At 39.1% G+C, this 57671-nt stretch carries 57 protein-coding genes (2 of these 57 only partly in view); 32 read left to right on the top strand and 25 right to left on the bottom strand.

Translation table 11 applies throughout. From position 1 onward, the window contains the following. Together acs and ACZ5QH_RS22085 are read left to right on the top strand one after the other, a co-directional pair. A protein-coding gene (gene acs / locus ACZ5QH_RS22090) for an acetate--CoA ligase (RefSeq protein WP_234624175.1) crosses the window boundary here: on the top strand, window positions 1–1482 show its 3' portion. Its footprint begins 462 nt before the window's first position; only the last 1482 of its 1944 coding nucleotides appear in the window; its start codon lies beyond the left edge, outside the window; it ends in the stop codon at window positions 1480–1482. Window positions 1483–1650: 168 nt separating this feature from the next. After that, on the top strand, window positions 1651–2835 hold the full coding sequence (locus tag ACZ5QH_RS22085) for an acyl-CoA dehydrogenase family protein (RefSeq protein WP_151956331.1): 1185 nt from the start codon (window positions 1651–1653) through the stop codon (window positions 2833–2835). 218 nt (window positions 2836–3053) lie between these two features. Here ACZ5QH_RS22085 and ampC read toward each other — a convergent pair whose 3' ends face one another. From ampC to msuE, 3 genes are all read right to left on the bottom strand, one after another. Further along, a complete protein-coding gene (ampC, locus tag ACZ5QH_RS22080) occupies window positions 3054–4178 on the bottom strand; it encodes a class C beta-lactamase (RefSeq protein WP_419761944.1) in 1125 nt (374 codons plus the stop codon). 347 nt (window positions 4179–4525) lie between these two features. Then, the gene (gene sfnG, locus ACZ5QH_RS22075; protein WP_034614949.1) at window positions 4526–5644 is read right to left on the bottom strand and encodes a dimethylsulfone monooxygenase SfnG; all 1119 of its coding nucleotides are present in this window, start codon (window positions 5642–5644) and stop codon (window positions 4526–4528) included. A 46-nt stretch (window positions 5645–5690) separates the two neighbouring features. Beyond that, window positions 5691–6428: an FMN reductase gene (gene msuE, locus ACZ5QH_RS22070; protein WP_303577750.1), complete on the bottom strand. Its 738-nt coding sequence runs from the start codon at window positions 6426–6428 to the stop codon at window positions 5691–5693. A 378-nt stretch (window positions 6429–6806) separates the two neighbouring features. Between msuE and ACZ5QH_RS22065 the strand changes: the two genes are divergently transcribed. The 4 genes from ACZ5QH_RS22065 to ACZ5QH_RS22050 all read left to right on the top strand — a co-directional run bounded on the left by ACZ5QH_RS22065 (window position 6807) and on the right by ACZ5QH_RS22050 (window position 12545). Then, on the top strand, window positions 6807–7460 hold the full coding sequence (locus ACZ5QH_RS22065) for a response regulator (protein WP_004823671.1): 654 nt from the start codon (window positions 6807–6809) through the stop codon (window positions 7458–7460). A 235-nt stretch (window positions 7461–7695) separates the two neighbouring features. Continuing rightward, the gene (locus ACZ5QH_RS22060; protein WP_303577751.1) at window positions 7696–8916 is read left to right on the top strand and encodes an MFS transporter; all 1221 of its coding nucleotides are present in this window, start codon (window positions 7696–7698) and stop codon (window positions 8914–8916) included. A gap of 267 nt (window positions 8917–9183) precedes the next feature. Next, a complete protein-coding gene (locus ACZ5QH_RS22055) occupies window positions 9184–11589 on the top strand; it encodes a YgiQ family radical SAM protein (RefSeq protein WP_004723458.1) in 2406 nt (801 codons plus the stop codon). Window positions 11590–12020: 431 nt separating this feature from the next. Beyond that, on the top strand, window positions 12021–12545 hold the full coding sequence (locus ACZ5QH_RS22050; protein ID WP_004723457.1) for a DUF2726 domain-containing protein: 525 nt from the start codon (window positions 12021–12023) through the stop codon (window positions 12543–12545). Between the two features lie 58 nt (window positions 12546–12603). Here the strand turns inward: ACZ5QH_RS22050 and ACZ5QH_RS22045 are convergent, their stop codons facing one another. The 7 genes from ACZ5QH_RS22045 to argS all read right to left on the bottom strand — a co-directional run bounded on the left by ACZ5QH_RS22045 (window position 12604) and on the right by argS (window position 20001). Then, a complete protein-coding gene (locus ACZ5QH_RS22045; protein ID WP_056518324.1) occupies window positions 12604–12960 on the bottom strand; it encodes a RidA family protein in 357 nt (118 codons plus the stop codon). A 59-nt stretch (window positions 12961–13019) separates the two neighbouring features. Next, window positions 13020–13244 (bottom strand): hypothetical protein, encoded by a 225-nt coding sequence (locus tag ACZ5QH_RS22040; RefSeq protein WP_464016765.1) that lies wholly within the window; start codon window positions 13242–13244, stop codon window positions 13020–13022. A 69-nt stretch (window positions 13245–13313) separates the two neighbouring features. Beyond that, window positions 13314–14726: a cell envelope integrity protein CreD gene (creD, locus tag ACZ5QH_RS22035; RefSeq protein WP_303577752.1), complete on the bottom strand. Its 1413-nt coding sequence runs from the start codon at window positions 14724–14726 to the stop codon at window positions 13314–13316. Window positions 14727–14839: 113 nt separating this feature from the next. Further along, on the bottom strand, window positions 14840–16303 hold the full coding sequence (gene creC / locus ACZ5QH_RS22030; protein WP_303577753.1) for a two-component system sensor histidine kinase CreC: 1464 nt from the start codon (window positions 16301–16303) through the stop codon (window positions 14840–14842). A gap of 3 nt (window positions 16304–16306) precedes the next feature. Further along, window positions 16307–17026, bottom strand: coding sequence for a two-component system response regulator CreB (gene creB / locus ACZ5QH_RS22025; protein ID WP_303577754.1), 720 nt, complete (start codon window positions 17024–17026; stop codon window positions 16307–16309). Window positions 17027–17471: 445 nt separating this feature from the next. Then, on the bottom strand, window positions 17472–18065 hold the full coding sequence (locus ACZ5QH_RS22020; RefSeq protein ID WP_004723450.1) for an SPOR domain-containing protein: 594 nt from the start codon (window positions 18063–18065) through the stop codon (window positions 17472–17474). A 145-nt stretch (window positions 18066–18210) separates the two neighbouring features. Further along, complete coding sequence (argS, locus tag ACZ5QH_RS22015) at window positions 18211–20001, bottom strand: arginine--tRNA ligase (protein ID WP_004723449.1); 1791 nt, start codon at window positions 19999–20001, stop codon at window positions 18211–18213. A 194-nt stretch (window positions 20002–20195) separates the two neighbouring features. Between argS and ACZ5QH_RS22010 the strand changes: the two genes are divergently transcribed. Together ACZ5QH_RS22010 and ACZ5QH_RS22005 are read left to right on the top strand one after the other, a co-directional pair. Continuing rightward, a complete protein-coding gene (locus tag ACZ5QH_RS22010; protein ID WP_004823681.1) occupies window positions 20196–20615 on the top strand; it encodes a hypothetical protein in 420 nt (139 codons plus the stop codon). 58 nt (window positions 20616–20673) lie between these two features. Beyond that, on the top strand, window positions 20674–20943 hold the full coding sequence (locus ACZ5QH_RS22005) for a DUF2798 domain-containing protein (RefSeq protein WP_004823682.1): 270 nt from the start codon (window positions 20674–20676) through the stop codon (window positions 20941–20943). Between the two features lie 5 nt (window positions 20944–20948). Here ACZ5QH_RS22005 and ACZ5QH_RS22000 read toward each other — a convergent pair whose 3' ends face one another. After that, on the bottom strand, window positions 20949–21545 hold the full coding sequence (locus ACZ5QH_RS22000) for a hypothetical protein (RefSeq protein ID WP_303577755.1): 597 nt from the start codon (window positions 21543–21545) through the stop codon (window positions 20949–20951). 324 nt (window positions 21546–21869) lie between these two features. Here ACZ5QH_RS22000 and ACZ5QH_RS21995 point away from each other — a divergent pair, with 324 nt between their 5' ends. The 5 genes from ACZ5QH_RS21995 (at window position 21870) to ACZ5QH_RS21975 (ending at window position 30507) form a co-directional block, all read left to right on the top strand. Next, a complete protein-coding gene (locus tag ACZ5QH_RS21995; RefSeq protein WP_034614981.1) occupies window positions 21870–23567 on the top strand; it encodes an NAD-dependent malic enzyme in 1698 nt (565 codons plus the stop codon). Between the two features lie 158 nt (window positions 23568–23725). Further along, window positions 23726–27100, top strand: a complete 3375-nt coding sequence (locus tag ACZ5QH_RS21990; RefSeq protein WP_303577756.1) for a type VI secretion system Vgr family protein — start codon at window positions 23726–23728, stop codon at window positions 27098–27100. Between the two features lie 5 nt (window positions 27101–27105). Further along, on the top strand, window positions 27106–27642 hold the full coding sequence (locus ACZ5QH_RS21985) for a hypothetical protein (protein ID WP_270386152.1): 537 nt from the start codon (window positions 27106–27108) through the stop codon (window positions 27640–27642). Continuing rightward, complete coding sequence (locus ACZ5QH_RS21980; RefSeq protein WP_303577757.1) at window positions 27639–30032, top strand: M23 family metallopeptidase; 2394 nt, start codon at window positions 27639–27641, stop codon at window positions 30030–30032. Before ACZ5QH_RS21985 ends, ACZ5QH_RS21980 begins: the two co-directional genes overlap by 4 nt. Window positions 30033–30042: 10 nt before the next feature. After that, entirely contained in the window at window positions 30043–30507 is a 465-nt protein-coding gene (locus ACZ5QH_RS21975; RefSeq protein ID WP_303577758.1) for a hypothetical protein, read from the top strand. 244 nt (window positions 30508–30751) lie between these two features. Here ACZ5QH_RS21975 and ACZ5QH_RS21970 read toward each other — a convergent pair whose 3' ends face one another. After that, window positions 30752–31672 carry a Dyp-type peroxidase gene (locus ACZ5QH_RS21970; RefSeq protein ID WP_303577759.1) on the bottom strand — a complete coding sequence of 307 codons (921 nt, stop codon included), beginning with the start codon at window positions 31670–31672 and terminating at the stop codon, window positions 30752–30754. 162 nt (window positions 31673–31834) lie between these two features. Between ACZ5QH_RS21970 and ACZ5QH_RS21965 the strand changes: the two genes are divergently transcribed. After that, window positions 31835–32455: a LysE family transporter gene (locus ACZ5QH_RS21965; protein WP_004823696.1), complete on the top strand. Its 621-nt coding sequence runs from the start codon at window positions 31835–31837 to the stop codon at window positions 32453–32455. 72 nt (window positions 32456–32527) lie between these two features. After that, window positions 32528–33148 carry a LysE family translocator gene (locus ACZ5QH_RS21960; protein ID WP_303577760.1) on the top strand — a complete coding sequence of 207 codons (621 nt, stop codon included), beginning with the start codon at window positions 32528–32530 and terminating at the stop codon, window positions 33146–33148. Window positions 33149–33182: 34 nt separating this feature from the next. Here ACZ5QH_RS21960 and znuB read toward each other — a convergent pair whose 3' ends face one another. From znuB to ACZ5QH_RS21945, 3 genes are read right to left on the bottom strand one after another with little or no spacing between them, the layout of a single operon-like run. Continuing rightward, window positions 33183–33983 carry a zinc ABC transporter permease subunit ZnuB gene (znuB, locus tag ACZ5QH_RS21955; RefSeq protein ID WP_004723435.1) on the bottom strand — a complete coding sequence of 267 codons (801 nt, stop codon included), beginning with the start codon at window positions 33981–33983 and terminating at the stop codon, window positions 33183–33185. Between the two features lie 3 nt (window positions 33984–33986). After that, window positions 33987–34787 carry a zinc ABC transporter ATP-binding protein ZnuC gene (gene znuC / locus ACZ5QH_RS21950; protein ID WP_056518356.1) on the bottom strand — a complete coding sequence of 267 codons (801 nt, stop codon included), beginning with the start codon at window positions 34785–34787 and terminating at the stop codon, window positions 33987–33989. Further along, window positions 34760–35257 (bottom strand): transcriptional repressor, encoded by a 498-nt coding sequence (locus ACZ5QH_RS21945; RefSeq protein ID WP_004723431.1) that lies wholly within the window; start codon window positions 35255–35257, stop codon window positions 34760–34762. Before ACZ5QH_RS21945 ends, znuC begins: the two co-directional genes overlap by 28 nt. A 138-nt stretch (window positions 35258–35395) precedes the next feature. Here ACZ5QH_RS21945 and ACZ5QH_RS21940 point away from each other — a divergent pair, with 138 nt between their 5' ends. The 10 genes from ACZ5QH_RS21940 (at window position 35396) to ACZ5QH_RS21895 (ending at window position 43605) form a co-directional block, all read left to right on the top strand. Next, window positions 35396–36238 (top strand): metal ABC transporter solute-binding protein, Zn/Mn family, encoded by an 843-nt coding sequence (locus tag ACZ5QH_RS21940; protein WP_004823702.1) that lies wholly within the window; start codon window positions 35396–35398, stop codon window positions 36236–36238. Window positions 36239–36409: 171 nt separating this feature from the next. Continuing rightward, window positions 36410–36808 carry an ATP synthase subunit I gene (locus ACZ5QH_RS21935; protein WP_004723429.1) on the top strand — a complete coding sequence of 133 codons (399 nt, stop codon included), beginning with the start codon at window positions 36410–36412 and terminating at the stop codon, window positions 36806–36808. Between the two features lie 103 nt (window positions 36809–36911). Next, entirely contained in the window at window positions 36912–37787 is an 876-nt protein-coding gene (gene atpB, locus ACZ5QH_RS21930; RefSeq protein WP_004723427.1) for a F0F1 ATP synthase subunit A, read from the top strand. An 83-nt stretch (window positions 37788–37870) separates the two neighbouring features. Next, a complete protein-coding gene (gene atpE, locus ACZ5QH_RS21925; protein WP_000424060.1) occupies window positions 37871–38116 on the top strand; it encodes a F0F1 ATP synthase subunit C in 246 nt (81 codons plus the stop codon). Window positions 38117–38155: 39 nt separating this feature from the next. Continuing rightward, window positions 38156–38626 carry a F0F1 ATP synthase subunit B gene (locus ACZ5QH_RS21920; RefSeq protein WP_004723424.1) on the top strand — a complete coding sequence of 157 codons (471 nt, stop codon included), beginning with the start codon at window positions 38156–38158 and terminating at the stop codon, window positions 38624–38626. An 11-nt stretch (window positions 38627–38637) separates the two neighbouring features. Continuing rightward, window positions 38638–39174, top strand: coding sequence for a F0F1 ATP synthase subunit delta (locus tag ACZ5QH_RS21915; RefSeq protein WP_004823704.1), 537 nt, complete (start codon window positions 38638–38640; stop codon window positions 39172–39174). 60 nt (window positions 39175–39234) lie between these two features. Beyond that, window positions 39235–40779, top strand: a complete 1545-nt coding sequence (gene atpA, locus ACZ5QH_RS21910; protein ID WP_004723422.1) for a F0F1 ATP synthase subunit alpha — start codon at window positions 39235–39237, stop codon at window positions 40777–40779. Window positions 40780–40867: 88 nt separating this feature from the next. Next, window positions 40868–41737: a F0F1 ATP synthase subunit gamma gene (atpG, locus tag ACZ5QH_RS21905; protein ID WP_004723421.1), complete on the top strand. Its 870-nt coding sequence runs from the start codon at window positions 40868–40870 to the stop codon at window positions 41735–41737. Window positions 41738–41763: 26 nt separating this feature from the next. Then, a complete protein-coding gene (atpD, locus tag ACZ5QH_RS21900; RefSeq protein ID WP_004723420.1) occupies window positions 41764–43158 on the top strand; it encodes a F0F1 ATP synthase subunit beta in 1395 nt (464 codons plus the stop codon). A gap of 27 nt (window positions 43159–43185) precedes the next feature. After that, window positions 43186–43605 carry a F0F1 ATP synthase subunit epsilon gene (locus tag ACZ5QH_RS21895; RefSeq protein ID WP_004823705.1) on the top strand — a complete coding sequence of 140 codons (420 nt, stop codon included), beginning with the start codon at window positions 43186–43188 and terminating at the stop codon, window positions 43603–43605. A 99-nt stretch (window positions 43606–43704) separates the two neighbouring features. Here the strand turns inward: ACZ5QH_RS21895 and ACZ5QH_RS21890 are convergent, their stop codons facing one another. Further along, a complete protein-coding gene (locus tag ACZ5QH_RS21890; RefSeq protein ID WP_004823707.1) occupies window positions 43705–44478 on the bottom strand; it encodes a tRNA(His) guanylyltransferase Thg1 family protein in 774 nt (257 codons plus the stop codon). Between the two features lie 96 nt (window positions 44479–44574). Between ACZ5QH_RS21890 and ACZ5QH_RS21885 the strand changes: the two genes are divergently transcribed. Next, a complete protein-coding gene (locus ACZ5QH_RS21885; RefSeq protein ID WP_303577761.1) occupies window positions 44575–44874 on the top strand; it encodes a hypothetical protein in 300 nt (99 codons plus the stop codon). Between the two features lie 5 nt (window positions 44875–44879). Here the strand turns inward: ACZ5QH_RS21885 and ACZ5QH_RS21880 are convergent, their stop codons facing one another. Next, entirely contained in the window at window positions 44880–45323 is a 444-nt protein-coding gene (locus ACZ5QH_RS21880) for an ATP-binding protein (RefSeq protein ID WP_303577762.1), read from the bottom strand. 95 nt (window positions 45324–45418) lie between these two features. Here ACZ5QH_RS21880 and ACZ5QH_RS21875 point away from each other — a divergent pair, with 95 nt between their 5' ends. Continuing rightward, the gene (locus ACZ5QH_RS21875; protein WP_303577763.1) at window positions 45419–45889 is read left to right on the top strand and encodes a hypothetical protein; all 471 of its coding nucleotides are present in this window, start codon (window positions 45419–45421) and stop codon (window positions 45887–45889) included. 15 nt (window positions 45890–45904) lie between these two features. On the opposite strand, the gene ACZ5QH_RS21870 is transcribed toward ACZ5QH_RS21875, so the two are convergent. From ACZ5QH_RS21870 to ACZ5QH_RS21850, 5 genes are all read right to left on the bottom strand, one after another. Then, a complete protein-coding gene (locus ACZ5QH_RS21870; RefSeq protein ID WP_303577764.1) occupies window positions 45905–46519 on the bottom strand; it encodes a hypothetical protein in 615 nt (204 codons plus the stop codon). Window positions 46520–46798: 279 nt separating this feature from the next. Next, window positions 46799–47344: a glutathione peroxidase gene (locus tag ACZ5QH_RS21865; RefSeq protein WP_004723411.1), complete on the bottom strand. Its 546-nt coding sequence runs from the start codon at window positions 47342–47344 to the stop codon at window positions 46799–46801. A gap of 154 nt (window positions 47345–47498) precedes the next feature. After that, window positions 47499–48023 (bottom strand): hypothetical protein, encoded by a 525-nt coding sequence (locus tag ACZ5QH_RS21860; RefSeq protein WP_004723410.1) that lies wholly within the window; start codon window positions 48021–48023, stop codon window positions 47499–47501. Window positions 48024–48211: 188 nt separating this feature from the next. Continuing rightward, a complete protein-coding gene (locus tag ACZ5QH_RS21855; RefSeq protein WP_105714233.1) occupies window positions 48212–48958 on the bottom strand; it encodes a helix-turn-helix domain-containing protein in 747 nt (248 codons plus the stop codon). A gap of 12 nt (window positions 48959–48970) precedes the next feature. Next, window positions 48971–50209: an MFS transporter gene (locus ACZ5QH_RS21850; protein ID WP_227515188.1), complete on the bottom strand. Its 1239-nt coding sequence runs from the start codon at window positions 50207–50209 to the stop codon at window positions 48971–48973. Between the two features lie 149 nt (window positions 50210–50358). On the opposite strand from ACZ5QH_RS21850, the gene ACZ5QH_RS21845 reads away from it, so the two are divergent. Together ACZ5QH_RS21845 and ACZ5QH_RS21840 are read left to right on the top strand one after the other, a co-directional pair. Next, window positions 50359–51003 (top strand): TetR/AcrR family transcriptional regulator, encoded by a 645-nt coding sequence (locus ACZ5QH_RS21845; protein WP_004823720.1) that lies wholly within the window; start codon window positions 50359–50361, stop codon window positions 51001–51003. A 142-nt stretch (window positions 51004–51145) separates the two neighbouring features. After that, window positions 51146–52039: a DMT family transporter gene (locus ACZ5QH_RS21840; RefSeq protein WP_004823721.1), complete on the top strand. Its 894-nt coding sequence runs from the start codon at window positions 51146–51148 to the stop codon at window positions 52037–52039. 619 nt (window positions 52040–52658) lie between these two features. On the opposite strand, the gene tsaC is transcribed toward ACZ5QH_RS21840, so the two are convergent. The 3 genes from tsaC to ACZ5QH_RS21825 are packed head-to-tail and all read right to left on the bottom strand — an operon-like array spanning window position 52659 to window position 55577. Then, complete coding sequence (gene tsaC, locus ACZ5QH_RS21835; protein WP_096735350.1) at window positions 52659–53228, bottom strand: L-threonylcarbamoyladenylate synthase type 1 TsaC; 570 nt, start codon at window positions 53226–53228, stop codon at window positions 52659–52661. A 46-nt stretch (window positions 53229–53274) separates the two neighbouring features. Then, the gene (gene dprA, locus ACZ5QH_RS21830) at window positions 53275–54402 is read right to left on the bottom strand and encodes a DNA-processing protein DprA (protein ID WP_303577765.1); all 1128 of its coding nucleotides are present in this window, start codon (window positions 54400–54402) and stop codon (window positions 53275–53277) included. Window positions 54403–54425: 23 nt separating this feature from the next. Next, window positions 54426–55577 carry a LysM peptidoglycan-binding domain-containing protein gene (locus tag ACZ5QH_RS21825; RefSeq protein WP_303577766.1) on the bottom strand — a complete coding sequence of 384 codons (1152 nt, stop codon included), beginning with the start codon at window positions 55575–55577 and terminating at the stop codon, window positions 54426–54428. A gap of 123 nt (window positions 55578–55700) precedes the next feature. Between ACZ5QH_RS21825 and def the strand changes: the two genes are divergently transcribed. The 3 genes from def to ACZ5QH_RS21810 all read left to right on the top strand — a co-directional run. Beyond that, on the top strand, window positions 55701–56231 hold the full coding sequence (gene def / locus ACZ5QH_RS21820; protein WP_004723400.1) for a peptide deformylase: 531 nt from the start codon (window positions 55701–55703) through the stop codon (window positions 56229–56231). A 108-nt stretch (window positions 56232–56339) separates the two neighbouring features. Further along, window positions 56340–56807, top strand: coding sequence for a DUF2946 family protein (locus ACZ5QH_RS21815; protein ID WP_004823725.1), 468 nt, complete (start codon window positions 56340–56342; stop codon window positions 56805–56807). A gap of 70 nt (window positions 56808–56877) precedes the next feature. Continuing rightward, window positions 56878–57671, top strand: partial view of a TonB-dependent copper receptor gene (locus ACZ5QH_RS21810; RefSeq protein ID WP_303577767.1) — the start only. The gene runs 1285 nt beyond the window's last position; only the first 794 of its 2079 coding nucleotides appear in the window; its start codon is at window positions 56878–56880; its stop codon lies beyond the right edge, outside the window.

Genomic DNA, 57671 nt, shown 5'->3' with positions numbered 1-57671 from the left:
GCAGTGCATTGTGTGGTATTTGGTGGATTCTCTCCAGACTCATTGGCAAGTCGGATAGACGACAGTCAAGCTAAATTGGTGATTACCGCTGACCAAGGTATGCGTGGTGGTAAAACGATTCCTTTAAAAGAGAATGTAGATGCAGCATTGGCGCTGGATGGAACCACTTCCGTTGAAAAAATGATTGTGGTGCATCGAACAGGCCATCCAATAACAATGCAGGAGGGGCGTGACCTGTGGTATCACATGGAAATTATGACGGTCACAGATATCTGTCCGCCAGAACCGATGAATGCCGAAGATCCTTTATTTATTTTATATACGTCTGGATCAACAGGAAAGCCTAAAGGAGTGTTACATACTACGGGTGGTTATTTAACTTATGTCAATTCAACTTTCCGTGAAGTTTTTGATATTAAACAAGATGATGTGTTCTGGTGTACCGCAGATGTGGGTTGGATTACGGGGCATTCTTATGTGCTTTATGGACCATTATCCAATGGTACAACCACCGTCATGTCCGAAGGTATACCACAATATCCAACATGGGCACGCACAGGGCATATTGTAGATAAGCATAACATTACCATTCTCTATACTGCACCAACAGCGATCCGCGCCATGATGCGTGAGGGTGATGCTTTTGTGCGTGAAAGTGACCGTAGCAGTTTGCGTCTATTGGGTACCGTGGGTGAGCCGATTAATCCAGAAGCATGGAATTGGTACTATACCGTTGTGGGTGAAAGCCGTTGTCCAATTGTGGATACATGGTGGCAAACTGAAACAGGCGGTATTTTAATTTCTCCACTGCCGGGTGCAACCCCACTTAAACCGGGTTCGGCAACTCGTCCATTGTTTGGCGTACAACCTGCATTGGTTGATGCTGAGGGTCAAGAACTCGAAGGTGAAGCAGAAGGCAATTTGATTATTAAGAATTCTTGGCCGGGGCAAATGCGGACTATTTGGGGCGATCCTGAGCGATTTATTGAAGCATATTTCTCGACCTATCCAGGCAGTTATTTTACTGGTGATGGTGCGCGCCGTGATAAAGATGGTTATTACTGGATTACAGGCCGTGTAGATGATGTTCTGAATGTTTCGGGTCACCGTTTGGGCACTGCTGAAATTGAAAGTGCCTTAGTTGCGCATGCAAAAGTCGCTGAATCAGCTGTTGTTGGTATGCCACATGAGATTAAAGGGCAAGGCATAGCGGCTTATGTGACCTTGCAGGCCGGTGAAGCTGAAACTGAAGAATTACGTAAAGAATTGGTCAGTTGGGTACGTAAAGTGCTGGGACCTGTGGCAACACCTGATGCAATTTATTGGGCACCTGCTTTACCAAAAACCCGTTCTGGAAAAATCATGCGACGCATTTTGAGAAAAATTGCTGCCAATGAGTTAGATAGTTTAGGCGATACTTCTACTTTGGCTGATCCCGGTGTGGTAGATCAGTTGATTACAGAGGTTAAGGCCAATTCTTAGTGATTGAAGTCTCTTGATTTTGCTAGCCAAAAGTTGAATACCGTTAGAGAAATTCTAGCGGTATTTTTTGTTATTGATTTTCAAACCACAGAATAAGTAATGCAGGCATTGAGATAAGGAAATCTTACTTGATTTGATAAGCTCAAGGCACTGGGAATAAGAGTAAATATGATGAATGCACCTCAACAGGCGTTAAACCTTTCTGCTTTAGCAACGGCAAAGCAATTGGCAGAACAATTTGCGCAGACTGCTGCTGAGCGTGATAAAGCAGGTGGTAATCCGAAGCTGGAACGGGATTTGATTCGTCAAAGTGGCTTATTGGGACTGTCTATTCCACAACAATATGGCGGGCAGGGGGCAAACTGGAAAACAATTTTCCAGACCATTCAAAGTATTGCACAAGTCGATAGTTCCCTAGCACATGTATATGGTTTTCATCATTTACTAATCGCCACTGTACAGTTATTTGCTCAACCTCAACAATATTCGTCATGGTTTGAACACACCGCTCGTAACAACCTGTTTTGGGGCAATACTTTAAACCCTTTAGATCAGCGCACGAAGGTACAACAACTCACTGAGAACGACTTTATTTTTCATGGTGATAAAAGCTTTTGCTCAGGATCAATAGATTCAGACATACTGCTTTGTTCGGGCTTTAATGATGCTGGAAAATTACTGATAGCTGTGATCCCAACACGTCGAGAAGGGGTCAGTTTTTTAGGCGATTGGAATAATATGGGGCAGCGCCAAACAGATAGCGGTACCAGTCATTTTGAACAGGTCAAAATTCACAAAGATGAGTTATTGTTAAATCCAGGACCATTAAGTACACCTTACTCCAGTTTACGACCTTTGATCGCGCAATTGATTTTTGTGCATCTGTTTTTAGGCGTTGCTGAAGGTGCCTTTGACCTTGCAAGACAAACCATACAAAGTCAGAAAGCATGGTCAACGTCTTTGGCTGAAAATGCGGTGAATGATCCGTTTACCCAGAAGCATTTTGCTGAGTTTTATGTACAGCTTGAAAGTGTACGTTTACTTGCCGATAAAGCCATTGCAGCATTGCAAGCGGCTTGGAATATTAGTGAGCAATTAACAGCAGAACAACGTGGTGAAGTCTCAATTGCTATTGCGACTGCAAAAATTGCTGCAACCAATAGCTCGCTGTTTATAACGCAGAATATTTTCCAAGTGATGGGTGCCAGAGCGACAACAGCCAAATTGAATTTAGATCGTTTTTGGCGAAATGTCCGTACTCAGACCTTGCATGATCCGATTGATTATAAGTACCAGGAAGTAGGGGAATGGGTATTGACTGGAAAAGTGCCTGATCCAAGTTTTTACGCTTGAACCTAAGCTGACCGATGACATTTTATAAAATTTCATTCTTAGAGCTTTAGCGTTGGTATTGCCATAGCTTAGATTGAAAAAAATCTGTGTTGGATAAGGGGGTATGTCTTATACCCCCCTATTAACAGCTACAATTATGTTGCCCTGCAATAGATACAACATGAATGATTGAACAATGCACAAAGCAAAAGCCTAACGAGATCTGGCATGCTTCAGCATCAAGGATTGGATTTTTGCTTTAAGCTATTGAGCACTTCATACGCTGCCTTAATTCGCTCAGCATTGGGAATTTTTTTATTCATCAACATCACCAAGCCAAAATTCTCTTGTGGAATATAAATGACATATGTTCCAAAACCATTGGTGGAGCCAGTTTTATGGAAGACTCTTGAACCAGTCTTCACGAGGGTTTTTTCAACAGGGTTAGATTGCATCACAACCCGATCAGAATTGCTTTCTAATAGTGTGTTTAATGTAGCTGGGTAGCTGAACGATTCCCAGCCAAGGGCTTGGGTCATATCACCCATTTTAAAGTAACCCGTATGTGTTGCTAGAATTGCAGGTTTAATCGCTGCTTTGGCTTGATCTGGATTTAAGTTTAAATTTAAAAAATGTAGCATGTCAGGTAGGCTAGATTTCACCCCATAGGCTTGCGCATCAAAAGCGCCAGCAGTGACCCGAAGCGGATGATTATTTTGATCATAACCAAAGGCATAGTTGCCTTGTTGTGCTTTAGGAACTTGGACATAAGTATGTTGGAGTTCTAGCTTGGGGAAAATCACTTGCTCTAATAAAGCGCTAAAAGGCATGTTCATGGCTTTAGCGGTCGCTTCACCGAATAGCCCTATGCTTGGATTAGAATATTGTCGAAATTGACCAATCGGGTTTTTGACTTTCCAATCTTGAAAATATTTAAGTGTTTGCGCATCTGTTTTTATTTGATCAGGAAATTGCAATGGAAGATTACCACTGGTGTAGGTGGCCAATTCTAAGAGTGTGACTTGATTAATGTCTGAGTTTTTTAATGCGGGTATATATTTCCCAGGATGGTCTTGAAGAGAAATTTTGCCTAAATTTTGTGCATAAGTACCTGCTGTTGCAGTAAATATCTTACTGACTGAACCTAATTCAAAAAGGGTATTTTTATTTACGGCTTTCGCATTCGCAAGTGATTGTACGCCGTAGTATTTTTCATAACTTTTTCCGTTATACAAAATACCTATTGCCATACCGGGCACTGCATAAGTTTTCATTAATGGCTGAAATGCAGTATTCATCGCAGTTTCAACCTTTATAGACGTTGCAGGTATCTCGTTGGCGTTTACATAGGTCGTCAAGCTCATGCTGGCGATGAGGACGCAAAATATCGTTTTTGTTTTATTTAAAACTACCATACCCACTTTTTCCATCTATGCTACAAAAAGGGCGTATTTTAAGGTTGAAAGAAATTTTTTCCAAGATTGCGGTTGTTGAGTATATGTATAGAACAAATATACTCGATGATTCAATAAAACAAAAGTTGGCTAATGTATGTAAGGATAATTGTACTGATTTATACGATTCTATTTTTTATAAATGCTTTTTATTTATTCTAAAAAAAATCCCTCAAGCCGAGTCAAGAGGGAAAGCTGCAAAGCTGTTTTAGTTATTTATTGTTGTTTTCACAGCACCATCGATGAAGAGATAGGCCTTAAGCTGATTTTGCAGTAATTTGATCTTTTTGCGCTTCTTCAATTTGACGAACCAAAGGCAAGACCTTTTCACCGAAATATTCAACTTCTTCGATGAAATGTAAAAAGCCAGATAACACCAGATCTACGCCTACATTTTTGAGTTCAACAATACGTTCAGCAATTTGTTGCGGTGTACCAATCAGATTGGTTTTAAAGCCATCATTATATTGCACCAAGTCTTCAAAGGTTGATTTTGCCCAGTTACCTTCACCTTCTTTAGATGCTGCGCCCGCTTCACGGGTTGCATCGCCAAAGGCATTGACTGCTTCAACATTAGCTTGGTCAATAATCTCTTGTAGAACCGCTTTTGCTTCTTCTTCAGTGTCACGAGCAATGATAAAAGCATTGACCCCGATTTTGACTGAGTGGTTATTTAGCTTGGCTTTTTCACGAATATCATCGATTTGTTTTTTTAGTTCCTCAGGTGTATTGCCATTGGTGAAATACCAATCTGAAACACGCGAAGCCATGTCACGTGCAGCACGTGAACTTCCACCTTGGAATACTTCAATATGGGGTTTTTGCAAAGGCTTTGGTTTTAAAGTGTAGTCTTTAAACTGATAATATTTACCATCAAAACTATAATTATCTGTCGTCCAAATACCTTTTAACGTACGAATAAACTCTTCAGAACGAACATAGCGTTCATCATGTTCAGGCCATGGCTCACCAATGGCATCAAACTCGCCACGGAACCAGCCACTTACGACATTAATCGCAATACGCCCATTGGTCAGATAATCAATGGTCGCCAACTGTTTTGCGGCTAAAACAGGTTTCCATGGTCCCGGAAGAATTGCTGCAATTACTTTTAATTTTTCAGTCTTGGCTAAAAGTGCATGACTAAAACTCACAGATTCATGTTGATTTTCAGCGCCATACCCTGCGGTAAAACGAATTTGAGTGAGGGCATATTCAAAACCACTTTTTTCGGCAGCTTGTGCCAAACGGACATTGTAGTCATAGCTCCAGTCTGTACGTTGTTCAATATTACTGACCACTAAGCCGCCACTGACATTGGGAACCCAATAGGCAAATCGAATTGCTTGACCATTATTCGATGAAAACTGTGACATATCATAACCCTCAATTTTTTATGATTTATTCATAACAAGGTTGCGCTTAAGCAACCTGTGATTGTGGTGTTTTGGATTTTGCATGTAGACGAGACTCTGCCGCATCCAAGTCTGGTATCGCCGCGGAAGGAAGCACATCATCTTGCTCAATCTGTTTGTTGATGCCTAAATTTTGATTGGCTTGTTCTGTTTTGGCTTTCACCACTTCTGCTCGCTGACCTTTTGCAGGCGCCCATTCTAAAATTGGCAATGCCCGTGCGACGGCTAAAGTGATACGGTCTTGGATGTGTTCACTTTTAATGGTGTACTCAGGTGTGAAGTCACGATCTGTTGCATAGACACCAATAGGCAGCGTTTGCGCTTGAAAGAAGCTAAATAATGGACGTAACTGATGCTCTAGAACTAAAGCATGAAGGTCACTACCACCCGATGCAGCAAGCAATACAGGAACATCGACTAGCGCTGTTTGTTCAACAAAATCAAAGAAATGTTTAAATAAACCAGTAAATGATGCACGATAAACAGGTGTTCCCACGATGAGCGCATCTGCTGCTTCTACGGCAGCTAAGTCATCTTGAACACGTTGTGGCAGTTGGTTGCGATAAATTGCGCCCCCTAACAAATGGCCTATTTCACTGAATTTAATAAAATGAACATGAATCGGTGTTGCCTGACCCAGCTCATCTAAAATCGCTTGAACTAAACTTTCGGTTTTTGAAGGGTTATTTAATCCCCCTGAAACAGCAACAATATTTAATGGTTTTTGTTGAGTATAAATAGACATGTTGGCAACCTAATAAATTGAATCTCGGAATGCCATTCATTAATCTATATTTGACGAAGCAGTGTAAAATAATGAAAAACAGATTGGTTATCTGTTTTTAAGATAAACCACAAAGCCTTTGAATAATGCACGATTTCGTCTTTTAAGTATTTGAAGTTAAATAATATTCTTAAAATGAATAAGTAATTCATTTTTAACTGTTTATTTTATATTTAAAAGTGATATTTAAATCTTAATTTCGATAAATGACCTAAAGATTGTAGGGAATTTTAATTAAAGCCGACAAATTATTCAAAAATTCGTTAATATTTACGTATCCTAAATAGCAATAGTGCGGTTAGAATGAAATAACTGCGCTAGAGATCTCTCGCTTCGCTTATGAATATTTTAATCGTTGATGATCATCCACTGTTTCGCCATGCGTTAATTCAGGCGGTTCGTTATAGTTTGCCACAGGCTCAAATTAGTGAAACTGCGGCTGTTAATGAATTTTATGAGCGTTTGGAAAATGGTCCAGAACCAGATCTCGTCTTGTTGGATTTAAATCTGCCAGGCGCATCGGGTTTCTCTGCATTGGTACATGTTCGTGCACAGTATCCTGCACTTCCTATTATTGTGGTTTCTGCTCACGAAGATGCGTCCATTATTCAACGTGCAATTGCACATGGCGCAATGGGCTATATTCCTAAATCTGCGCATCCAAGTCATATTGGGGAAGCAATTCGCCAAGTGCTGGATGGTGATATTTGGTTACCGCCAAACTTACCTGCAGCGAATATGAATTTTGACCCGCGTGCCGCAGATGAAACAGCTTTAGCTGAACGTATTCAATCGTTAACACCACAACAGTTCCGTGTATTGATGATGGTTGCAGAAGGTTTATTGAATAAGCAAATTGCTTATGAACTTGATGTTTCGGAAGCGACTATTAAAGCGCATGTGACGGCAATTTTCCGTAAATTAGGTGTACAGAACCGTACTCAAGCGGTACTCGCAATCAATGCACTCAATATTGAAGAACGAAAAGTTTAAGATTCTTGCTGGTTAAATTTAACTTCAATATATTGAAAAATTACGAGAAGAGTGTATTAAAAAATACGCTCTTTTTTATTTTCTGATTTCTGCATTTACTCATGTAATTTTATTCTAAATCAAATATTTAAAATTCATATCTGACTTGAATCATCAAGGGATTGTCTGCAATAAAACTTTAGCTTTTATCAAGAGTTAAAAATAGGCGTATACTGAACGGACATGAGGAATAATTATGTCTGAAGCACCTGAATCTACAGCTTATATTGAGTATGGCACTCGGCCTTTTATCGCAATTTTACTTTCATTGTTTTTAGCTGGCTTTGCTATATTTTCATCGTTGTACTGTGTTCAGCCGATGATGCCGTTTTTGGCAAGTTTTTTTCATGTTACGCCAACCCATAGCAGTTTCCCGCTTTCATTTTCCACCATTGCCTTAGCCTTAGGGCTTCTTTTTGCGGGGCTGATTTCAGATCGTTATGGTCGTAAGCAGATCATGGCCATTTCTTTATTTTCCACCGCAAGCTTATTATTGCTGAGTTCGTTTTTACCGTATTGGGAAATATTCCTTGCAACACGTATGATGATTGGCTTGGCTGTTAGTGGTGTTGCTTCTGTAGCAATGACCTATATCGGTGAAGAAATTGCACAAAAAGATGTTGGCTTTGCCATGGGGCTGTATATTTCAGGGACAGCAATAGGGGGAATGGGCGGGCGTTTGATTGCAGGGGTATTGCTGGATTATATCTCTTGGCAAACTGCGACGATGATTATTGGTCTACTTAATTTATTGATCGCGATTACATTTTACATAGCCTTACCTGCCTCTAAACACTTTAAATCTTATCCCATTCAATTCACACGTTTTATCGAATCCTTTAAGAAAAATCTTTCTGACCCAAAGCTGAGACTATTGTTTGTCGAAGGTTTTATTCTGATGGGATGCTTTGTGACCGTGTTTAATTACATGAGTTATCATCTGTTAGAAAAACCTTTTGAATTGTCACAAACATGGATTGGTTTAATCTCGATTGCCTATTTATCTGGCATTTATAGTTCACCTCGTGCAGCCAGTTGGAGTCGTCAATTTGGACGAGGTAAGGTACTGATTGTGATGTTCTCAAGCATGATTCTGGGGTTATGGATGATGCTGATTCCATCATTATGGGTGATCTTGATTGGCCTATTGATTTTTACTTTCTCATTTTTTGCCGCACATTCCACATCAAGCAGTTGGGTATCGGTACAATCCTTACAATATCGTGCAGTCGGCTCTTCGCTTTATCTATTTTGTTATTATCTTGGTTCAAGTTTCTTGGGCAGCAGTAGTGGTTTAGTCTGGGAAAAATATGGATGGTTTGGCCTAACAGTTACGATGACTTGCGTACTTTGTATTGGGCTCTTGGTGGCTTTAAAACTAAATCAAACACTTCATAAAGATCAGGTAAAAGTATGAGCTGCTGCATCTAAATAGCGTTAACTAAGCTTTTCTATTCAATTTCGCTGCGCTTTTAAACGATCCATCATGATAGGTAAATTTTCCTTTTATAACGGATGACGAATAGCTTTAACATCTTAAAAAGCTATCAATAACAGACCAAATAGAAGACCAAGAGAAAATGTTTACTTTTTAATCAAACAACATGAGTAAAATTCATGGTAAAATGATCAACTTTCATTTTAGATCTCTCCCGATCGCCAACTGCCAATCGAGAAACTCACCATGTCGACCGCTTATACTGCTCAGACAGCGCCTACTGCGTTGTTTGATTATGACAAATATTGGGCATCGTGCTTTGAACCAGCACCATTTTTGCCAATGTCACGTGAGGAGATGGATCAACTCGGTTGGGATAGTTGTGACTTTATTCTGGTATGTGGTGACGCTTATATCGATCATCCATCGTTCTGTTCAGGAATTATTGGCCGAACGCTTGAAGCACAGGGTTTCCGTGTCGGGATTATTGCACAACCAGATTGGACTTCTGCTGAAGCATTTAAAGTGCTAGGTAAACCGAATATTGCATGGGGTGTGACCGCGGGTAATATGGATTCTATGATCAACCGCTATACGGCTGACCGTAAAATCCGTTCTGATGATGCATATTCACCAGATAATCTACCCAATAAACGTCCTGACCGTGCTGCAACTGTATATTGTCAGCGTTGTCGTGAAGCATTTCCTGATGTACCCGTATTATTGGGCGGTATCGAAGCATCATTACGCCGTATTGCACATTATGATTACTGGTCAGACAAAGTTCGTCGTTCAGTGCTGATGGATTCCAAAGCAGACTTATTGATGTATGGCAATGGTGAACGGTCTGTTGTTGAAGTTATGCATCGTCTTGCCAAAGGCGAAAAAATTCATGAAATCACCGATGTTCGTGGTACGGCATTCATCGTCAATAAAATTAATCGTGTTTCTAAAGCCAAGTTTGTTGAAATTGCATCGAATGATGTTGATGCGATTGGTCGTGTTGATCCAATCATCAATCCTTATGTGATGACTGAAGATTTAGATGGTTGTGAAATTGAACAAGGTAAAGGAAATTCTTTAACCCAATATCAAAATTTCCAAAAAGAATTGGTGGCAAATCCTGTTGTTCGTGAAGGTGATCAACTGGATGAGAATACCCAGATTGTACGTTTACTGCCGACATCTAAAGCAATTAAACATAAATTACCGCCGCGTGAATTGGCTGTGATTCGTTTGCCTGCTTTTGAAGAAGTGGCAACCGATCCTGTACTTTATGCACATACCAACCGCATCTTGCATCTTGAAACCAATCCGGGGAATGCTCGTGCATTGGTACAAAAGCATGGTGAACGTGATGTATGGTTAAATGCACCACCGATTCCATTGACCACCGAAGAAATGGATTATGTGTTTGACTTGCCTTATGCGCGTCTACCACATCCAGCTTATGGTGAAGCGCGTTTCCCTGCATTTGATATGATCAAATTCTCTGTAAATATCATGCGTGGTTGTTTTGGTGGTTGTACATTCTGTTCGATTACCGAACATGAAGGTCGTATTATTCAAAACCGTTCAGAAGAATCAATTTTACGTGAAGTTGAAAAAATTCGTGATACAGCCCCAGGTTTTACAGGCATCATCTCAGATTTAGGTGGTCCAACTGCAAACATGTATCGCTTGCAGTGTAAAGATCCTGAGATTGAAAAGAACTGTCGTAAACCTTCTTGTGTGTATCCAGGTGTATGTCAAAATTTACATACCGACCATGCACCACTTACTCAACTTTATCGCAAAGCACGTTCATTAAAAGGCATCAAAAAGATTCTGATTGGTTCAGGCTTACGTTATGACCTTGCGGTATTGAACCCTGAATATGTCAAAGAACTGGTTCAACACCATGTTGGCGGTTATTTAAAAATTGCACCAGAACATACCGAGAAAGGTCCATTGTCGAAGATGATGAAACCGGGAATCGGGACCTATGATCGCTTTAAACAGATGTTTGATCGTTTTAGTAAGGAAGCGGGTAAAGAACAGTATTTAATCCCGTACTTTATCGCTGCACATCCAGGAACAACGGATTATGACATGATGAATCTTGCGATCTGGCTTAAGAAAAATGGTTTCCGTGCCGATCAGGTGCAAACCTTTTATCCATCACCAATGGCGACAGCGACCACGATGTATCACACCGGGAAAAACCCGTTGGCCAAAGTGGCTCGTTATACCGAAAGTGTGGATATTGTAAAAGGTGAAAAGCGTCGTCGTTTACACAAAGCCTTCTTGCGTTACCATGATCCAAACAACTGGCCATTACTACGTGATGCATTACGTGAAATGGGCCGGGTAGATTTGATTGGTAACTCTAAGCATCATCTGATTCCAACTTATCAACCGCAAGGAACTGAAGGGCAATACCAATCTGCCCGTAAGAAAAATTCGACTGTTGACGGTGATTCGCAAAAGCGTACTGGGGATAGCCGTAATTCACAGGCGAAAACTCAATCGCGTCCTTCCAATACCAAAAAGCGTCCTGAGCGTGGTCAAATATTGACACAACATACAGGTTTACCGCCGCGCGAAACAGGTGATAAAAAACCATTTTCTGGAAATGGCAAAGCAAAGTCTAAGCCAAAAAGCAGAGCTTAGTTGCTGTTTGAGAAAGTAATAAGAAAGGATGCCTAAGCATCCTTTCTTAAATCAGCAATTGAATAATAAAAATACCTAACTGTGGATAAGTGTCTGTAAACTGTTGAAAACTTTAGTGTACTAAAAACACACAATTCTCGAATATCATTGTCCTACAATAGTACGCAAGATTCATTAAATTCAGTTGTATTCGCATTCAATACGCGATATATATGAGGTGTAATTCAATTCATTTGGTTGAAATACTAAGTGAATAAAACAAATAATAGTTCAATAAATAAGTTAAAAATGTGATTTATTTGAGTATTTTGAAAAAGCAAATATGAGAATGCGTCTGGCATATTACAAAATTGAACTGATTAAAAATAGTATCTTTGATACACAAGAACTGGTCGTAGACCAAATTATAATAAAGAATTAGGAAATGAAAAATGGACATGATAATCGTTGCGAGTTTGATATTACTTGCTGTCGTGATTGCCGCTGCTTATAAAGGATTGAAAAATAAGCAACAAGCAGATAGTGCTTTACGAAGAAGAGCAGTATTTAACTCACATGAACAAATTACGTTTACGCGTTTAAAAGAAATTTTACCTGAAGCCAATATCTTGGCTCATGTATCTTTTGATGCCTTATTAACGACAAAATATTTACATACACGTCGTAAGTATCAGCAAATGTTTGCAGACTTTGTGGTGCTGGACAAAGATTATAAAGTTTTAGCTGTGATTGCTTTAGATGATATCAATGCGATTAAGCGCTCGAATCAAAATACCTATGAAGATGCCTTGTTACAGTCGGCAGGTTATCGTGTGATTCGTTATATGGGGATTCCAGAGTATCAGGATTTGCGAGAAGATTTTTTAACAGAATTTTCAGAAATGAGCCATTCGCAAATGTTGGAGGAACATGTACTGGGGAAGTTTGATCTGTACTCAAATCGCGCATATAGCTAAGCAAAAAATGCATGTTTAAACATGCATTTTTTAGTTCATTCAAAATTTAGTATTGAGCTTATTCTGGTTTGACCGCAACAACCGTCATTTCAACTAAAACATCAGGTCGATAAAGCTTTGCTTCTACACAAGTTCTCGGCAGAGCTTGCATATCTGAACACCATGCATCCCAGATTTCGTTCATTCCTGCATAATCATTTTCGATGTCTTTTAAAAAAATCATCACAGACATAATGTGCTTTTTATCTGTGCCCGCATCTGCAAGAAAACGATCAATGATATCTAAGGTCTGTTGAGTTTGCCCTTTGATATCCAAACTTAAATCCGTAGCCAATTGACCCGCCAAGTGAACTAAATTTCCCGAAATTGCGATTTCAGAAAAGCGTTTTTCTACGTGCAAACGTTGTACAGTCATGATCATTCTCAAAGTTTGTTTATGTTTTAAATTTTACGTCATCATTTACAATCTGCAAATTAACTTTGTTGCTTGTTGGTGAATCTATCTATACGAATGAGGATTTTATACTTAAAAATAATCAAACAGTTATATTCTGGGCAAATAATGAAATTGCCTAAATTTAAAAAATGAATCTGCGCGTCACGTAACTGATTTAAACAAAATGCAATCGAACATTGCAGAGGACAAAGTTGTTGCAACTGCTTAAAGTGTTGCTGCTCCTGTGGTATGGAAATATTCATTGAAATACCTATTATTTAGAATCTATTTTTAAGCCAGTGAATCGCTTTGAGCTATTCACTGTGCCGTTATCAAGCTTGCGGAGGCGTATAGGATTTGAGTTTTTGCTCAGGCTTATTGTTGATTTGATACCAGTCGATATGCCGTGTAATAAACATCACTACAGCAAGTAAAACAAATGAAATGATAGAGCCGATCAGGAAGGTTTTGCCTGAAGATTGCAATAGCATATACATCACGGCATAAAGTGAACTCAGGATGATGCTGAATAGGCCAGCGGCTTTAAAACCTTTCATCACATAGTATAAGTACCAGCTCATGAGCCCGACACAGGCAATTCCAGCAACGAAATAAGCCCATGCAAAGGCATAGTATTCACTGATCGAAAGCAGTAAAACAAAGAACACCACTTGAGCCATCGCCACCAAAGAATATTGAATGGGGTGAATCCGTAAGCTTTTAAGCACTTCGAAGAGAAAGAAACAAGCAAAGGTGATGATGATAATCACGATACCGTATTTAATCGCACGATCTGTTTGTGTATAGACATTGACTGATTCTAGGAATTCTGTTGATAAACCAATACTTTGACTAGGTTCACCCATATAAGCCGGCTCTTGTGCAAAATAGCCATTACTAAACTGGCGAATACACTCATTGTTGTCGCAATCAATCAATTTACTGATGTTTTGATGACCTAGAGCAATATTTTTCCATTGTGCGGTGAATTGTTGCGGTGTACTGGTTTTTGCAAAGGGTAAGTTTTGTCCTGAATATTTGGTATCCGCCCAATTGCCTTTGGCCTGATAAGTGACACTACGACTGGTTGGGATCAGGGTGAATTTTCCCAGACCCGTAATATTGGCGGTTAAATCAAAAGTGAAACCATTTTGAATGGCATTGATTAATTCAGGATACTTTTTTGCAGAAACATACATAAAGTCAAAACCAGAACTGTTACTGCCTTGAGCACTCATTTCAAAAGCATAAGTTTTATTGAGCATGTTTAAGTTCGGTTGGGTATCTAAGCCGCGAGGATCATGTACAGGGAAGATAATTTCAGCTCGTTCCCATTGGTAATCTTTCTGTTCAAGTGTTGGTTTTTGGAATACGCCTTTGGCCATGAGATTTGCGGTGTAGCTAATTGCTCGATAGATGGTGCGTTTATAAGTGTTGTCAGAAACATTAAAGTTGGATGACCATTGCGTGCTGTCAGCACTGATATATAGCCATTGTTCCTCAGTACACAAATAGGCCACCTTCTTTTCATCGAGGCAGTTTTTTTGCTCATTGTAGGGCACACGGATATACGGTGAAATCACGGTTTGAGGGCTAATATTATTTTGTGCAATTTCTTTCAGAAATGCCCGTTGGTAATCTTGTCGTTCTGAGACCAGACTGGTAATAAAGAGTAAGCCTATCCCAAATAAGGCAACTAAAATTGCGATTGCAATAATTTTGAATGTAATAAAGTTGGATCGCATCACTGTTTTCCTTCGCCGTTGTTTGTTGTCAGTGTTGAGTGTGCGAAACAGCAATGTGCTTTGTTTGAGGTGTATCGGTTTTTTATATGAATTTTAAGTGAAGTTTGGTCGTGCTAAGGCAATTGAATTTTTACCAATACACCCTTTTGGTGGGGTTGTAAGATGGTGATTTCATTTCCTTGAATATTGCCAATGTGAATCTGTCCATGGTGTTGTTCAATGACTTGTTTAACAATGCTCAGTCCAATACCAGAACTGCGTTGTTGGCTAATCGGACGAGGCAAGGAAAAATAAGTATCAAACACTTGCGTGAGTGCATAATCTGGAATCCATTTGCCCTCATTAAAAACCTGTAATTCTATCTGCTGGTGTGTTTGACGATGAAGCCGAATCAGGATTTTTGCTGAATCTGTGGAAAAATCCAGCGCATTATCTAAAATATTGGCAAGGGTTTGTTGAATCCAAAATCGATCTGCACGAAGCATACAATTGGCTTCAATATCCAGTAAACACTGGATTTTTTTGGCTTGAATTTGACTGGCATGCTGGTCTAAAGTCTGTTGAATCAGTTCAGATAAATTGAAATCTTGCATTTCAATTTGATGTTTAGATTTTTCCAGACGGGTCAATAAGAGCATTCGATCAATCAGGCTACGTAAGCGCTGGCTTTGTTCATGAATATGCGTGGCAAATTGTTGTTGATCATTTAGTGGTAAATCTTCTTTGAGTAGTTCTGCACTGGCTTGAATTGCGGTAAGCGGACTTTTGAGTTCATGGGTCAGTGTATTGACATAGTGTTCCACATAAGCACGATCTTCGAGTTTTTCTCGCATATTTTCAACTGCTTGAGCAACTTGATTGAGTTCTTTTGCCGAACGAAAATAGGGGGTTTGATTGACAGGTGCAAGTGCCTGCGCGTATTTACGGACACGGTCAATACTGTGTTTTAGCCAATAGGCCACCAAACTGGCAAGAAACAGACTGAGTAATGTAATCCAAGCGGCTTGTCGGATCAGCTGATTTTCAGCGCGCTGAATATAAGGCTGTACTGAAATATTGGGCTTTCCAATACTGACAACGCCAATCAATTGCTGTTGTTGACCAACTTGATAATAGATTGGCGCTGCGATAAACATAGTGCTGCTATTGCTGTCCTTTTCATAACTGCGTGTAGAGCGAACGCCGTATTTTCCCTTTAAGGTCAGGTAAACATCATTCCATCGTGAATAATCTTGTCCTGTGGCGATACCTTGTGAGTCATAAATGACGATACCTTTGTTGTCGGTAATATAGATTTGTTGATTGATTTCATTTTTATTATGTTTCCAGATCGTGGCATTGAGTTTTCGATTCAGCGCTTTTTGAATTTTTTCATCAAACTGAACGGTACTGACTTTATTTTCATAGACATCTTCAGCTACTAACATCGCGATAATATTGGCATTTTCCGCAAGAGTATCTTCTACGACCTGTCGAACATTGGGCTTTACTTGTTGATTGAAGGTATAAGACATAAACCATAAACCCAGCAAGATGATCAATCCAAAGAAGAACCAAATACGAATAAAAATGGACATGGTTTATCCTTGCCTTTTTAAACTATAGCCAAAGCCTCGATGGGTTTCGATCGGGTCTTGCTCAGGAGAGATCTGCTTGAGTTTATTGCGAATACTTTTGATATGGGTATCGACTGTTCTTTCTAAACTATGCTCAGGGTGCTCCCATACATGATCCATCAATTGTTGACGGCTAAACACCTGTTCAGGGCGTTGAATCAATAATTTAAGTAAGCGATATTCATAGCGAGTCAGCTGCAGTATTGTGCCTAAGTAATGAATTTGCAAAGCCTCATCATTGCATTGCCAAACTTTAGCTGGCGTTGTAGAAAGCTGTGTATTTGGCTGTGAGGTGTGCTGTAACTGATTCTGTATCTCCATTCTGCGCCAAATGGCTTTAATCCGAGACACAATTTCACGCGAACTAAATGGCTTGGTACAGTAGTCATCTGCGCCAATTTCTAAACCCACAATACGATCTATTTCATCATCTCGTGCGGTTAAAAATAGCAAGGGTGTGTGATTAAAGAGACGAATTTTTTTACAGATATCAAAACCATTTAAATCTGGTAATCCGACATCTAAAATAATAAAATCAAAGGGTTGCTGTTGAATAAAATCAATGGCTTGCAGACCTGAATTGGCCCAAGTCACTTGCCAGTCTTCTCGTTCAAGTGCGTAACGTAACGGCATAAGAATAGCAGCATCATCTTCTACACATAAAATCTGTTTTTTATTATTCATTGCATTTAAAAATTCATAATCTCAATAGGAGTGTACTCAAATTGAAATACTTAGGCGAATGAATTTTCAGTGAAGTTTAGATGAACTGTTTTATTGCTTGAAATTGGCTGAATGCCTATTGGTGTGGGCTTTTACCCATGTGAATTTCTGAGCGCCCTGTAATCTTCGGATTTGATCGTCACGCCAATCACAGGACAGCAAATCAAAAGTATTGGTGACTTTTGATATCTCGGCAACGACATGGGTAATGTATTGCGGAAAATAGATTACTCTAATTTTGATCAATTTGGGTAAATTTTTATCGAATTATATTTCTTTTGAATAAAAAGTATTCAATTTGTCCGCATATCTAAGTAAGGTTAAAAAACGATTTTGAAGAATAAAACAGGATGCCAAAGCATCCTGTTTTTATGATTGATTGATCAGGCCATGCCTGAAAATTGCATCAGCGTTTAACTACAATAGAGTCAATACCGCTATGTTGTAAGGTTTGTTGGGCAATCACTGCTGCATTTTGTGATTCATAAGGGCCTGAAATCACACGATACCAAGTTTTTCCAGCTTCTGTGCTTTGAACCACATCGGCAGATAAACCATTTAAGATAATTTCAGCACGACGTGCATCGGCAGCATCAGGATCATCATAACTACGAACTTGAAGAATATATTCGGGTTGAACAGGTGTTGTACGTTCAGCATTTACACCGACATCTACATTTTCAGACTGAGACGGTGCTTCAACAATTACAGGTTGTTGTTGATTTCTGCTTTCAGGAACAGCTTGTTCAGGAATAGGGGTAACCTGTTGTTGTGGTAACAGATCATAAAAACGATAGTCTTTGTTGGTATCTTCTTGATAATGCTCAGACGTGATTTCGTTTTTGGGTTGGACGGGCGCCCACGGTTTCCAGAGCATCAGTGCGACACCAAAACTTAACACGATTAAAATGACGACAAGCATCCCTAACCATTTAGGAATCAATGGTTGTTTAGGTTTGGTTGGCCTTTCTGAAACACCGCGTTGCGTTTTTCCAAACACGTGGAACCCTCTTATTATGTATTGCTTAGATCGTGTTCAAGCATAGTTTTGCTTGAACACGATGTAAAGTAATGATTTATTACATACTTCAATGCTTACTTTGAGCCAGACCTTGGTCTTGAGAACATGTAAAGCAATTCTTGACTTACATACTTTCAGGTGCAGAGACACCCAATAATTCAAGACCATTATGTAAGACTTGTTTGATATTTGCTGAAAGCAATAAACGGGCTTGAGTCAATTCGGCATCATCACCCAATACTTTATTCTCGTTGTACCAACCATGGAATAAAGCAGCAAGTTCTTTCAAATAATTACCAACTTGATGTGGTTCATAATTATTTGCAGCGCGAATAAGGACTTCAGGATAAGCCGCGAGTTTCGCTAAAATTTCAGTTTCAGCATCAAGTTCTAATTTTGCAGCAAATTGACGTGCATTTTCAGTATCAAATTGAATATTTGTTGTTGCTGCTTTTTCTAACATACGGCAAATACGAGCATGTGCATATTGAATATAATACACAGCATTGTCTTTGCTTTGAGATACCGCTAAATCTAAATCGAAATCAATGTGCTGTTCAGATTTACGCATCACATAATAAAAACGTGCTGCATCATTGCCGACTTCTTTACGAAGATCGCGCAATGTCACGAATTGACCTGAACGAGATGACATTTGTACCATCTCACCACCACGCCATAAGCTGACGAACTGTACTAAAAGTACCGTCAATTTAGATGAGTCATAGCCCATCGCGTCAATTGCAGCTTTAACACGTGCAATATAGCCATGGTGGTCTGAACCCCAAATATCAACAAGGTCAGTAAAGCCACGTTGTAATTTATTTAAATGATAGGCAATGTCAGAGGCAAAGTACGTGGTTTGTCCATTACGACGTTTGACTACACGGTCTTTTTCATCGCCAAATTCAGTTGATTTAAACCAAATGTTGCCATCTTTTTCATAAAGAAAACCACGTTGATCTAATGTTTGTAAGGCTTCATCAATTTTTTCAGCCAAAGATGCTTCACTGAACCAGTGATTAAACGTTACGCCAAACTCACCAAGGTCATCTTTAATGTCATCTAAAATGGCATGTAAAGCTGCTTGATGGAATACACGATAACCTTCACCCACTAAAGCTTGTGCGTTGTGAATTAAGCCATCAATGTGCTTTTCTTTATCGCCTGAAATAACCACTTTATTGCCATCGGCATCAAGCTCTTCAGCATATTGCACATCTTCTGGAACATCTTTGTAAACATCAGCCACACTACGTACATAAGCATCAGCATGTTTGTCGATGATACCTTGGGCGATTTCTTTAACGTAATCACCTTGATAAGCATTTTTAGGGAAAACTAAAGTTTGGCCGCTTAATTCTAAATAACGTAAATAAGTTGATGTGGCGAGGATGTCCATTTGACGGCCAGCATCATTGACATAATATTCACGTTCAACTTTGGCACCTGTTGCTTCAAGTAAGTTTGCAACAGTCATACCATATGCAGCACCACGACCATGACCTACATGCAGGCTAGAGGTTGGGTTGGCAGAAACGAATTCAACCTGAATTTTCTTGGCTGCATTTGCTTGGGTTTTACCAAATTGTTCTTTTTGTGCTTGGATCTGATCCAACACAGTAAAGCGTTGATCGGCATTTAAAAAGAAGTTGATAAAACCAGGACCCGCAATTTCAGCTTTGGCAATATCAACCACTTCGGGTAAATTTGCCAAAATTTTCTCTGCAAGATCACGTGGTTTCATACCAGCAACTTTAGCGCCCATCATGGCAATGTTTGATGCGAAATCACCGTGGCTTCGGTCTTTAGTTCGCGTTAAAACACTCGTGTTTTTCCAGTCAGATGGAAGAGTCCCTTCAGCTTGTAGGGATTGCACTGCATGATCAAGAGCTGCTTGTATGGCCGTATTCATAATCTATAGAGAAATAAATGTCGCAGAAAAACGCTAAATATAGCAAATTTTGCGCCTTTTAGGTGAATGCATTTGTATAGAATAAAACTTATTCGATAAGAAAAATGTCGGTATGCTCAATTTCACTGTGTATTGGCGTTTAGATTTCATATCGACTTGACGGATTACACTGCTTTAATCACAGGATAAAAAATATGTTTGTGAGTTTTTTAGATCAAATCGATCATGAGATTATAGAAAAAGAACAAGTTATACAGTTGTTTGCGAAGATTCAGGCCACAGACTTGGAATATTCAAATTCAGGTTATCTTGCGCTAGATATGCCAAAACAAGGTCAGATCATTTTATTGTTTTGGTGGGTGGATACGACTCACTTGATTTTGCGTTACGATAAAAATATCCCTACTGTCCAACAAGGTGAGTCGTGGTTGTCTTGCAATGAAGATCTGAACTTAGCGTTATTTGATGTTGGTGATGACACATGGCTCCCTTTAAATTCAATTATTTCACTCGATGATGCAATCAATGTGATATCTGAGCTCTATGATCAGCCTTTAAATTTGTCCAATCAAATCAAATGGCAAAATGTGGCCGATGTTATGTGGAAGGATTAATTGTTTCAGGTCCATTAAAAGAATAAAATGTGGCCTGTTGGTAAATTTAGAGCGATATATGTCAAATACTCCTCCCACAATTATTGGCAATATCCCAAAACTCCCTGCAAAATTTGCAGCATGGATTATGCCGTTGTTCTTATCTTGTTTAATGAGTGGCATGGTGTCATTGATTAATATGTTGATCAATGTGGGTTTGATTAACGGATTTTGGACCAAATGGCTTGCTGCATGGATGGTATCATGGGCTGTGGCATATCCTGTGGTTCTGATTGTTTTACCCTTAGTACGACGTTTAACCGCCGTATTTGTGGATATGCCTAAATAATGGATCTACTCTTTACATGTGACAGGCTTGCTAAGCAATTCAGCATGGCCATTTGTAAAGGTATAAAGTTTGGAATTGTTAAAGATTTTAATCACTTTGGCTTTGCTCAGTGCTGTTTTAAATGTCGGCATTTTTTTCGCATTGACTAAGTCAAATGGATTGCCATAGTTGTTATTGTCGATTAAGAATTGAACTTGACCGGTTTGCGCATCATGTGCTTTAAGCAGCTCTTTGCCATTTTTATCTTCAATCGTAAAACCAGACTTCTGCGAAGGAATCTTACAATTCAAACGCAAATATAGGGCGTTTCCATCACTGGATTTGTTCTGTAAGGTGTAAATACCTTGAAGATCATTTTCAATATAGACCCATTGTCCAGTGGGCATATTGATCTTCATTTGTTCTAGTTTTTCAAGGGTGGCTTTACTGACATCAACCACACCTTGTTGATCAACTTCTGGAACTTTGGTTTCGCCTAAGCCCACCATACTTTTGACTTTTTCAGTGGTTTTAGAAACACCAGAAGAGACTTTTTTTGCAGTTTGGCAGCCAGTACATGCAATGACTGTGCTAAGAAGGAGCAGAGAGATCTTTGTGTTCATTGTTATTGGTTTAGCTTCATCGTATTTTAAACAAAATAAATCTAAACAGAAAAAAAATCAATGATTGGTCAAAATTGCGTACAAATATGCAGTTTTAATGGCGGGATCATGGCTCATTATTTTATGGAAAAATATTAAATTGCTTAAAAAAGAGAATTTGATCCGCAAAACTGAGAATAATTTATCATTCTGTAAAATACTTTGAATATCATTATCACGTATCTAAATACCCATTTAGTCAAAAATAGGCTTAAGCTTGTATCAGACCAAAGTCGTAGCTTAGCAAAAGATAGAAGCAGGCAGTCTGCTTCAATGAGAATGGAAATGCCAACGGAAACCCTGAAAAAATATCCTCTATATATTCATTATGCAGGTAATGCCTTATTAGAGCTGCCTTTATTAAATAAAGGTTCAGCCTTCACAGAAGAAGAACGAACTCAATTTAACTTACACGGTTTAATTCCTCATGTGATCGAAAGTATCGAGGAGCAAAGTCAACGTTCATACCAACAGTTCTGTTCTTTCAGTGAAGCGATCAATAAGCATATTTATTTACGAAATATTCAAGACACCAATGAAACGCTGTTTTACCACCTGATTGAAAACCACTTAAGTGAGATGATGCCGATTATCTATACACCGACAGTGGGTGAAGCATGTCAACGTTTCTCCGATATTTATCGCCGTCATCGTGGAGTATTTCTTTCCTATCCTGACCGTAAATACATTGATGAAATCATTCACAACGTAAACCGTAAAAATGTCAAAGTGATTGTGATCACAGACGGTGAGCGTATTCTTGGTTTAGGCGACCAAGGTATTGGCGGCATGGGAATTCCAATTGGAAAACTGTCTCTTTACACTGCATGTGGTGGTATTAGTCCAGCCTATACATTGCCGATTACCATTGATGTGGGAACCAATAATCAACAATTATTGAATGACCCGATTTATATGGGATGGTCGCAACCTCGTGTCAGTGGGGATGAATATTATGAATTTGTTGATGAAGTGATTGCAGCGGTTAAACGTCGTTGGCCAAAAGCATTGATTCAATTCGAAGATTTTGCGCAAAAAAATGCCATGCCTTTACTTGAAAAATACCGTGATAAGATTTGTTGTTTTAATGACGATATTCAAGGAACAGCGGCAGTTTGCGTTGGTACTTTAATTGCTGCGAGTAGAGCCGCAGGTAAACAGCTCAAAGATCAAAAAATTACCTTCTTAGGGGCTGGTTCCGCAGGTTGTGGTATTGCAGAACAAATTATTGCACAGATGGTTGCTGAAGGCCTGACGGATGCTGAAGCGCGTGCCAAAGTATTTATGGTAGATCGTTTTGGTTTAATCACTGAAAATCAGCCAAACTTATTAGATTTCCAACGTAAGCTTGCGCAGAAACCTGAAGATGTTGCACATTGGGGCAATGCTGAGGAAATCATTTCACTGCTTGATGTTGTGAAAAATGCCAAACCAACCGTATTGATTGGGGTATCCGGTCAACCGGGTTTATTTACAGAAGAAATCATTAAAACGATGGCTGAAAACTGTGAATATCCGATTGTATTGCCTTTATCCAACCCAACTTCAAGAGTTGAAGCAGTGCCAGCTGATATTATTCAATGGACTGATGGTAAAGCATTGATTGCGACAGGTAGCCCATTTACCCCTGTGAATTATCATGGTGAAACCTATCAGATTTCGCAGTGCAATAACTCTTATATTTTCCCTGGTATTGGTTTGGGTGTGGTAGCAGTTCAAGCAACCCGTGTTACAGACAATATGCTGATGGCTTCTAGTTCAGCTTTGGCTGATTGTTCACCGAAGTTGCAAGATATCCACGCAGATTTATTGCCTGATTTAAATGAATTACAGCAAGTGTCTAAAATTATCGCATTTAAAGTTGCTAAAGCCGCTATTCAAGATGGTGTAGCGCCGATGATCAGTGATGAGCAATTGCTAGAAAGTATTGAACAGAACTTCTGGAAACCAGAATATCGTGATTATAAACGTGTTCCGTTTTAACTTTTATTGGTAGGTAATGAAGATAAAAAGGGAAATTACTAGATAATTTCCCTTTTTTAAAAAGAGATATTGATTAAAAAATATAACAATTTATCGGTGTCTTTTTTTGAATTTTTAATTAAAATAAGGACACTTGTAATTAAATATCAATAACTAAAATGCTGAAAAATATTACGACCTTACTTGAAAGCTTTGGCTTGGGATTACAAACACGAGCGATCCACGTTCAATTCTCAAATCAAGCCTTAAACAGCAGTGTATTCTTGCAATGCATTCAGGGGCAACAACAGATTAATCAAGGCTTAAAGGCAGAATTACTCTGCCTTTCAACCAATGCGCATATTGCTTTAAAACAATTTATCGGGTGTCAGGTTGCAGTTGATCAAGTCACCGATTTTGGTGAATTGTACCGAACCTCTGGAATTGTAACAGGGGCAAGCCAAGGGCAGAGTGATGGGGCGTTAAGTGTTTATAAATTAACGCTTGAAGATGCAACCAGTCTTTGGCATAAGCGTCGTAATAGCCGTGTTTTTATGAACAAAAGTGTTCTGGAAATATCGGAAATCTTATTTAAAGAGTGGCAAGCGAAAAGTGCCTTATTTTCTGCCAGTCTCAGTCTGGACAGTAGTGGTTTAAAAAAACAATACGATATCCGTCCTTTTGTAATGCAAGCCAATGAAACGGATTATGAATTTTTAACTCGCTTGTGGCGCAGTGAAGGTATTAACTGGTTAGTTGATGAATCTGTACGAATTGTGCCTATTTCGGCAACGCAGATTCAGGCACAGAAATTACGTCTCATTGATGACAATACGCAATATGAGGCAATGCCTAGACGAAGTATTCGTTTCCATCGCAGTCATGCAACAGAACGCTTTGACACGATCACCAGCCTCATCGCCCAGCGTTCAATTCAATCAACAGCAATACAAGTACAACGTTGGCAAGCGGATAGCCTTTTACAAGATCAGGGCGATAGCCAGTTAAGTAATCACCAACATAGTGATCAACAAGACAATGAAACTTTAAGTTTAGAGCAGGCTTGGACAATTAGCCCAGCTTGGACCAGTGATCTCAATGGCGAAGACCAAACCACAGTTTCCAGTTCAGCCCAAGTTGATAAATTAAATACCCAACTAACACAATACCAAGAATTACAGTCCAAATATTTTACTGCAACTAGTTCAGTGCGTGATGCGCAAGTTGGCTATTGGTTTGAATTAAGAGAACACCCTGAAATTGATCAACATGATGGTTCGGATCGTGAGTTCTTAATCTTAGGTAAGACTTTTTACAATCAAAATAACTTACCTAAAGAGTTACAAGATCAGTTATCCAAGCTGCTTAATTTAAATTATTGGAACCATTTAATTAAAGACCAGCGTCAAGCCAATGAGTTGTCCTTGGTACGCCGTAGAATTCCGATCGTTCCAGAATATAACCCTTTAGCACATAGACCTTCTGCATTTCCACAACGTGCCAAAGTGGTTGGACCGCAAGGTGAAACGATTTATGTCGATCAATGGGGGCGGATCAAAGTTCGTTTCCTCTTCACCCGTACCGATGACAATAGTCATGATGGTGGTGCAGGCTCGAATGACAATGATACAGACTCAGCTTGGGTTGATGTATTGACCTCTTGGGCGGGAGAAGGTTATGGCACAAGATTCCACCCACGAATTGGTGAAATCGTAGTTATTGATTTCTTTGATGGCAATGTCGACCGTCCATTTGTGATGGGACGTTTACATGAAGCAGAACGTCATCAAACCATGTTTGATATCAAAGGCCAGTTGCCTGATACCAAAAAATTAAGTGGTATTCGCTCATCGGAAGTGGGTGGATCAGGTTTTAACCAACTCCGCTTTGATGATACAACAGGCCAAATCAGTACGCAGCTACAAAGTAGTCATGCAGCGACACAACTTAACCTTGGGAACTTAAGCCATCCGAAAGATAAGGAAACCAGCAATGGGCGTGGTGAAGGTTTTGAGTTAAGAACCGATGCTTATGGTGCCATGCGTGCAGGCAAAGGCATGCTTATCACGACGTATGCCCAAGAAAATGCGATTGCAGACCACTTAGAAGCAGCACAAGCGCAGTCCTTGTTAAATCAAGGTGCAGAAAGTATGAAAGTGCTGAGTGAAATAGCAGTCAAACAACAAACAGATGCCTTGAATGTTGTCAATCGTTTGCCGAAATTCATTCAATCACTTGAGTTAAAAAATGCAGGACAGGCATTGAATACGACTCTAAATCTATTTAAAGAAGGGGTGAGTAATGACCCCTTGAATGCTTTAAAAGATTGTGGTGGGTTTATTAAAGACATCGGTGCTTTAGGTGGTAATGCAAAAGGCATCGTGGATGAATTTAATGAATATTTCTCTGATGCGAAAGAAGCCGTTGAAAACTTAAAAGCGTTTATTGAGAACGTTGAAGAGCACGGTACAGATATCATTAAAGGTAAGCTTGCAAGCTTAAAAGACGATATTAAATCTAATCCTTTTGAATCCATTAGTAATGTGGGTAAGGTCTTGTCCAATGTTGAAATCAAAGACTTTGACATTATGAGTACTTGCGGAACATTCAATAAGGGTAACAAACTTGAAATTAAACCGTTGCAGGCTTTAGGTAGTTTGCAAGGTTTTATGGAAGGCTACACACAAGGCTTGGAAAATAGCAGCGACAACGCTAAACAAGAACAAGGTAAGATTTTCCGTCAAGCGTTGATGCTATTGGCTTCGCCAAATGGGATTGCATTAACCACGCCAGAAGACATTATTCTTCAAGCTTCACAAGATATTGCTGAAAGTGCAAATGGTTCGATTAACATGAGTGCTCAGAAGAATATTGTTGGTCATGCGCAGGATAAAATTAGTTTGTTTGCTGCACAGAAAGGTTTAAGTGCTTTTGCTGCAAAAGGACCGATAAAAGTGCAGGCACAGGATGACTTGATTGAAATCATTGCGAAGAAAGTGATTAAACTGATCGCGACTGAGGATAAGATCGAACTGACCAGTTCTAAAGAAATTGACTTAAAAGCAGGTGGGACTCAGCTTGTGGTTAATGGTAGCGGTGTCTTTATTAAAACTGGTGGAAAGTTTGAAGTGAAATCGGGCCAACAGTTGTTTACCAGTGGGGCAACTGTAAATGCGCAGTTACCGAAAATGCCTGAGAGTGGAATATTTAGTCGAAGGTTTGATTTTGGTGATATTTTTAATTTAGAAGATTTGAAAGATGAAATTAGATTCAAAGTCATAAACAAAACAAAGAATACAGAATATATTGGGATATTGGATGAAATGGGACGGACACCAAGAATATTTAGTGATTCGTCAGATAATGTTGAAATTCAATTTATTAGTAGTAATGAAGACGAAAATATTATACCTACAAAGGAATTAGATGAAGATCTTTATAATCATGATACTGGGGATTTAGTAGATGATGGAATTCATAGTCAGCTTGAAGAAGCTTTAGACGATGAATATAAAGATGACTTAGAAGATGATTTTAATAAATTTGGAGTATAAGAGAGATGAAACGCAGTCTAATATTAGTGTTGAGCACATTTATTTCAATCCAAGCTTTTGCTGAAGAAAATGCTTGTGAAAAAATTTGGGATATCTTCAAAAATAAGAATGAAAGTATCAAAATTGATAAAAGTAATGTCCCATGTAAACAAATTTGGGAAGATGTCAATAAAGCAAAACTTGTAAAGACTATTGGCTTAAACCCAAAAGATGCTCAATGGATGTCAACAGGAGAATGCCAAGTTATTGAAGTGAATAAAAATAAATACCAAGTTTATTATGCTTATCTGAAAAATGACCATAGTGATATAAGAATCATTAATGATGCTAATGGTAATTATTTTTCATATTTTAGAAATTTAGGCCGCTATGATATGTTTGAAGATAAGTTTTCTCCAACAAAAAAAGCAAATAAAAATGGTGTTGAGTTAAGTTGCCCAGGATTGGGGGATTTTGAGAAATTAAAACCTATTTTAAGCTCATATATCAATAATAAAAAAATTGATATTAAGAGATTTAGTTTTGAGGACTTAAATAAATGAAAAATGGTAAATCTATAAATCAAAAATCTTATCCATTAACCCGATATGGATTTATTTGTGCCGTTTCAAGAAAAGAATCTTCATCAGATTTAAGTCTGCCTTTAACTGCATCTGTAAACATTGATGCAAGTAAAATAAAAAATTCTCTGGGTTATATTGGTTTTTTTCAATTTGGTGAAGCTGCACTTATCGATCTGGGCTATTATAAGCATTGGGATAATAATTCTGATAAAACAAAAGCAAATGATTGGACAGGGAGTTGGGTTGGGCACAATGGTGTTAATTCTTTATCAGATTTTTTGAAATCCCCAGCTAAGCAAATTCAGATCATTGGAGAATGGATAGATCTTCTTTGCAAACGATTAAGAAATAGAAGCTTTAATGAATATTATGGAAAAATAATAAATGGAATTGAAATTACTGAATCGGGCGCTATTGCAGGGGCTCATTTAGTTGGTGAAGGGGGATTAGGTTCTTTTTTAGGTGTACCAGGTTTTAAGGGAAATTATAAAGAATCAGATGGGAATAAAGTTCATATTAGTAAATATATAGATATGTTCAACCATTATGACTTAGAAAGCTGTTGTAGTAGGAAAATATATATATCATTAAAAAATCAAATAGGGCAAATAGCAAAAAATAAAAAAGTAACTATTGAATCTGAATATAGTGGTAAGTTTAAACAATCTAAGTTTATTGTAAATGCAGAGTCAGATGAGCAAGGACTATTACCTGTTATTATTAGACATCCAGGCAGTAAAATAGTCATTAAGGCAGATGGTAAGCAATCGATAGTTATCACACAGGCCCCTGATAAAAAGCAAACTATTGAATTAAGTGTAAGTGAAGATATTAAAGTCCAATCTGTGTTACAAAAACCTGCTGAACCTGAACTAAAACAAGAAAAAGTTGTCGTTATTGAACAGAAAACGGATGATTCTAAGAAAGATGAGGTGAAAAAAGAGGCTTCTAAAGATATAAAATTTGATATATCTATAATAGAAAGTGACACAAATAGAAAAATAACGAATATGAAGTTTTTTGTAAGATATAAAGGTAAAATCAAAGAACATACTTCTGATGGTTCAGGAATAAAAACTGGTCTGATTGCGGAAGAGGGTGAGAGTTTAGATATATTAGTAAATGGTAGTAAAGGTTATCAAAAATTAAAAACAATACCTATAACTAAAGGAATAGAAAATAGCTGTATATCAGTTCCATTAGGGCTTGTAAGTGTAAAATTGAAGATACATGATAGTAATGGTAAGGTTGTAAAAAACAATAAGTTTTTTGTCTCATATAGAGGTAGAGAAATAGAAAAAACAACAGATTCTAATGGCTTTATTCAGTTAAAAATGTTAAATGCGTTTGTGTATAAGCTATTGCTTTTAAATAAAAAACCTGTTTTGACATTAAGAAATGATCCAAGTATTTCAGTAATCAATGTGAACTTAAATCCTGCTGCTACAATAATACAGATGCCGCCAGTGGCTTCAAATACTCCAACAAAGACAGTACCAGCAAAAACAGCACCAGCGAAAGAAACACCAGCTAAGAATGAAGAGAGCTTTGTTGATTATTTAATTGATTTTATTCCTTCACTAGGAAAAACAGAGAATGTTCATACAGAGAAAAATGGTAATCCATTAACAAAGCAATATGGTAGTGATGTTTCATTCACTATAAAAACAATAAATAAAGGAACAGGTAAGGAAGAGAACCTTCCCTATTCGGTAAATTACAATGGAGCAAAAAGAACGCACTATACAGGGCAAGATGGAGTTGGATTAAAAAAACATAGAGGAGAGGATGGAAAGAAAATAGAAATTCTTGTAGATATAAATGGAAAAGATCAAGTTCTCTATTCTGCAACTCTAAAAAACCCTATGCCAGTTATTGAAATAAGAATAGATAAGCCAAAAGATGATGGATCATATTTATTCCCGCTAAAAGCTCGGACAAACTCGTATAAAAAAGGCTTTGCTCGATTTGGTTCTAATCGAAGTGGGGGAAAACGAAAACATGCTGGATGTGATCTTTATGCTTCTGCCGGGACAGAAATTAGAGCAATGGCAGATGGTATTGTAAAAAATGTTTACTACTTTTATGACAACACTGATGCCATTGAGATAGTCCATCAAAAGCATATCATTCGCTATGGCGAAGTTAAAAAAGGTAAAGCTTTAGTAAAAGCTGGAGATAAAGTTGTAAAAGGTCAGGTAATTGCCCATGTTGGTAGCTTAACAACAAAAGGTATTCCAAGTATGATGTTGCATTTGGAAATGTACTCAAATCCAAGTAATAAAGGCACTTTAAGCGGTACAAGTGTCTATAAACGGCGTTCGGACTTAGTTGATCCAACACCATTTTTAGATAGCGCATCATTATGAGCATTCAGTCATGAAGAATATTTATATCTTAATTTTTATAAGTGCTTTAATTGCATGTAGCGATAAAAACCAAGATAAAGCACAAAGTAGTTCAAATAACAAACCAAATGTAATGCAGGCAGACCTGCATGAACAACAATCTTCAACTACAAGTGAGGCTTTACCTGTAAGCGAATCAAAAGTAGTTGCAGATAATGTGGCTGTGACAAAAAATAGTGTTCAAACAAATCAAATTTCTTGCTCAAATCAAAATATTACAGAATGGTATGGTTTTGATGAAGCTGCTGCTGAGCCGAAATGTGAAGTGGTCAAGAATTTTAAACTGCCATCCTATAAGTGCGATGTCTCTAAAAATGCCTTTGGTGCTGATAAGGATGCTATTTTATTAGAAAACCAAGACCAGCGGATTTTCGTTTATTCAGACTCTAAGGATTGCAATGAAATGTTAGAAATACGTAATTCTAACGCTCCATAAAATGGACGCCCTAAAGTCTATATGTTGAGGTTTATTTGCATGATAAGTTGCAATATTTAGTATTCAAAATTAGTAATCGTTTTTTGTCTTTGTAGAATGTTTGGATGAAAATAACTAATTGGTAATCAGTGTATTGTTATTATTGTAAACACTTAGGTTGGGTGAACAGAAAAGCTGATCAAAGTCAGCTTTTCTGTATTCGAGAGATAGATCATTCAAAGTTAAACGTAGCTACTTTCTTATTTTAGTCTTCCAAAATTTCTTCCAACACTTCTTCATTCGGTGCAAAGAAATAAGCACCATCCATAGGTGTTACAAAGTGCAGCAAACGGTCATGAATCCCATCGCTTTGAGTACCAAACATATTGACTAGCATACGATCAATACGGGTTAAGTCTTTGGTATAGGCAATAAAAAATAGACCTTGCTCGCCTTGACCATCACCATAAGGAAGAGAGTGGCGCAGAATTTCTAATTCTTCACCTTCATTATCTTCAATGACAACGCGCGCAATATGGGCATTTTCAGGTTTGTGTTCATCGTCCATCTCAATACTTTCTAATTTAGAACGACCAATCACATTTTCCTGTGCATCAACTTTTAAACGTTTCCACTTTTCAAGCTCGTGTACATAACGTTGTGCAAAAATAAAAGAACCATCTTCAAAAATACCTGAATCTTCACCTAATAACGCAGTCTCAGCACGATCATCAGGGAATTGAGGATTTTCAGTACCATCAATAAAACCAGTCAGGTCACGACCGTCGAGATAACGGAAGCACACCCGTTCATCCAGAACTTCAACTTGATTTTGGATACCATCAAAAAAGGATTGGCTAAGCGCAAAGCAAATATCTGTACGTGCAGACGCAATATGAATGAGTACATCAGCAGGAACCACAGGCATCTCAAATGCGCCTTGAATTGGTTCTAACTGTTTAAACCCTTCAGGAGTTGTATGATAAAGTTTTGCCCAAAGTTCAGGACCAAAAGCGATTGAGGTTTTAATTTCGGCTTCAGGATGTTGAGTGATTAGGCGATCACGTGTACTTAACAACGCATTGAGTTGTTCTTTTAAGCCATCAATAGACAGATTTTTTAAATTTAAAACAATGAAACGAGCATGATTAGAAGGTAAAGGTAGAATTACAGATTGGGCTGTCATATGGTGATGGCTCCTCAATTTTTATTTATCAATCCCCTTATTGTGCATGATCAAGCAACAGCTGAATAGTAAAGTCTTATACTTTTTACCAATTAAATTAATCGAAATGTATCGTTTTAAAACCGCTATAATAGCGTGTTAAAAGTTTTCTATCCTTTTGTTATGTCGTATCAAGTCTGGTTTGCCTATATGTTGGCGTGCTGGGTGATCAGTATTTCACCTGGTGCGGGTGCGATCGCGTCTATGTCGAGCGGTCTAAATTATGGTTTTCGCCGTGGTTATTGGAATGCAATCGGTTTACAACTGGCATTGTTGGTTCAAATTGCGATTGTCGCAGCAGGGGTTGGGGTGTTGTTTGCAACCACACCGCTGGCGTTTTTCGTGGTGAAATGGTTTGGGGTTTTATATTTATTGTATTTAGCCTACATACAATGGACGACGAAAACACAGTCGATAGATATCCCAACTGAGCAACCGACAAAATCTATTCCCAAGCTGATCTTATATGGCTTTATTGTCAATATCAGTAATCCAAAAGCTATCGTCTTTTTACTTGCTGTTTTGCCACAGTTTTTAGACTTGTCTAAACCACAATGGATTCAATATGTGATTATGGCAGTGACCATGATCACGATTGATTTGATTGTCATGGCTGGTTATACGGGATTGGCAGCCAAAGTGTTAAGACTATTAAAATCACCAAAACAACAAAAATATATGAACCGTACTTTTGCCGTATTGTTTAGCTGTGCCGCTGGCTTATTAAGCCTAGTGCACCAATAAAAACATAGGCGATTAACTGAGTTATATGTTAGAGATTTGACCATATAAATAAGCCATTGTTTCGAGGATGCTTTGAATTATTTAGAATTTTATTTGTATGCCATTAGTGTGATTATCATGATTGCAACGCCTGGTCCAGTCATGATCTTGGTTGCAAGTGCAGGTTTAAAAGGTGGCTACCGACAGTCTTTACTGACCATTATTGGGACAAATTTGGCTTCTTTGGTACTTATTACAGCCTCTATTTTAATTTTAAAAGGCATGTTTAGTGTCAATGAAACCCTCTTCTTGATCATTAAAGTTTTAGGATGTCTTTATATTGCCTATCTAGGTTATGGAATTCTAAAAGAAGTGTTATCCCAACAGGAGCATCAACTCAATACGATGTTGTCGCCTGTGGATGGTGGTCTCAGCAAAGGCTTTTTAGTGGGTATCTCAAATCCTAAAGATATCCTTTTCTTTTCATCATTTTTCCCGCAGTTTATTCATATTCATGCTGATATAAATACCAGTCTGGTTATCTTAGTTGTGACATGGATTATTTTAGATTTTCTCACATTATCTTTGGTCTATCTGTCGTTTAATAAGCTTTCTAAAAGTCAAATTTATCCAAAAATATTAGGGCTTTGCGGATTAATTCTGATTGTCATTGCTGTATATGGATTATATGTTTCGTTAAAAAGCATGGTTTAAATATTGATTGGGGCCTAAAGATGGAATTGATCCATCAAGCCATCTTTCTTACTTTCATTACACAGAAAATCACAGCAAACAGCAAAGACATGGTTAATACGATGCTTAGCCCTGTAGAGATGTTCAGGGCTGCACTTGACCATAACCCCACAGTCACACCAATTTGAGCAATCACAAACGCCCCCATCACCATTTGTTTCGGTGAGTGAGAAATAAGACGTGAAGCCAGTGCGGGGATGACCAATAACGCCCCCATCAATAACGAACCGACGGCACGTAAAGCGAGTACGGTGAATAAAGCCAATAACAACATAAAAATTAAGCGTTGCCATTTGGCGTTTACGCCTTCACTTACTGCAATATCAGGGTCAATCGCAATTTGAATTTGTGCTTGCCAGTAACGGTAGAGAACAGCTAAAGCAACAATAATCACAGTTGCAAAAATAGGTAGGTCTGACCACTCAATTGTTAATAAATCGCCAAATAAATAACTTAATAACTCAGGACGTAATGCGGGTAAATGTTGAATTAACAATAGACCAGAACAAAGTAAGGTCGCAGCACATAATGCAAGTAAGGCGTCATTGGGTAAACGCGGGTCATGTAAAACCCAAAGTACAGCCACCAAGAGGATCGCAGTAAAGGTAACTCCGACCCAAAGCGGTAAAGTTAAAACAGCGGCTAAAGCGACACCCAGCAAGGTACCATGTGCCATCGTGTCAGCAAAGAACGACATTCTACGCCATAGCATCAAACAACCTAGCGGAGCTGTTAGAAACACTAAAAGTGTTCCCATAATCCATGCAGGTAACAGTAATTCTAACCATTCCATCATGGTTTAAGCTTCCGGTTCTGGGTGAATGTGTGGATGTGGGCCATGTTCACAAGTTTTGGCGGAGTCACCATGTGCACAATGGTCATGATGGTGTTGGTAAAAAGCGTGGTATTTTCCAAAAGTATCACCAAACAAAGCTTGATACTCTGGATGCTGCTGAATACTGTCAGGTAAACCACTACAGCAAATGTGCTTATTTAAACAGACAACTCGCTGAGTGCCTTGCATTACCCATTGTAAATCATGAGACACAATTAAAATGGCGCAACCATAACGTTGTGGCAGGCTACGCACATATTCATACAGTTCAGCTTCAGATTGGATATCTAAACCTTGCATAGGTTCATCTAAAACTAAAATATCGGGTTGGCGTAATAAAGCACGCGCTAATAAAACCCGCTGACGTTCACCACCTGAAAGTTGTTGTACTTTAGCGTACTCTAATTTGGCAATACCAGTATCTCGAATGATTTCAGCTTTAATGGCCTTATCACATTTCTCAAGATCCAGTAGATCTTTAACTCTTAAAGGCAGACTATGAGAGGGGTTAAATTTTTGTGGTACATATGCCAGTTTAATTTTTTTTGGGCTGATAATTTTGCCCGCATTGGGTTTTAAAATACCCAATAATACTTTGATCAGGGTTGATTTGCCTGCGCCATTGGGACCAATAAGCGTGACAATTTCTTTTTCTTGTAATGAAAAATCTATATTTTTTAGAATGTCACGATCATCAATTCGGACATTAATTTGTTGCAGTTGAACGAGAGGGGAGTTTACGCTTTGTTCGAGCACTGCTGACATATTCCTGAAATCTCAATAATACTGTGATGTGCATTGAAGTGATCTGACGCGGCTAAGTGGTTTAATTCTTGAATCAAACCTTTTGCTGAAGCTTCTTTCACTGTATGACATTCAGTGCAAATTAAAAATGCGGCTTGATGTCCTTCACGTGGGTGACAACAAGGGATATAAGCATTAATAGAAGTTAAACGATGAATAAAACCTTTTTCTAAGAGAAAATCTAAGGTTCTATACACAGTAGGTGGTGCAGCTGGACGTTCTGCAGCACCTTTCATCTTGGCTAAAAGATCATAAGCACCTACAGGACCTGAGGCATTCAAAATTAATTCAAGTACTTCTTTACGCAAAGGGGTAAGGCGGGCACCTGAGGTTGCACAAAGGCTTTCTGCTTCTGATAAACGAGCTTCTACATTGAGATGATCGTGTACACCATGCAAAGTATCATGCTGCTCGTGTGAACATAAGCTCATATCAGACCTCAAAACTTGTTATTTGAATGGAAGAGAATCGCAAATATTAACATGAAGCTCTATCAACTTACGAATGGCGTAGGTATTTTTTAACTTCTGTTATACTATAACATAAATTTTTTTTGGTAATACACTCCCATGAATCGCATTATCGCCTTTTGCTTATGTGCATTATTTATTAGTGTCACTTGGGCTCAAGCGCCTTTAGTGGTGTCAACTCATCCTATTTATTTGATTGCAAAAGAAATAACAGAAGGCGTAGAAGAGCCTGTTTTACTTTTGGGAAATCAAACGGGGCATGATGTGCAACTTACACCAGATAATCGCAAAACGATTATGGACGCTTCATTGGTGATTTGGCTGGGAAAAGAACATGAAGCGCCTTTGGAAAAAGTTTTAGGCGAGAATGCGAAAGCGATTTCAATACTCAATTCAGGCATTATCCAAGCACTTCCTTTAAGAAGTCCAAAAGGTGTTGCACTGAAAGATACGATTGATACACATGTGTGGCTAGATCCAAATAATGCTGTACGTATCGGTTTTTTTATTGCAGCCTTACGTTCACAACAACATCCAGAAAATAAAGCAGCATATTGGAATAATGCGAAGAAGTTTGCCAGTGAAATGCTGCGCGTTTCACAGAAAAGTATTAGTGCTGGTAGTGCACGCCCATACTGGGCTTATCATGATGCTTACCAATATTTAGAACGTTCATTAAACTTAAAATTTGCAGGTGCGATGACAGATGATCCGCATGTTGCGCCGACTGTGACTCAAATCAAGTTTTTAAATGACACGAGACCTTACAAAAAAATGTGCTTGCTGGCAGAAGGCAGCGCAAGTCCAAGTCAGTACCGAAAATTGGGTGAAATTTCATTTCAAGCGGTAGACGAAACTTTGGCTAAACAACAAGATTTTGTGGTTGCATGGCAGACTTTGGCTCAACAAACACAAGCTTGCGTACTTAATGCACGGAAATGATGCAAAAATTAATCAACAATTGTTCATATGCAAAGCAACCTGTATATCGAAAAAAACACGACTAAGGTCGGGAAAAGATTGCATGTTCAGGGGTGTAACTCTATAATGCCTGCGATTAAAAACGATCATCAGCTAAACTTGTCAAGCATTTATGCTGTGAGTGGATAAAAAATGAGCCAAACTAGTCGCTTGATTGACCGACGATTAGCAAAAGCTTTGGTCTATTTGCAAGCGTTTATGATTCCTGTTTCAGCCTTGGTAGCGTGGGTCTTGAAAGACTCGACTGCGGCTCTGAGTGCAGCGTTAGGTGCACTGATATGTTGGCTTGCCAGTTGTTATTTTTCTTGGCAGTCGTTTCGAGCAGCAGGGGCACGTGCTTCAAAACAGGTTCTTTCGAACATGTATAGAGGCTTAATGGGCAAATTTGCAATTGTGATCGTTGGTTTCATTTTAATTTTATGCAATGTCAAACCGTTATCTCCGGTGGCATTGTTTTGTGGTTTTATTCTCGTTCAAGCGATGTCGTGGATTGCACCTTTTTGGGTAGCACGACAACAAAAACGAGTATAAGCGCAGCAGAAATTGAAAATTTTTTTGGGGATTAACGAGATATCATGCAGCACGCGATATTCGTTAACTCTATTTATTATTTGACATTGACCAGGTGTGATTTATGGCTGCTGAAGAACATGCCCTGACTTCGACCGAGTATATCAAGCATCACTTGACCAATATGACCTATGGCAAAATGCCAGATGGTACTTGGAAATTGGCTGAAAGTGGTGCAGAAGCTCAACAGATGGGGTTCACTGCTATCCACTTGGATTCAATGGGTTGGTCAATTGGCCTTGGTGTGATTTTCTGTTTGATATTCTGGTGCGTAGCGAAAGCTGCAAACTCTGGTGTTCCTACCAAGTTCCAGTCTGCAATCGAAATGATTATCGAGTTTGTTGACTCAAGTGTTCGTGATACGTTTCATGGTAAATCACGTTTAATTGCGCCTTTAGCCTTGACCATTTTCGTGTGGATTTTCCTCATGAATGCGATGGACTTAATTCCTGTTGACTGGATTCCGTATACAGCTCAATTGATTGGTGCAAACGTATTTGGTATGGACCCTCACCACGTTTACTTCAAGGTTGTTCCATCTACAGACCCTAACATTACCCTTGGTATGTCTTTGTCTGTATTTGCGTTGATCTTGTTCTATAGTATTCGTGAAAAAGGCATCGGCGGTTTCGTTGGTGAATTGGCACTTAACCCATTTAATCCAAGTAACCCAGTTGCAAAAGCGTTATTGATTCCAGTGAACTTAATTCTAGAATTAGTAACATTCCTTGCACGTCCAATTTCATTGGCACTCCGATTATTCGGTAACATGTATGCGGGTGAGTTAATCTTCATTCTTATCGCGTTGTTACCTTTCTGGATCCAGTGGGCGTTGTCTGTGCCTTGGGCTATCTTCCACATTCTTGTTATTACATTGCAAGCCTTCATTTTCATGATGCTAACAATCGTATACTTGAGCATGGCAAGCGAAAAACATTAATGGTATTGCCTAACTGTCATCCGGTGGTTAGGTATAATTTTTTTACTTTAATTTGGTATAAACCTAACCTCTGAGGAATTATCATGGAACTCACTTTAGGTCTAGTTGCAATTGCATCTGCTATCTTGATCGCTTTTGGTGCTTTAGGTACTGCGATTGGTTTTGGTCTTTTAGGCGGCCGTTTCCTTGAAGCTGTTGCTCGTCAACCAGAATTGGCTCCACAACTTCAAACTCGTATGTTCTTAATCGCAGGTCTTCTTGATGCTGTGCCTATGATCGGTGTTGGTATTGGCTTGTTCTTCATCTTCGCTAATCCATTTGTAGGTTAATCAGCTTAATTCCGAAATTCACTATTTGAGGAATTTGCAATGAATATCAACCTCACATTGTTTGGCCAAGCGATTGCATTTGCGATATTTGTCGCATTCTGCATGAAGTTTGTATGGCCACCACTAATCAATGCGATTAGTGAGCGTCAGCGTAAAATCGCTGATGGCTTAAATGCTGCAGAGAAAGCGAAAGCTGATCTTGCTGATGCACAAGCACAAGTTAAGCAAGAAATTGATGCGGCGAAAGCACAAGCGGCTCAATTGATCGAACAAGCGAACCGTCGTGCGGCACAATTGGTCGAAGAAGCGCGTACTCAAGCATCTGCTGAAGGTGAGCGTATTCGTCAACAAGCGAAAGATGCTGTTGACCAAGACATCAATTCTGCTCGTGAAGAATTACGTCAACAAGTTGCTGCTCTTGCAGTTGCTGGTGCAGAGAAAATTCTGAACCAACAAGTTGACGCAGAAGCTCATAATGCCATGCTGAATCAGCTGGCTGCTAAACTTTAAGAGAGGCGAATATGGCTGAATTCTTGACGTTGGCACGCCCATACGCTAAAGCAGCATTTGCTTATGCATCTGAGCAAAATGCAACTGACGCTTGGTCAAATGCATTACAACTGCTCAGTGCTGCGGTGCAAGATGAAGCATTCTCCGCTTATTTAAATCGCCCTGAGTTGACACCTGCAGAGCAGGTTGATCTTTTTGCGAAAGTTTTAGGTAATGAACAAACTGCGGCTGTGTCAAACTTTTTGACACTTCTTGCAGACAATGGCCGTTTAGCATTGTTACCTGAAATTGACACAGAATTTGAGCAACTCAAATCGCAAAATAACAACACTGTAGATGTTGTGATTGAATCCGCTTTTCCATTGGATTCAGTACAAGAACAGAAGTTGGCTCATGCGTTAGAAAAACGCTTGAACAGCGCTGTGAAAGTTACAGTTGAAGTAAATCCAGCATTGATTGCTGGTGTTGTTATTCGTGCAGGCGACCAAGTGATAGATGATTCTGCGCTTAGCAAGCTTGAAAAAATGCGGACTCGTCTTCTAGCGTAATTGTTAAAAATAACTACGTCTAAAGAAGACTGAACTTTAAAAAGATTGAGGTATAGCGCAATGCAACAACTGAATCCATCCGAGATCAGTGCGCTCATTAAACAGCGTATCGGCGATCTGGACACCAGCGCGACCGCTAAGAACGAAGGGACCATTGTTATGGTTTCCGACGGTATTGTGCGTATTCACGGCCTTGCTGATGCAATGTACGGTGAAATGATCGAATTCGACGGCGGCTTATTTGGTATGGCACTGAACCTAGAACAGGATTCAGTGGGTGCCGTTGTCTTAGGTAACTACTTAAGCCTTCAAGAAGGTCAAAAAGCTCGTTGCACAGGTCGTGTATTAGAAGTTCCGGTTGGTCCAGAACTTTTAGGCCGTGTAGTAGATGCTTTGGGTAACCCGATTGATGGTAAAGGCCCTATTGATGCAAAACTTACTGATGCTGTTGAAAAAGTAGCACCAGGTGTAATTTGGCGTCAATCAGTGGATCAACCTGTACAAACTGGTTATAAATCAGTAGATACAATGATCCCTGTTGGTCGTGGTCAGCGTGAGTTGATCATCGGTGACCGTCAAACTGGTAAAACAGCAATGGCGATCGATGCGATCATTGCTCAAAAACAATCAGGCATTAAGTGTGTATACGTTGCGATTGGTCAAAAACAATCAACAATTGCAAACGTAGTACGTAAGCTTGAAGAAACTGGCGCTATGGCGTACACAACTGTTGTAGCAGCTGCTGCAGCTGATCCTGCAGCAATGCAGTATCTTGCTCCATATGCTGGTTGTACAATGGGCGAGTACTTCCGTGACCGCGGTGAAGACGCACTTATCATTTATGATGACTTGTCTAAACAAGCTGTTGCTTACCGTCAAATTTCATTGCTTCTTCGTCGTCCACCAGGTCGTGAAGCTTACCCAGGTGACGTGTTCTATCTTCATTCACGTCTACTTGAACGTGCTTCTCGTGTATCTGCTGACTATGTTGAGAAATTCACTAATGGTGAAGTTAAAGGCCAAACTGGTTCATTAACTGCATTGCCAATTATTGAAACTCAAGCGGGTGACGTATCTGCATTCGTACCGACAAACGTAATTTCGATTACTGATGGTCAGATCTTCTTAGAAACATCATTATTCAACGCAGGTATTCGTCCTGCTGTGAACGCGGGTATCTCTGTATCGCGTGTTGGTGGTTCTGCTCAAACGAAGATCATCAAAAAATTGTCTGGTGGTATCCGTACTGCTTTGGCGCAATACCGTGAATTGGCAGCATTTGCTCAGTTCGCTTCTGACCTTGATGAAGCAACTCGTAAGCAACTTGAACATGGTCAACGTGTAACTGAATTAATGAAGCAAAAACAATATGCTCCATATTCAATTGCTGACCAAGCTGTTTCAATTTATGCATCTAACGAAGGCTATATGGCTGACGTTGAAGTGAAGAAAATCGTAGACTTTGATACTGCGTTAATTTCTTACTTCCGTTCAGAACATGCTGCGTTAATGCAAAACATCGATGAAACTGGTAACTACGACAAAGACATCGAAGCTGCAATCAAAGCAGGTATTGAAAGCTTTAAAGCGACTCAAACTTACTAATTTCAATGTATGTTGTTGTTAGTTATGGTTTGGTTCACGGATCAACCTTCGGAAGCTCGAAAGGGCTTTCGAATACTAGGTTAAGCGTATGGCAAATTTAAAAGAAATTCGCGCCAAAGTAGCTAGTATCAAGAGCACGCAAAAGATTACTCGCGCGATGCAAATGGTAGCAGCTTCTAAGATGCGTCGTGCGCAAGAGCGCATGGCTCAGGGCCGTCCGTATGCCGAAAATATGCACCGTGTAATTGCTCATTTGGTCCAAGCGAATCCTGAATACAAACATCGCTATATGGTTGAACGCCCTGTAAAACGCGTTGGCTATATCATTGTTTCTTCAGATCGTGGTCTTGCTGGTGGTTTGAACATTAACTTGTTCAAAAAAGTGGTAAAACACGTACAACAGCAACAAGAGCAGTCAATTGAAGTTCAATTTGCTTTAATTGGTCAAAAAGCGGTTTCGTTTTTTAAAAACTACGGCGGTAAAGTACTTGGCGCAACTACGCAAGTAGGTGATGCTCCAAGTCTTGAACAGTTAACTGGTTCTGTACAGGTGATGTTAGATGCATTTGATAAAGGCGAGTTAGATCGTATTTATCTTGTGTCAAACGGCTTTGTCAATGCCATGACTCAAAACCAAAAAATTGAACAACTTGTTCCTTTAGCTGCGGCTGATACGGACGAGGATCTTAACCGTCAATATGGTTGGGATTATCTATATGAACCAGAAGCTGAAGAGCTTTTAAATGGTTTATTGGTTCGTTACATTGAGTCTATGGTTTATCAAGGTGTGATTGAAAACATCGCATGTGAGCAGTCTGCTCGTATGGTTGCAATGAAAGCTGCAACTGACAACGCAGGTGATCTTATCAAGAGCCTACAACTCATTTATAACAAGCTGCGTCAAGCCGCGATTACTCAGGAAATTTCTGAGATCGTTGGTGGTGCCGCTGCCGTTTAACATTATTTTGAATTGAGGAGACAGCAATGAGTAGCGGTCGTATCATTCAGATCATCGGCGCGGTTATCGACGTCGAGTTTGAACGCAATAGCGTTCCTAAGATCTATGACGCTCTCCAAGTTGACGGTACTGAAACTACTTTAGAAGTTCAGCAACAACTTGGTGATGGTGTAGTTCGTACCATCGCAATGGGATCTACAGAAGGTCTTAAACGTGGTCTAAACGTATCTAATACTGGTGCACCTATTTCTGTACCTGTAGGTACTGCATGTTTAGGTCGTATCATGGACGTTCTTGGTCGCCCAATCGACGAAGCTGGTCCAGTTGCGACTGAAGCGCGTTTGCCGATTCACCGTCAAGCACCTTCTTATGCTGAACAAGCTGCTTCTACTGACCTTTTAGAAACTGGTATTAAAGTCATTGACTTACTTTGCCCGTTTGCTAAAGGTGGTAAAGTTGGTTTATTCGGTGGTGCCGGTGTTGGTAAAACTGTAAACATGATGGAATTGATCAACAACATCGCGAAAGCTCACTCAGGTTTATCTGTGTTTGCTGGTGTTGGTGAGCGTACTCGTGAAGGTAATGACTTCTACCACGAGATGAAAGATTCTAACGTTCTTGACAAAGTAGCAATGGTCTACGGTCAGATGAATGAGCCACCGGGTAACCGTTTACGCGTAGCGTTAACTGGTTTGACCATGGCTGAATACTTCCGTGATGAGAAAGATGAAAACGGTAAAGGCCGTGACGTATTGTTGTTCGTTGACAACATTTACCGTTACACATTGGCTGGTACTGAAGTATCTGCTCTTTTAGGTCGTATGCCATCTGCAGTAGGTTACCAACCAACGCTTGCAGAAGAGATGGGTGTTCTTCAAGAACGTATTACATCGACTAAGTCTGGTTCGATTACATCTATCCAAGCGGTATATGTACCTGCCGATGACTTAACAGATCCATCGCCTGCAACTACATTTGCTCACTTAGATGCAACTGTAGTATTGAGCCGTGACATCGCATCTTCTGGTATTTACCCAGCGATCGATCCACTTGACTCTACTTCACGTCAGTTAGATCCACTTGTTGTTGGTGCTGAGCATTATGAAATTGCACGTTCTGTACAGAACGTATTGCAACGTTATAAAGAGCTTAAAGACATCATCGCAATCTTGGGTATGGACGAGTTAGCAGAAGAAGATAAGTTGATTGTTTACCGTGCGCGTAAAATCCAACGTTTCTTCTCTCAACCGTTCCACGTAGCTGAAGTGTTTACTGGTGCTCCTGGTAAACTTGTACCACTTAAAGAAACAATTCGTGGCTTTAAAGGTCTTCTAGCTGGTGAATACGATCACATCCCAGAACAAGCGTTCTATATGGTTGGTGGTATTGACGAAGTGATCGCTAAAGCCGAGAAGCTTTAATTAGCAACTCTAATTTAGGAGATTCACATGTCGACTATGCAATGTGATGTTGTAAGTGTTAAAGAGTCTTTGTACTCAGGCACTGTGACAATGCTTATCGCAAAAGGTGCTGGCGGTGAATTGGGTATCATGCCTGGTCACGCTCCGTTAGTCACTTTGCTCAAGCCGGGCGCAATTCGCGTTCTGCTTGAAAACGGTACAGAAGAGTTAATCTATGTATCTGGGGGTGTTCTAGAAGTTCAACCGCATGTTGTTACTGTGCTTGCAGATACTGCAGTTCGTGCTGACAACTTAGATGAAGCTGCAATTCTTGAAGCACGTAAAAATGCTGAACAATTGCTTGCAAATCAAAAAAGCGATTTGGACTCTGCTGCTGCTTTGGCTGCTCTTGCAGAAACTGCTGCTCAGTTGGAAACCATCCGCAAAATCAAAAACCGCGCGCTATAAGACGCAGTTTGAGATTGAAAAACCACCCGCGAGGGTGGTTTTTTTATGCAATTAATGTATGGATGATTCAAATTTATAACAACTCATCATGCTAGAAACTTATCCTTGGGGAGTGTCCAATAAAAATTGTGTTTGTATAAATTGACTATAATCCTCTCCCAAAGGTAATTCATAGTCTTTAAAAATGTGTCGACGAGTTGATACTGTCGACTGTTTAGTTTTCGGATTAAAACCACTTTTTTCAATTTCTGTCCAATATAAACCTGTGCCACGCTTTTGCCATGATGGCAATTCATTGAAGTTAATGTCACGGCTAAAGAGTAAATCATGCTTCTCTTGGCGAGATAATCCTTTTACTTGGTCGGTTGCATTTTTTACATTTTCTCCTTCCTTGCGCAACATCCAATAGCAATGTGCATTGAGTGCGTTGCGATGAGCATCTTCATGACGCCAACGAAAATAATCTTCAACAGTTTTTGCATTGGGCAGTATACAAATTCGAGCATCAAAAGTTGCCATCTCACCATGTAATACACTGAATTTTGCACTGGCTTCTGCGGCTAAAATAGAAATAATTTTTCGTGTTTTACGATTAAAGCTGTCATCTTTTAAATGAAACAGTAAGGAGATTTCATCGCTTTGTGTATAGCCATAAATAATATTAAAACCACATTGCATTAAGTGAGCTGTTGTTTCGACCATCAAGTCCCTAAAACGAAGGTCAAAGGGCGCTTCAAATTTCCAAATATCTTTGGTGAGTTTGGTAAAGCCACGTCCATCCAAACGCACAACGATATATTGTTCTGGTGGTACACAGAAATCATAAGCTGTTTCATAAACACGTAATCGTGTATCTAGATCATCAAATCTCATGGTTAAATTTCTTCGTTGTTCTCATGCTAAAGTTATATTTCATCACTGACTAGTTTTAGCATAATCTAAACAATAAAAAAGGATATATAGAAGACAATGCACCTCATTGACCAACAAGCGCAATTTTGGGAACTGTATCAAACGCAAGATGACTACTATCTCAGTATAGCCGTAGATATGAGTTCTGTTGTTTCATGTTGGGATATTTATTTAACCGAAGTAGAAATTCTGGCGTATCACAACAAAGGTCGAATTGCGATCGAAGATTTGGCAAATTCAATTGTGGCTGAAACCTATCGTGGAGATTTTTCCAATATAGCCGCTCGTAAGGTACCTAAAGAAATACAACAACAGATGCAAACCGCATTTAAAACATGGCGGTTGGCTCAAGATTAAATTTTTTATTCAATTATGAGAGTAATTGAAAAGCCATTATTTTCTATCATATTTATTTTAAACAGCGCATCAAAACCTTCTGAACAATTAGGGACTTCTAATTTATAAAAGGTGGCTTTAACGCCTTTTTCAGCAATATTGGCTTTACCCTCACGTTGTGCATTACGCTGTAAAGTGCTGTCTAGATCCGTTTCAAAATAATATGAAATGATCTCGAAGCCAGCAGTTTTGGCAAGTTGAATATAACGGGCTCGATCGGCTTTGCTTATGTTGGTGTTATCTATCACGATTTTGGTTTTAGAGGCTATAGCTGCTTCAAACAGTATCTTTTCACGATGGCGTGTTTTTAGCATATCGAGATTGATACGTAGATGTGTATGGTAAAAATACTGTTGATAAAAAGTAGATTTACCCGAAGCTTGTACGCCTGTGAATAAAATCAGTTGCATGAAACACTACAAAAATACGCTTAATCTGCTATTAAATCATGTTCATGAACTTTGCTACAATCCCTTCATTGTTGTAGAAAACCAATAAACTTAAAATGAAAAAATTAGTTCAATGTCGGTATTTATTTTCAATACTTCTACTGAGTGCTGTTTCAGCATGTCAAAGTCAATTTGTCACTACACCAAATGCACCCACTGAAGCAAGTTTGGTGGCAAATTCAGTGGGAAATGGTTTAGAAACAGAATTAGATATCGATTATGTTGTCGCATTTAAAAATTTGAAAATGGCCTATGGGCAATGTGTTGCGTTTACTGGCGAAAAAGATTTTGTCTTTACCGACAATCGACTAGAACGAGATTTAGAAATGGGAACCTTGTTTACCCGTACAGAGGGTGGGGCCTATTTATCAAAAACCTTGGTGGAATCCATTGGAAAGAATAAAACCCGTTTAACGCTATTTTTACCCGCAAGTTATAAGTCTGCTCAAGCTCGTTTTAAGTTAGATGCTAATCGCGCGCTAGGACAAGATCGATCATGTAATGTCGCAAAGCCAAGCCAAGGCTGATCTGTTCAAATCTAATTAACTCTGTTCAGTGGCTTGCTCTGTATTTGATCCAGGAATCATCATGCCTGCCAGTTTAAGCATATCTAGTTGGATGGTATTCATTTGTTGTTCGATTTTCTTAAAATCAACTTTTGAAATGTCTAAATCACCGTTTAACAGTGCTGAGTTAAGCACTTGCTTATTGGCTTGTAGCACTTGTTGGCGGATACCATCAATCTCTTGGCTTTTTAAATCTAATGAAATCAATGCTGTGTTAAAGCCTTGTAGTTCACGAGTCAATGTTTTGACAGATTGTTGCAGCTCAGCTTGATTTTGTGATTGTATCGCTTGTTGTAAATTAGATTGGCTTTGTTGTAATTTTTCAACATAGTCACCAGTTTTCAGCTGTACGTTGGCAACATCACGTGCGATATAAAACATATTGCCTTGTTTTAAATCTTCAGTACTTTTTGCTGTTAATTGATTATTATTATTTGAGTCGGATGTATTCTCACTCATTTGCGCAGTTTCAATCGCTTGAGCGTCATCTTGTTGACGTGATTGTTCAGCTGCTTGATTACAGCCTAGTAGTAACATGCCAGAAATAAAAATAACAAAAGGCAAAACCGCACCTTGTAAAAGCTTTTTCATCGTTGTCCAAAAGTAATTTAATCGGTTATGAATTCACTATAATTTGCAAAAGTGTAGAGATTGAGGATTGTTGCAAAGGACATACAGTCTGTAACTTTAGAGATTCATTTCTACTCAAACAAAAGCAAAAAAGAGTGTATTTTTAGCACGCCATTGAAGGTGGTTGAAATTTTAAATTGTGAATAAAGCTAGAGGGATTTTGATCGAAAATATAAAATTTTCGATCAAAACTGCAAAATATAAAAATTTATTTAAAGCATAGAGCTTTTAATGCTCAATCTATTTTGCTAATTCAGCTTCAATCGCAGATGTAATTCGTGGATCATCAGCAGTGATATCTGGTGCAAAACGTGCCACGATTTCGCCATTTTTACCGATTAAGAATTTTTCAAAGTTCCAAAGGACTTCAGGTTTTGGGTTTGGTGTTAAGCCATAATCGACTAAGTCTTTCCACCAAGGACCTTCACCAATACGTTCAGGGATTGCATGAATTAAGCTGTCATAAAGTGGATGTTTATCATCACCAGCAACTGAAATTTTAGCAAAAAGCGGGAAGTCGACATTGTAAGTTAAAGAGCAAAATTGCTCGATTTCATCATTTGTTCCAGGCTCTTGCGCAAGAAAGTTATTTGCAGGAAAGCCGAGGATTTCTAAACCTTGATCTTTCTTTTCAGTATATAGTTTTTCTAAACCTTCATATTGTGGAGTAAGGCCACATTTAGATGCAACGTTAACGATTAAAAGAACTTTACCTTGATATTGATTCAAGGTCGTCGCTTCACCTTTGATGGTATTGACTGGGATGTCATAAACGGAATTGCTCATAGGGGTATCCTTAAAAATCAAAAGACAGTGATTAGAAATATGTCTAATGTTTTAGCGATATTCCAAGATTTCAGCAAGTTACATTTGTATATAAGTGTAATAAAAAAAGCAGATCATAGGATCTGCTTTTAAAAACTGCATCAAATTTAATCGATTATGGTGCAGCGTTTGCTTTGGCTTGAAGTGCTTGCATTTCAGTTAACAGGCTTTGTTGTAACTCAGTACCTTTCTTTTGTAGTTCCATGATTTTTTGTGGATCTGGTGAAGTCGCTAAACCAGCTTCAGACATTTCAACGCCTAGGTTATTTGACTCTTTCATTTTGTCACGTACAGACGCAACTTCAGTACTTTTAAGTGCTAAACCATCAAGATCTTTGTTGAAACCATCCACATAAGTTTTCATTTTATCGACAACACCTTTCAGTGCATCTTTATCACCCTTTTGTGCAGCTTGCATCACTTCTGTTTGGAAGTTCAATGCTTCTTTAGCTTTCGCTGTAGACATTGTTTGAAGTGCAGTTAAATCGCTTTTGATATCAGCAGTATTGTTGGTACTTAAAGAAACCGCAGCTGCAGCAGGTTTGTTCTCAGTTCCTGAAGCTGAATCAGCTGGTTTTTTATCACATGCAGTTAAAGCAAACGCTGAAGCACATAGTGTAGCTAGTAGTAATTTTTTCATTTATTCGAACCCTTCATTATTTAAAATTCTTATGAATTTGACGGTAATATATACAAATTCAAAAAGTTATATGCTTAATCTAGAGCATAAGATGCAAAATGCACAATTTTAAGGCAATTTTCTATAGTATTTTTGTATATAAACTTATCAATAAAGCGGAATTAGGCTGCTTGAAAAATACCCCAATCTTAAAGATTTCGCATTTGTGCTGGGGTTTGATGGGTATAGCGTTTAAAAAACTCAATGAAGCTGGACGTATGTTGATAGCCGAGGTCTAAGCTAATTTTTTTAATTGAGACGCCTTGTTGGATCAATGAAATTGCATAAATAATCTTGGCGCGATTACGCCATTCAGACAGCGAAAGTTTAAGGTGCTCTTGGCTAAGTCTAAGTGCATGCCGTTCAGTAATCTGAAAAGTATCGAGAATTTCCTGAAGGCTTTGGGGGAAGCGTGTTGTATCCGACAAATGCTCAAGAATAGGCTTGAGTGTGGGATGGTTGGTTTGCGGTAAATAATGCTCATAACACACACTATTTTGGATTTGATCGACCAACAGTTCTAATAAGTGTTGATAATAGGGAGATGATGGAATCCCTTGTTTCTGCTGCTCTAAAACTTCTTCAATGGTATGACGTAAAAAAGGGCGAATACTTAAAGTCTTTGTGCTTTGGGATAAGCTTTGACAAAGCTGAGGATGAATACGGATACAGATGTAATGCGTCAGTTGATCATCCACAGCTGTACAACAATGTTCGGTTTGCGGCGGAATCCACAAACCATAACTTGGTGGAGACAGATAGGTTTGTTCTGCGACATTGAGTTCTAAAGTCCCATTTAAACTCAAATTAAAATCACCCCATAAATTTGAATGGGGTGTCACTACATCATGCTTTTGGTAGAAAAATTCTTCTACAGAAATCAGCGCTGAATACATAGTTGAAAAGACTTAACTCTCACATTGAATGGCAGTGTTTTCAGCTTTGGGGTTATTTAATCCACGACTCAGCGTGAAGATTGAAATAAAGGCCAAAAGGATAAAACTCAGTACACTATACAATAAAATGTTGGCATTAAAATGGTCAACAACATAGCCACCGATTAATGCACCTGTTGCAATCATCACTTGGAAGAAACCAACAAATAACGGCATGCCTTTTTCTACAGCTTGAGGGGCGTGTAAAAACATCCAAATATTGGCAGTGGTTGGAAATGCACCAAATGCAAAGCCCCAAAGCGCTGTAAGAATAAAGGCGCCTGATGGATGAATGGCAAATAGAGGAAAGCCAAAGAATACAACCGCAAAACAGATGGCAACGAATGCAAAGGTATAACGCACATTCAAATTACCGCTATAACCAGCAAAAGCATTCCCAAAGATACCGGCGATACCAAATAATAACAGTAGAGAACTGATGGTAGCGCTGTCAAAGCCTGCTGAATTTTTAAAGAACGGGGTCAGATAGCTATATGATGAAAAATGAGCTAAACCAATCAACAAAATAATAATCAAACCTTGTCTGGCTTTACTGATTCTTAGCAATGCAGGTAAGTCTTTAAAATGAATGGCAGATTCTGGTTTTAAACTTGGGATAAATTTAATTCCCAACAGTAAAACAACGAAGCCGATGGCGGAGGTAATTCCAAATGATGTTCGCCAGCCATATGCATCACTTAGCCATGTCCCAATCGGTACACCAAGAACAGTGGCTAAAGTTACCCCAGCCATGACAGTTGCTGTTGCTTTCGCAATAGGTAAATGGCTTGGTGCTAAACGACCACTTAAGGCAATCGCAGTCGCCCAAAATCCACCAATTGCAAATCCAAGAATGAAACGGCTCAGCAATAAAATTTCAAAAGTTGATGCAATTGCAGTGATGGCATTGGCAAACACCATCGTTGCAGACAAGGCTAGGAGTAAGTAACGTCGATCTAAATTTTTGACTAGAACGGGAAGGAGTGGTGCTGCTATGGCGGCCATGATCCCTGGGAGAGTGATCATCAAACCCGCTGTACCAACAGATACATGCAAATCACTGGAAATGTCGTTGAGGACACCAATTGGGAGAAACTCACTGGTGACCAAAGCAAAAGCAGTAATTGCAACGGTTAATAGCGCCAACCAGCTCCCTTGGCTACTGGGGGGAATCTCAGAGGACTGTGGTTCTGAAACTTCTGATTGCATCATATTCATGAAGATATATTCCTGCTGTAAAGCGAAAGCATATGGAGGTATTTTTTAATTCATTAACGATCGTTATAAAAATAAAATATTTGATTAATTTTGTGTTGTCAATTAATTTAATAATGTTCGTTATAAAAATATATGTGAAAGTTATGGCTGATTCTGAAAAACATGCTTTAGTCGCTGAAAAACAAGCACCTAAGCGTGGGCGTGGTCGTCCTAAATGTTTTGATGAACAACAAGCGCTACAAAAAGCCATGTTGTTGTTCTGGGAATATGGCTATGAATCCACATCGATGAGCGATTTAACCAAAGCCTTAAATCTTACTGCACCCAGTATATATAGTAGTTTTGGGGACAAATCACAGCTGTTTCATGCCTGTTTGGAGTACTACTTAAAGCATGAGGCATGTCCTTTGGAAGTTATTTTTCAACAAGCCAAAACAGCAAAAATCGCCATTGAAATTTATTTGTATGAAAACCTCAAAAAACTGGTTCAACAGAATAAACCGACAGGTTGTATGTTGGTGACCGCAACCATGAATTGTTCACAAGAACATGCACCGATTCAGCATGATCTCTTGCTGAAAAGACAACAAGTCAAAGAAAATATCTACCAACGTTTGCAACAGGGTGTCAAAGAAGGTGACTTAAACCCACACGCCAATATTCAAGCGATGACAGATTATTATTCAACGGTGATCCAAGGTTTAACCATGCAAGCCCGTGATGGGGTTAGTGCTGAACAGTTACAAAGTGTGGTGACTTTGGCAATCAAAACTTGGGAATTATTCTAAGTTTAAAAACGCATAAAATAGCATTTGTCTGAAAAGCCCTATAGATGTCTGAAATGCCATATTTAAATTTATTCCGACTTCATCGATAATCATTTCCAGATCCTATTCGACAGTCAATATTATGTATAGCAATTCAAAACCCATGTGGTGGGCAATCAGTTTACCGATCATTGCAGTATTGATTTGGTCAATGAATATTGCAGTTACACGTTATGTTTCGGATTATATTTCACCTGTCAGTATTAGCTTTTATCGCTGGTTAGTGGCATTTATTATTTTGACTCCATTTATGTTGCCCCAAGTGTGGAAGCAACGTCATTTGGTTAAACAACATTTTATGCAATTTGTGGTGCTGAGTGCTTTTGGTATGTTCTTGTATCAAGGCTTGGCCTATAGTGCAGCGCATTACACCACAGCAACCAATATGGGCATTATCAACGCCTTTATTCCGGTATTTACCATTTTTGTTTCGATCCTTATTTTACGTGAAATTCCCAATCGCTTCGCTGTTGTCGGCAGTATCTTGTCTTTTCTCGGTTTGCTGTATGTGATTGGCCGAGGGGATTTTAGCAACTTGACTCAATTGGCAGGGCACTCTGGTGATTTGATCATGGTCTTGGCCGTGTTCTTTTATGCTTTTTATGGGGTCTTTCTAAAAAAATGGCAATTGAAAGTTCCATTACTGCTGAGCCTCTATGTGCAAATTGCGTTGACCTTGGTCTACCATTTACCGTTTGTGCTTTATTATGGCATTGATGCGATTAACCAAGGCAATGTCGCCAGCGTTTTATATGCGGGTATATTACCTTCTCTTGTTGCGCCTTTATTGTGGATGATGGCTGTACAATATCTAGGTCCAAATCGAACCAGCATTTTTATGAATTTAATGCCAGTATTTACTGCAATCATTGCCTACTTCTGGCTGCATGAGGCTTGGACGATGTCGCATACGATTGGTGGTATTGTTATTTTAGTGGGAATTGCATTGGCACAAAAAAAGTCACTTAGTGTCAAAAAAAGTACATTATTGAGTTAAAATTCAAAGTATTTTGGGTGAAAAATGTTCATTTAAAAACTTATTTTTTACCCTTTTAAAGTATTAAATCTGAGCAAAATTTGTTTTTGAATTAGTGATTTACCTGTTAAAAATGCAAATAGTAAAACAAATTTAAACACTTAGTTTTATTATTGAAATTCCAGTTATTTGCAATTCACTTAAATGAACAGATCTTGCTCAGAAGAATATATTTGTATTCAAAAAAAATTTATAGGATAATATTTTCATCGTAGCGAATTAAGAATTTCTTAATTAAATTGTTCTACACTGAATTTTTCATACCCTCTGGATGTGTTTAACGCATCCTTTTTTATACTCAGCCAACCCTATATGTGGCTGAGTTTTTTTTTGCCTTTTTATTGGTAATATGAGGGTCTGTTGACAATTCGCCTACGCCTTGCGCTGCAAACAAAGCAGTGCTTTGTTCTTGCTCGGGGTTGTGGCTAAAATTATCTCAGCCTACGTTATGAAACTCGAAAATAGTCTCGCTATTCTCTTCATTTCATGCCTTGCCTGATCAATTTTAACCTACAACGCAAGCCGTTTATGAAATTCCAACAGGCCCTGAACTCATGTTTGAGTGAATATTTTAAAATGCTTAAGCGCGAATCACTTGTGCTGTAGATGCGTCAATGATTTTGCTTGGTTCGCGACTTAAACCAAGATCACCATTTAAATAATTCAATTCAGAACCAAAATATTGACTGGCTTGTTGTAAAGATCTTGCTGGTTCTAAACCTGCCGAATTTGCACTGGTCGACACAATAAAACCATTAAAGGCATTACATAAGGCAATGCACAAAGGGTGGTTGGTTACACGAACTGCAACCTGAGCATGTTGGCCTTTAATCCATTGTGGAATTTTATCATCAGCTGGAAGTAGCCAAGTTGTTGCCCGTTCTGTTCTAGAGCGTTGCGTCCATGATTGAATGATTTGTTCACGAATAATAGGGTCAATTTCTGTTAATAGATGCTCAACTTGTGAGAGTTGTCCTGCCAATAAAATCACGCCTTTCTCTATAGGGCGTTGTTTAAGCCTTAAAATTTCTAAAAAAGCCTGTTCATTGAACGGATCGCAGCCTAAACCCCATACTGCCTCTGTTGGATAAGCCAAGACTTTACCTTGTTGAAGAATTTGTGCAGCTTCAGCAACTGAGGTTGTAATCATCTATGTTTACCTTGCCATTTCGTGGAATAAGCTACTATTGTGAACCTTAATAACTGACTCGGCAACGTAAGTACAGCCCAGATTGTTGAATACAGTGACCCAAAAGTTCTAATTCCATAAGATCGCTTGTGAGTTGTGCAATGTCTAAATTTGCGTTTTGAGCAAGCGTATCTAAGTCTTGCCCAATCCAATCCAGCAATTGATACAGCTTAAATAAATGCTCGGGAATTTCTGGCATTGGGGAACGTGATTCAGACTGTTGTGCGCAATGCCATTGGGTGGGAAGTGCTAAATCTTCAACAATCTGTTCTGGATGATCAACCAGAATGGCCCCTTCACGAATGAGCTGATGACATCCTTGATGATGCTCTCCATAAATATGTCCCGGAATTGCAAAAATCACTTTACCTTGTTCTGCGGCAGCTTGCGCTGTAATTAGTGAACCGCTTCCAAGTTGTGCTTCTGCGACAACAACACCTAAGCTCAAACCACTCACAATCCGATTTCGATAGGGAAAATTGCGTTGAATAGGCTGAGTTTCTGGCAGGTATTCAGTCAGGATTGTTCCTGCATGCTGCAAAATTTGTTCTTGTAACTGTTTATTTTGACTAGGATAAACCAGATCTAAGCCTGTGCCGATCACCGCGATGGTTCGATGGTGTTTTAGCCCACCCATATGTGCAGCGGCATCAATTCCCAGTGCTAGGCCACTGGTAATAAAAAAGCCCTTTTCACTCAAATAGTAAGCAAAATCATAAGCCACTTGTTTGCCATGCGGACTAGGCTTTCGGCTACCCACGATGGCGATTTGCGGTTGACTTAGATTCTGAAATGCACCTTTACCAAATAGAATTGGTGGATGATCAGGATAAGGTAGCAGTTGTTGAGGATAATGAGGGTCGGTATCTAAAACAATAAAATCTGTATGTTGTTGAATTTTATCGAAGCAAACTTGAAATTTGGATTGCCCAAGCGCAGTGAAAAATTCACTGGCTCTTTCAAGATGGTTTTTATGAATTTTGGCTTCAGACCAGCGGTTTAAATTTTCAGCTTGCAGCGCTTTTGCGATAGAACCAAAATGTGTTTCTAATTTACGAAAAGCGCTGAGCGAATGTTGAACCAAATACCAAAGTCTGATGGCATCATATTGGTCATTGGATATTTGCTTCAACATATTTAAATCACATCATGAAAAACTTAGTTATCTGCAATTGCAGGTGGTTTAATTTCAGCACCCATTTTAATTGGTAAATTACTTTCCAAAATATAGGCATAGCTGAGGTGATCAAAACTCTTAAAGATCATCAGCGTACCAATTTTTTGACTTGGTAATTTCACAGACTCTTTGGTTTTTGGGTCACGGACTGTTTCACCTTGTTGGTAAATACTAAAGACCTGTCCAGGTTTAGCGCCTTGTAAGCTTCCACGGTCAATGGTGACTACACTATATTGCGCTGCTGTACCAATTGAACCTTGTACACGAACCACTTTACCGCCATTGGTGACTTCATTGGTGGTGGTTGGATAGAACAAACTCGGCAATTCAGCATCATAGCTTGGTAGGACATAGTCGCCCTTACGCACTTCAGCATTATAACTTTTGGTTAGCTCAAGGGTGGTGACATCATTTTCACCAGCTGCCGCAGTTGCAGAAGCAACCTCAGTTAATTCCATGCCTGCATTAAACTTTTTGCCTTCAGCATTGAGGAAAGTATAAGGTTTGCCTTCACGATAGATCCCATAACGTTGACCCACGACTAAGCCATTTCCACGCGCATAAACGGTTTGTCCTGCACCCGTAATCACACGATTATCAGCAGCGCCGATGGTATAAGGGATGTTCTGTAAAGATTCAGGATTGACCACAATACTGTGTTCTAACCATGGTTGAATATCTGATAATGGAATCACTGAAATCGCATTATTTAAGGATTCAACGCGTATTTGAGGGCGTAAAGATGTCCCGCCTTGATGACGACGAATAATTCCATCACAACCATCACCTTCATCTATACCAATCAGTGGGCGACCATCTAAAGTACACAACAATAATTTATCACCTGGATAAATCCAATGTGGATTTTTAACATGCTTATTGCTTGCCCAGATTTCAGGCCAGCGCCAAGGCTTGCTTAAAAATTTCCCCGCAATATCCCATAAAGTATCACCACGTTTCACCACATAGACATTGGGTGCACTGGATTTAAGTGCAGGTGGATTGGTATTTGGACTTGCGTGTGTGATTTCCATGTAAGTGAATCCTGCACTTAAACATAGTGTCACAGCAAGTAATTGTTTCTTGAACCCCTTGGCATGAAAGTTCGTTATGCCAGTTAAAACCTTTTTCATTATCATAATTCCTAAAATTATGTCTCTATATGCGTTATAATACGCATATTACACACATTTTTTTAATGAAGCATATTCTTCATTTAGTTTTAAGATCAATGGCATAGCAACAGAGGGTACAGTATGGCCTTATTACCTATTTTAAGTTTTCCTGATCCCCGTTTACGCACCATTGCAAAACCTGTCGATGTGGTAACTGATGAAATTCGCCAGTTAGCAGCAGACATGTTTGAAACCATGTATGAAGCGCCAGGTATTGGTCTGGCTGCTACACAGGTCGATCAGCATATTCAGCTTATCGTAATGGATCTGTCTGAAGACAAAGACCAACCTATGGTGTTCATTAACCCCAAAATAACACCGCTTACAGAAGAAACCTTATCTTATGAGGAAGGCTGTCTTTCTGTTCCTCAAATATACGATAAAGTTGAGCGTCCGTCACGAGTTAAAATTGAAGCAATTAACCTTGAAGGTCAAGCTTTTGAAGTCGAAGCGGATGATCTATTGGCGGTATGTATTCAACATGAAATGGATCACTTAAACGGTAAATTATTTGTGGATTACTTATCCCCTTTAAAGCGTCAACGTGCGCGTGAAAAAGTGGAAAAAGTGGTTCGTCAGCGTGAAAAGCAAAAAGTTCCAGCAAAACGTTGATCTGAGTCAGTTGAATTTTAAAAACTTTTAAAATTTTCCTGCAATACAAAGCCCAATTTTGTTTGGGCTTTGTTATACTCTGGCTCGAAAAATGTTGAGACGAACGTTTTGTTGAGAATAGGTTTACTGCTCGGTTTTACCGCAGTTTTTTTACAGATTGCTGTATTTTTACAGCCTTTGCTACCGAAGCAATATCAAATTGCGCCGGTCTGTGAAACTATTACTCAAGCTTTAGTACAAAGTCATTTCTACGAAAAGCATCAACATAGCACCCATCATCAACATCAATCTGCATCTTCTGCACATGAAGCTGCCAGTCATGACCATCTATTGGCCCATGCTGAACATGCAGCGCCAGAGCAACCAAGTTCACATCACCATGATGCGGGTCACCAGTGCCAATACTGTACAGTCTATGGCAATCTGGTTTTACCTCCTGAACTTGAAATCAAAGAAATATTAGATCGTATCCAAGTGCGACTGGTTGCATTTCAAAAAGCATTTCGACATGTCTATTTTGTATTGCAACGTTTGTTTCTACTTCCCCAAGGGCGAGCCCCGCCACTTTTTGCATAAATCAAAAACTTAATTTTTAGGGTCTTCATTGACTCCAGCCTTGTTTAATTTATGATTTAAGAGAAAGAAAATGGCTCAACCTCAATTCTTTTTACAGCCTTTAGCGGCTGCGGTTTGTGTTGCTTGTTATTCTACAGCGGCATTTGCACACGATCAGGAACATGCATCTCAACTTGCTCCAATCGTGGTTACAGCACAGTTAAATAATGATGCCAATGGTTTGATTATTCATGCTGATCCAAAACAGCCGATTCAACCTGTACCTGCCACAGATGGTGCTGATTATTTGCAAAGTATTGCAGGCTTTAATTCGATTAAAAGCGGTGGAACCAATGGAGATGTCACATTCCGCGGCATGTTTGGTTCACGGATTAAAATTTTAACAGATGGTACCGAAAATTTAGGTGCATGCCCAGCACGCATGGATGCACCTACGTCGTATATTCAACCTGAAAGTTTTGACCGTATTTCGGTGGTAAAAGGACCTCAGACAGTCCAATATGCCAATACAGGTTCAGCAGCCACGGTGATTTTTGAACGTCAAAAACCAACCTTAACAGATGATAAAAATTATCAAGGTCAAGCCAGTGTTTTAGTCGGTTCTTTTGGACGTTTGGATCACAATATTGAAGCTGCTGTCGGTGACAGTAAAAAATACATGCGTATCAATGCCAATCGTTCTGAGTCAAACAGCTATGAGGATGGTGATGGTAATAAAGTGCCTTCTTCTTGGGAGCGCTGGAATACTGATTTAGCCTTAGGCTGGACACCCGATGAAGATACATGGGTTGAACTGACAGGGGGTAAAGCCGATGGTGAGGCTGAATACGCAGGCCGAACCATGGATGGTTCTCAATTTGCACG

This window comes from Acinetobacter sp. Ac8 (assembly GCF_055392545.1).
The sequence above is the reverse complement of the archived record's forward strand: the minus strand, read 5'-3'. Positions and strand labels throughout refer to the sequence as shown.

Bases quoted from the DNA above. Each gene is read 5' to 3' on its own strand.
- ACZ5QH_RS21840 (WP_004823721.1), top strand. From the start codon at position 51,146: ATGTGGTGGGCAATCAGTTTACCGATCATTGCAGTATTGATTTGGTCA.
- ACZ5QH_RS21865 (WP_004723411.1), bottom strand. From the start codon at position 47,344: ATGAGCAATTCCGTTTATGACATCCCAGTCAATACCATCAAAGGTGAA.
- znuB (WP_004723435.1), bottom strand. From the start codon at position 33,983: ATGATGGAATGGTTAGAATTACTGTTACCTGCATGGATTATGGGAACA.
- dprA (WP_303577765.1), bottom strand. From the start codon at position 54,402: ATGTTGAAGCAAATATCCAATGACCAATATGATGCCATCAGACTTTGG.
- ACZ5QH_RS21860 (WP_004723410.1), bottom strand. From the start codon at position 48,023: ATGAAAAAATTACTACTAGCTACACTATGTGCTTCAGCGTTTGCTTTA.
- ACZ5QH_RS22000 (WP_303577755.1), bottom strand. From the start codon at position 21,545: ATGAACACAAAGATCTCTCTGCTCCTTCTTAGCACAGTCATTGCATGT.
- creB (WP_303577754.1), bottom strand. From the start codon at position 17,026: ATGAATAATAAAAAACAGATTTTATGTGTAGAAGATGATGCTGCTATT.
- def (WP_004723400.1), top strand. From the start codon at position 55,701: ATGGCCTTATTACCTATTTTAAGTTTTCCTGATCCCCGTTTACGCACC.
- ACZ5QH_RS21945 (WP_004723431.1), bottom strand. From the start codon at position 35,257: ATGAGCTTATGTTCACACGAGCAGCATGATACTTTGCATGGTGTACAC.
- ACZ5QH_RS21855 (WP_105714233.1), bottom strand. From the start codon at position 48,958: ATGTATTCAGCGCTGATTTCTGTAGAAGAATTTTTCTACCAAAAGCAT.
- creC (WP_303577753.1), bottom strand. From the start codon at position 16,303: ATGTCCATTTTTATTCGTATTTGGTTCTTCTTTGGATTGATCATCTTG.
- ACZ5QH_RS21985 (WP_270386152.1), top strand. From the start codon at position 27,106: ATGAAACGCAGTCTAATATTAGTGTTGAGCACATTTATTTCAATCCAA.
- msuE (WP_303577750.1), bottom strand. From the start codon at position 6,428: ATGTCTATTTATACTCAACAAAAACCATTAAATATTGTTGCTGTTTCA.
- ACZ5QH_RS21980 (WP_303577757.1), top strand. From the start codon at position 27,639: ATGAAAAATGGTAAATCTATAAATCAAAAATCTTATCCATTAACCCGA.
- ACZ5QH_RS21935 (WP_004723429.1), top strand. From the start codon at position 36,410: ATGAGCCAAACTAGTCGCTTGATTGACCGACGATTAGCAAAAGCTTTG.
- ACZ5QH_RS22055 (WP_004723458.1), top strand. From the start codon at position 9,184: ATGTCGACCGCTTATACTGCTCAGACAGCGCCTACTGCGTTGTTTGAT.
- sfnG (WP_034614949.1), bottom strand. From the start codon at position 5,644: ATGTCACAGTTTTCATCGAATAATGGTCAAGCAATTCGATTTGCCTAT.
- ACZ5QH_RS22005 (WP_004823682.1), top strand. From the start codon at position 20,674: ATGTCAAATACTCCTCCCACAATTATTGGCAATATCCCAAAACTCCCT.
- ACZ5QH_RS21970 (WP_303577759.1), bottom strand. From the start codon at position 31,672: ATGACAGCCCAATCTGTAATTCTACCTTTACCTTCTAATCATGCTCGT.
- atpG (WP_004723421.1), top strand. From the start codon at position 40,868: ATGGCAAATTTAAAAGAAATTCGCGCCAAAGTAGCTAGTATCAAGAGC.
- ampC (WP_419761944.1), bottom strand. From the start codon at position 4,178: ATGAGCTTGACGACCTATGTAAACGCCAACGAGATACCTGCAACGTCT.
- ACZ5QH_RS21940 (WP_004823702.1), top strand. From the start codon at position 35,396: ATGAATCGCATTATCGCCTTTTGCTTATGTGCATTATTTATTAGTGTC.
- ACZ5QH_RS22040 (WP_464016765.1), bottom strand. From the start codon at position 13,244: ATGAATATTTCCATACCACAGGAGCAGCAACACTTTAAGCAGTTGCAA.
- creD (WP_303577752.1), bottom strand. From the start codon at position 14,726: ATGCGATCCAACTTTATTACATTCAAAATTATTGCAATCGCAATTTTA.
- atpA (WP_004723422.1), top strand. From the start codon at position 39,235: ATGCAACAACTGAATCCATCCGAGATCAGTGCGCTCATTAAACAGCGT.
- tsaC (WP_096735350.1), bottom strand. From the start codon at position 53,228: ATGATTACAACCTCAGTTGCTGAAGCTGCACAAATTCTTCAACAAGGT.
- ACZ5QH_RS21870 (WP_303577764.1), bottom strand. From the start codon at position 46,519: ATGAAAAAGCTTTTACAAGGTGCGGTTTTGCCTTTTGTTATTTTTATT.
- atpD (WP_004723420.1), top strand. From the start codon at position 41,764: ATGAGTAGCGGTCGTATCATTCAGATCATCGGCGCGGTTATCGACGTC.
- ACZ5QH_RS22050 (WP_004723457.1), top strand. From the start codon at position 12,021: ATGGACATGATAATCGTTGCGAGTTTGATATTACTTGCTGTCGTGATT.
- ACZ5QH_RS21885 (WP_303577761.1), top strand. From the start codon at position 44,575: ATGCACCTCATTGACCAACAAGCGCAATTTTGGGAACTGTATCAAACG.
- ACZ5QH_RS22045 (WP_056518324.1), bottom strand. From the start codon at position 12,960: ATGACTGTACAACGTTTGCACGTAGAAAAACGCTTTTCTGAAATCGCA.
- ACZ5QH_RS21845 (WP_004823720.1), top strand. From the start codon at position 50,359: ATGGCTGATTCTGAAAAACATGCTTTAGTCGCTGAAAAACAAGCACCT.
- atpB (WP_004723427.1), top strand. From the start codon at position 36,912: ATGGCTGCTGAAGAACATGCCCTGACTTCGACCGAGTATATCAAGCAT.
- znuC (WP_056518356.1), bottom strand. From the start codon at position 34,787: ATGTCAGCAGTGCTCGAACAAAGCGTAAACTCCCCTCTCGTTCAACTG.
- atpE (WP_000424060.1), top strand. From the start codon at position 37,871: ATGGAACTCACTTTAGGTCTAGTTGCAATTGCATCTGCTATCTTGATC.
- ACZ5QH_RS21895 (WP_004823705.1), top strand. From the start codon at position 43,186: ATGTCGACTATGCAATGTGATGTTGTAAGTGTTAAAGAGTCTTTGTAC.
- argS (WP_004723449.1), bottom strand. From the start codon at position 20,001: ATGAATACGGCCATACAAGCAGCTCTTGATCATGCAGTGCAATCCCTA.
- ACZ5QH_RS22065 (WP_004823671.1), top strand. From the start codon at position 6,807: ATGAATATTTTAATCGTTGATGATCATCCACTGTTTCGCCATGCGTTA.
- ACZ5QH_RS21975 (WP_303577758.1), top strand. From the start codon at position 30,043: ATGAAGAATATTTATATCTTAATTTTTATAAGTGCTTTAATTGCATGT.
- ACZ5QH_RS21875 (WP_303577763.1), top strand. From the start codon at position 45,419: ATGAAAAAATTAGTTCAATGTCGGTATTTATTTTCAATACTTCTACTG.
- ACZ5QH_RS22085 (WP_151956331.1), top strand. From the start codon at position 1,651: ATGATGAATGCACCTCAACAGGCGTTAAACCTTTCTGCTTTAGCAACG.
- ACZ5QH_RS21915 (WP_004823704.1), top strand. From the start codon at position 38,638: ATGGCTGAATTCTTGACGTTGGCACGCCCATACGCTAAAGCAGCATTT.
- ACZ5QH_RS21995 (WP_034614981.1), top strand. From the start codon at position 21,870: ATGCCAACGGAAACCCTGAAAAAATATCCTCTATATATTCATTATGCA.
- ACZ5QH_RS21965 (WP_004823696.1), top strand. From the start codon at position 31,835: ATGTCGTATCAAGTCTGGTTTGCCTATATGTTGGCGTGCTGGGTGATC.
- ACZ5QH_RS22010 (WP_004823681.1), top strand. From the start codon at position 20,196: ATGTTTGTGAGTTTTTTAGATCAAATCGATCATGAGATTATAGAAAAA.
- ACZ5QH_RS21890 (WP_004823707.1), bottom strand. From the start codon at position 44,478: ATGAGATTTGATGATCTAGATACACGATTACGTGTTTATGAAACAGCT.
- ACZ5QH_RS21825 (WP_303577766.1), bottom strand. From the start codon at position 55,577: ATGAAAAAGGTTTTAACTGGCATAACGAACTTTCATGCCAAGGGGTTC.
- ACZ5QH_RS21850 (WP_227515188.1), bottom strand. From the start codon at position 50,209: ATGATGCAATCAGAAGTTTCAGAACCACAGTCCTCTGAGATTCCCCCC.
- ACZ5QH_RS22060 (WP_303577751.1), top strand. From the start codon at position 7,696: ATGTCTGAAGCACCTGAATCTACAGCTTATATTGAGTATGGCACTCGG.
- ACZ5QH_RS21920 (WP_004723424.1), top strand. From the start codon at position 38,156: ATGAATATCAACCTCACATTGTTTGGCCAAGCGATTGCATTTGCGATA.
- ACZ5QH_RS21880 (WP_303577762.1), bottom strand. From the start codon at position 45,323: ATGCAACTGATTTTATTCACAGGCGTACAAGCTTCGGGTAAATCTACT.
- ACZ5QH_RS21990 (WP_303577756.1), top strand. From the start codon at position 23,726: ATGCTGAAAAATATTACGACCTTACTTGAAAGCTTTGGCTTGGGATTA.